At 36.0% G+C, this 57,671-nt stretch carries 52 protein-coding genes and 6 pseudogenes (2 of these 58 only partly in view); 16 read left to right on the top strand and 42 right to left on the bottom strand.

The features are described from left to right. The 5 genes from ADM90_RS06755 to ADM90_RS06735 all read left to right on the top strand — a co-directional run. Window positions 1-349, top strand: the 3' portion of a protein-coding gene (locus ADM90_RS06755; protein WP_053994253.1) for a hypothetical protein. 116 nt of this gene lie to the left of the window's left edge; 349 of the gene's 465 nt are visible here — the last part of the coding sequence; its start codon lies beyond the left edge, outside the window; its stop codon occupies window positions 347-349. Between the two features lie 70 nt (window positions 350-419). Next, window positions 420-833, top strand: a complete 414-nt coding sequence (locus ADM90_RS06750) for a hypothetical protein (RefSeq protein ID WP_152927973.1) — start codon at window positions 420-422, stop codon at window positions 831-833. Window positions 834-850: 17 nt separating this feature from the next. Then, complete coding sequence (locus ADM90_RS06745) at window positions 851-1,120, top strand: phage holin (protein ID WP_053994251.1); 270 nt, start codon at window positions 851-853, stop codon at window positions 1,118-1,120. Between the two features lie 11 nt (window positions 1,121-1,131). Continuing rightward, entirely contained in the window at window positions 1,132-1,803 is a 672-nt protein-coding gene (locus ADM90_RS06740; RefSeq protein ID WP_053994250.1) for a M23 family metallopeptidase, read from the top strand. Window positions 1,804-1,869: 66 nt separating this feature from the next. Further along, a complete protein-coding gene (locus tag ADM90_RS06735; protein WP_235473360.1) occupies window positions 1,870-2,262 on the top strand; it encodes a hypothetical protein in 393 nt (130 codons plus the stop codon). A 137-nt stretch (window positions 2,263-2,399) separates the two neighbouring features. On the opposite strand, the gene ADM90_RS06730 is transcribed toward ADM90_RS06735, so the two are convergent. From ADM90_RS06730 to ADM90_RS06695, 9 genes are all read right to left on the bottom strand, one after another. Beyond that, on the bottom strand, window positions 2,400-3,134 hold the full coding sequence (locus ADM90_RS06730) for a hypothetical protein (RefSeq protein ID WP_053994249.1): 735 nt from the start codon (window positions 3,132-3,134) through the stop codon (window positions 2,400-2,402). Window positions 3,135-3,301: 167 nt separating this feature from the next. Continuing rightward, complete coding sequence (locus ADM90_RS06725) at window positions 3,302-4,090, bottom strand: GNAT family N-acetyltransferase (protein WP_053994248.1); 789 nt, start codon at window positions 4,088-4,090, stop codon at window positions 3,302-3,304. Next, on the bottom strand, window positions 4,083-5,873 hold the full coding sequence (gene abc-f, locus ADM90_RS06720) for a ribosomal protection-like ABC-F family protein (protein ID WP_053994247.1): 1,791 nt from the start codon (window positions 5,871-5,873) through the stop codon (window positions 4,083-4,085). Before abc-f ends, ADM90_RS06725 begins: the two co-directional genes overlap by 8 nt. A gap of 103 nt (window positions 5,874-5,976) precedes the next feature. After that, window positions 5,977-6,117, bottom strand: a complete 141-nt coding sequence (locus ADM90_RS24670; RefSeq protein ID WP_162838596.1) for an RAxF-45 family protein — start codon at window positions 6,115-6,117, stop codon at window positions 5,977-5,979. A 51-nt stretch (window positions 6,118-6,168) separates the two neighbouring features. After that, on the bottom strand, window positions 6,169-7,212 hold the full coding sequence (locus ADM90_RS06715) for an AbrB family transcriptional regulator (RefSeq protein ID WP_053994246.1): 1,044 nt from the start codon (window positions 7,210-7,212) through the stop codon (window positions 6,169-6,171). Window positions 7,213-7,254: 42 nt separating this feature from the next. Continuing rightward, complete coding sequence (locus tag ADM90_RS06710) at window positions 7,255-8,091, bottom strand: CbrC family protein (protein ID WP_053994245.1); 837 nt, start codon at window positions 8,089-8,091, stop codon at window positions 7,255-7,257. A 155-nt stretch (window positions 8,092-8,246) separates the two neighbouring features. After that, window positions 8,247-9,440: a multidrug effflux MFS transporter gene (locus tag ADM90_RS06705; RefSeq protein ID WP_200908521.1), complete on the bottom strand. Its 1,194-nt coding sequence runs from the start codon at window positions 9,438-9,440 to the stop codon at window positions 8,247-8,249. Window positions 9,441-9,490: 50 nt separating this feature from the next. Then, a complete protein-coding gene (locus ADM90_RS06700) occupies window positions 9,491-10,609 on the bottom strand; it encodes a hypothetical protein (protein WP_053994243.1) in 1,119 nt (372 codons plus the stop codon). 464 nt (window positions 10,610-11,073) lie between these two features. Further along, window positions 11,074-12,192 (bottom strand): serine hydrolase, encoded by a 1,119-nt coding sequence (locus ADM90_RS06695; protein WP_053994242.1) that lies wholly within the window; start codon window positions 12,190-12,192, stop codon window positions 11,074-11,076. 450 nt (window positions 12,193-12,642) lie between these two features. Here ADM90_RS06695 and ADM90_RS06690 point away from each other — a divergent pair, with 450 nt between their 5' ends. Beyond that, window positions 12,643-13,398, top strand: coding sequence for a DUF2087 domain-containing protein (locus ADM90_RS06690; protein ID WP_053994241.1), 756 nt, complete (start codon window positions 12,643-12,645; stop codon window positions 13,396-13,398). Window positions 13,399-13,417: 19 nt separating this feature from the next. Then, window positions 13,418-13,759 (top strand): GIY-YIG nuclease family protein, encoded by a 342-nt coding sequence (locus ADM90_RS06685; RefSeq protein WP_053994240.1) that lies wholly within the window; start codon window positions 13,418-13,420, stop codon window positions 13,757-13,759. Window positions 13,760-13,814: 55 nt separating this feature from the next. Here the strand turns inward: ADM90_RS06685 and ADM90_RS06680 are convergent, their stop codons facing one another. The 4 genes from ADM90_RS06680 to ADM90_RS06665 form a co-directional block, all read right to left on the bottom strand. Next, a complete protein-coding gene (locus ADM90_RS06680) occupies window positions 13,815-14,171 on the bottom strand; it encodes an MmcQ/YjbR family DNA-binding protein (RefSeq protein ID WP_053994239.1) in 357 nt (118 codons plus the stop codon). Window positions 14,172-14,516: 345 nt separating this feature from the next. Then, window positions 14,517-15,335, bottom strand: coding sequence for a YitT family protein (locus ADM90_RS06675; RefSeq protein WP_053994238.1), 819 nt, complete (start codon window positions 15,333-15,335; stop codon window positions 14,517-14,519). Window positions 15,336-15,401: 66 nt separating this feature from the next. After that, window positions 15,402-16,697 (bottom strand): M48 family metallopeptidase, encoded by a 1,296-nt coding sequence (locus ADM90_RS06670; RefSeq protein ID WP_053994909.1) that lies wholly within the window; start codon window positions 16,695-16,697, stop codon window positions 15,402-15,404. A gap of 336 nt (window positions 16,698-17,033) precedes the next feature. Further along, on the bottom strand, window positions 17,034-17,792 hold the full coding sequence (locus ADM90_RS06665; RefSeq protein WP_053994237.1) for an SDR family NAD(P)-dependent oxidoreductase: 759 nt from the start codon (window positions 17,790-17,792) through the stop codon (window positions 17,034-17,036). 150 nt (window positions 17,793-17,942) lie between these two features. On the opposite strand from ADM90_RS06665, the gene ADM90_RS24990 reads away from it, so the two are divergent. The 4 genes from ADM90_RS24990 to ADM90_RS06650 all read left to right on the top strand — a co-directional run bounded on the left by ADM90_RS24990 (window position 17,943) and on the right by ADM90_RS06650 (window position 21,235). After that, window positions 17,943-18,365 carry a hypothetical protein gene (locus ADM90_RS24990; RefSeq protein ID WP_235473358.1) on the top strand — a complete coding sequence of 141 codons (423 nt, stop codon included), beginning with the start codon at window positions 17,943-17,945 and terminating at the stop codon, window positions 18,363-18,365. Window positions 18,366-18,379: 14 nt separating this feature from the next. Then, the gene (locus tag ADM90_RS24985) at window positions 18,380-19,141 is read left to right on the top strand and encodes an AraC family transcriptional regulator (RefSeq protein WP_235473356.1); all 762 of its coding nucleotides are present in this window, start codon (window positions 18,380-18,382) and stop codon (window positions 19,139-19,141) included. 169 nt (window positions 19,142-19,310) lie between these two features. Continuing rightward, on the top strand, window positions 19,311-20,303 hold the full coding sequence (locus ADM90_RS06655) for a permease (RefSeq protein ID WP_053994236.1): 993 nt from the start codon (window positions 19,311-19,313) through the stop codon (window positions 20,301-20,303). An 11-nt stretch (window positions 20,304-20,314) separates the two neighbouring features. Continuing rightward, window positions 20,315-21,235, top strand: coding sequence for a TIGR03943 family putative permease subunit (locus tag ADM90_RS06650; RefSeq protein WP_053994235.1), 921 nt, complete (start codon window positions 20,315-20,317; stop codon window positions 21,233-21,235). Between the two features lie 61 nt (window positions 21,236-21,296). On the opposite strand, the gene ADM90_RS06645 is transcribed toward ADM90_RS06650, so the two are convergent. From ADM90_RS06645 to ADM90_RS24980, 9 genes are all read right to left on the bottom strand, one after another. Then, on the bottom strand, window positions 21,297-22,583 hold the full coding sequence (locus ADM90_RS06645; RefSeq protein ID WP_053994234.1) for an NtaA/DmoA family FMN-dependent monooxygenase: 1,287 nt from the start codon (window positions 22,581-22,583) through the stop codon (window positions 21,297-21,299). Between the two features lie 468 nt (window positions 22,584-23,051). Beyond that, on the bottom strand, window positions 23,052-23,978 hold the full coding sequence (locus ADM90_RS06635; RefSeq protein ID WP_053994232.1) for a D-alanyl-D-alanine carboxypeptidase family protein: 927 nt from the start codon (window positions 23,976-23,978) through the stop codon (window positions 23,052-23,054). Between the two features lie 88 nt (window positions 23,979-24,066). Continuing rightward, window positions 24,067-25,161, bottom strand: coding sequence for a vancomycin resistance histidine kinase VanS (vanS, locus tag ADM90_RS06630; protein WP_200908520.1), 1,095 nt, complete (start codon window positions 25,159-25,161; stop codon window positions 24,067-24,069). Window positions 25,162-25,183: 22 nt separating this feature from the next. After that, window positions 25,184-25,870 carry a VanR-ABDEGLN family response regulator transcription factor gene (gene vanR / locus ADM90_RS06625; protein WP_053994230.1) on the bottom strand — a complete coding sequence of 229 codons (687 nt, stop codon included), beginning with the start codon at window positions 25,868-25,870 and terminating at the stop codon, window positions 25,184-25,186. A gap of 255 nt (window positions 25,871-26,125) precedes the next feature. Then, window positions 26,126-26,710, bottom strand: a complete 585-nt coding sequence (locus ADM90_RS06620; RefSeq protein ID WP_053994229.1) for a pyridoxamine 5'-phosphate oxidase family protein — start codon at window positions 26,708-26,710, stop codon at window positions 26,126-26,128. Between the two features lie 183 nt (window positions 26,711-26,893). Beyond that, a complete protein-coding gene (locus tag ADM90_RS06615) occupies window positions 26,894-27,265 on the bottom strand; it encodes a hypothetical protein (protein WP_053994228.1) in 372 nt (123 codons plus the stop codon). Between the two features lie 357 nt (window positions 27,266-27,622). After that, window positions 27,623-27,781, bottom strand: a complete 159-nt coding sequence (locus tag ADM90_RS24445) for a hypothetical protein (protein WP_161804056.1) — start codon at window positions 27,779-27,781, stop codon at window positions 27,623-27,625. A gap of 281 nt (window positions 27,782-28,062) precedes the next feature. Continuing rightward, complete coding sequence (locus ADM90_RS06610) at window positions 28,063-28,572, bottom strand: hypothetical protein (protein WP_053994227.1); 510 nt, start codon at window positions 28,570-28,572, stop codon at window positions 28,063-28,065. A gap of 14 nt (window positions 28,573-28,586) precedes the next feature. Then, window positions 28,587-29,792 carry a hypothetical protein gene (locus ADM90_RS24980; RefSeq protein ID WP_053994226.1) on the bottom strand — a complete coding sequence of 402 codons (1,206 nt, stop codon included), beginning with the start codon at window positions 29,790-29,792 and terminating at the stop codon, window positions 28,587-28,589. Window positions 29,793-30,219: 427 nt separating this feature from the next. Here ADM90_RS24980 and ADM90_RS06600 point away from each other — a divergent pair, with 427 nt between their 5' ends. Both ADM90_RS06600 and ADM90_RS24220 read left to right on the top strand, forming a co-directional pair. Then, window positions 30,220-31,797 carry a multicopper oxidase family protein gene (locus tag ADM90_RS06600; RefSeq protein ID WP_053994225.1) on the top strand — a complete coding sequence of 526 codons (1,578 nt, stop codon included), beginning with the start codon at window positions 30,220-30,222 and terminating at the stop codon, window positions 31,795-31,797. 202 nt (window positions 31,798-31,999) lie between these two features. After that, window positions 32,000-32,095 (top strand): annotated as a pseudogene (locus ADM90_RS24220) (acetoin reductase); the annotation flags it as partial. Window positions 32,096-32,236: 141 nt separating this feature from the next. Here the strand turns inward: ADM90_RS24220 and ADM90_RS06595 are convergent. The 5 genes and pseudogenes from ADM90_RS06595 to ADM90_RS06580 form a co-directional block, all read right to left on the bottom strand. Continuing rightward, window positions 32,237-34,720 (bottom strand): S-layer homology domain-containing protein, encoded by a 2,484-nt coding sequence (locus ADM90_RS06595; protein ID WP_053994224.1) that lies wholly within the window; start codon window positions 34,718-34,720, stop codon window positions 32,237-32,239. A 432-nt stretch (window positions 34,721-35,152) separates the two neighbouring features. Continuing rightward, window positions 35,153-35,761: pseudogene (locus ADM90_RS06590) on the bottom strand (transposase); the annotation flags it as partial. A 189-nt stretch (window positions 35,762-35,950) separates the two neighbouring features. Then, window positions 35,951-36,112: a hypothetical protein gene (locus ADM90_RS23725; RefSeq protein WP_235473353.1), complete on the bottom strand. Its 162-nt coding sequence runs from the start codon at window positions 36,110-36,112 to the stop codon at window positions 35,951-35,953. Between the two features lie 280 nt (window positions 36,113-36,392). Continuing rightward, window positions 36,393-37,965, bottom strand: a pseudogene (locus ADM90_RS06585) (IS1182 family transposase). 208 nt (window positions 37,966-38,173) lie between these two features. Then, complete coding sequence (locus ADM90_RS06580; protein ID WP_053994222.1) at window positions 38,174-38,446, bottom strand: YesK family protein; 273 nt, start codon at window positions 38,444-38,446, stop codon at window positions 38,174-38,176. 186 nt (window positions 38,447-38,632) lie between these two features. Here ADM90_RS06580 and ADM90_RS23720 point away from each other — a divergent pair. After that, window positions 38,633-39,756, top strand: a pseudogene (locus ADM90_RS23720) (IS3 family transposase). Between the two features lie 62 nt (window positions 39,757-39,818). Here the strand turns inward: ADM90_RS23720 and ADM90_RS24440 are convergent. The 3 genes from ADM90_RS24440 to hemB all read right to left on the bottom strand — a co-directional run bounded on the left by ADM90_RS24440 (window position 39,819) and on the right by hemB (window position 42,805). After that, window positions 39,819-39,992 carry a hypothetical protein gene (locus ADM90_RS24440; RefSeq protein WP_161804055.1) on the bottom strand — a complete coding sequence of 58 codons (174 nt, stop codon included), beginning with the start codon at window positions 39,990-39,992 and terminating at the stop codon, window positions 39,819-39,821. An 803-nt stretch (window positions 39,993-40,795) separates the two neighbouring features. Then, complete coding sequence (locus ADM90_RS06565) at window positions 40,796-41,698, bottom strand: NAD(P)/FAD-dependent oxidoreductase (RefSeq protein WP_053994220.1); 903 nt, start codon at window positions 41,696-41,698, stop codon at window positions 40,796-40,798. A 120-nt stretch (window positions 41,699-41,818) separates the two neighbouring features. Beyond that, a complete protein-coding gene (hemB, locus tag ADM90_RS06560; RefSeq protein ID WP_053994219.1) occupies window positions 41,819-42,805 on the bottom strand; it encodes a porphobilinogen synthase in 987 nt (328 codons plus the stop codon). 145 nt (window positions 42,806-42,950) lie between these two features. Here hemB and sufU point away from each other — a divergent pair, with 145 nt between their 5' ends. Further along, window positions 42,951-43,382, top strand: a complete 432-nt coding sequence (gene sufU / locus ADM90_RS06555) for a Fe-S cluster assembly sulfur transfer protein SufU (RefSeq protein WP_053994218.1) — start codon at window positions 42,951-42,953, stop codon at window positions 43,380-43,382. A 120-nt stretch (window positions 43,383-43,502) separates the two neighbouring features. Here the strand turns inward: sufU and ADM90_RS06550 are convergent, their stop codons facing one another. The 11 genes and pseudogenes from ADM90_RS06550 to ADM90_RS06500 all read right to left on the bottom strand — a co-directional run bounded on the left by ADM90_RS06550 (window position 43,503) and on the right by ADM90_RS06500 (window position 55,809). Beyond that, on the bottom strand, window positions 43,503-44,684 hold the full coding sequence (locus tag ADM90_RS06550; RefSeq protein ID WP_053994217.1) for a GTP-binding protein: 1,182 nt from the start codon (window positions 44,682-44,684) through the stop codon (window positions 43,503-43,505). Between the two features lie 26 nt (window positions 44,685-44,710). Beyond that, window positions 44,711-45,673, bottom strand: a complete 963-nt coding sequence (locus ADM90_RS06545) for a CobW family GTP-binding protein (RefSeq protein WP_235473351.1) — start codon at window positions 45,671-45,673, stop codon at window positions 44,711-44,713. Further along, window positions 45,636-46,832, bottom strand: coding sequence for a GTP-binding protein (locus ADM90_RS06540; protein ID WP_053994215.1), 1,197 nt, complete (start codon window positions 46,830-46,832; stop codon window positions 45,636-45,638). The genes ADM90_RS06545 and ADM90_RS06540 overlap by 38 nt, the downstream gene beginning before the upstream one ends. A gap of 78 nt (window positions 46,833-46,910) precedes the next feature. Then, entirely contained in the window at window positions 46,911-47,447 is a 537-nt protein-coding gene (gene dcd, locus ADM90_RS06535; RefSeq protein WP_053994214.1) for a dCTP deaminase, read from the bottom strand. Window positions 47,448-47,464: 17 nt separating this feature from the next. Continuing rightward, window positions 47,465-48,331 carry a GTP cyclohydrolase FolE2 gene (folE2, locus tag ADM90_RS06530; RefSeq protein WP_053994213.1) on the bottom strand — a complete coding sequence of 289 codons (867 nt, stop codon included), beginning with the start codon at window positions 48,329-48,331 and terminating at the stop codon, window positions 47,465-47,467. A gap of 963 nt (window positions 48,332-49,294) precedes the next feature. Continuing rightward, window positions 49,295-50,074, bottom strand: a complete 780-nt coding sequence (locus ADM90_RS06525) for an SDR family NAD(P)-dependent oxidoreductase (protein WP_053994212.1) — start codon at window positions 50,072-50,074, stop codon at window positions 49,295-49,297. Between the two features lie 526 nt (window positions 50,075-50,600). Next, window positions 50,601-51,428 (bottom strand): annotated as a pseudogene (locus ADM90_RS06520) (class I SAM-dependent methyltransferase); the annotation flags it as partial. A gap of 9 nt (window positions 51,429-51,437) precedes the next feature. Beyond that, window positions 51,438-52,476 (bottom strand): IS630 family transposase gene (locus ADM90_RS23715; RefSeq protein ID WP_152927960.1). Its coding sequence is split into 2 segments (ribosomal slippage): window positions 51,438-51,977 and window positions 51,979-52,476, totalling 1,038 coding nucleotides; the frame shifts between segments, so codons are not numbered across the junction. Window positions 52,477-52,547: 71 nt separating this feature from the next. Beyond that, window positions 52,548-52,652: pseudogene (locus ADM90_RS24215) on the bottom strand (class I SAM-dependent methyltransferase); the annotation flags it as partial. A 367-nt stretch (window positions 52,653-53,019) separates the two neighbouring features. Beyond that, window positions 53,020-54,687 carry a helix-turn-helix domain-containing protein gene (locus tag ADM90_RS06505; protein WP_053994211.1) on the bottom strand — a complete coding sequence of 556 codons (1,668 nt, stop codon included), beginning with the start codon at window positions 54,685-54,687 and terminating at the stop codon, window positions 53,020-53,022. Between the two features lie 135 nt (window positions 54,688-54,822). After that, window positions 54,823-55,809 (bottom strand): ABC transporter substrate-binding protein, encoded by a 987-nt coding sequence (locus ADM90_RS06500; RefSeq protein WP_200908519.1) that lies wholly within the window; start codon window positions 55,807-55,809, stop codon window positions 54,823-54,825. Window positions 55,810-56,837: 1,028 nt separating this feature from the next. Here ADM90_RS06500 and yiaA point away from each other — a divergent pair. After that, window positions 56,838-57,308, top strand: coding sequence for an inner membrane protein YiaA (gene yiaA, locus ADM90_RS06495; RefSeq protein WP_053994210.1), 471 nt, complete (start codon window positions 56,838-56,840; stop codon window positions 57,306-57,308). 210 nt (window positions 57,309-57,518) lie between these two features. Here yiaA and ADM90_RS06490 read toward each other — a convergent pair whose 3' ends face one another. Then, window positions 57,519-57,671, bottom strand: the end of a protein-coding gene (locus ADM90_RS06490) for a 2,3-butanediol dehydrogenase (protein ID WP_053994907.1). 897 nt of this gene lie beyond the right edge of the window; the window shows 153 of its 1,050 coding nt (coding positions 898-1,050); its start codon lies off the right edge, out of view; the stop codon is at window positions 57,519-57,521.

The following is a 57,671-nucleotide window of genomic DNA, read 5'->3' as shown; positions in this document are numbered from 1 at the left end:
AGATGTAATACAAAGAGAGAGACAACAATTAATTAATGACTATGCCTCTAAGGACAATGATGGCAATATTGTAACAGAAACTAGAGCATTTAATAATAAAGAAGAGGAAATTGTTGTCTTTCCTTCTAAAGAAGCAGAAAAAGATGCTCAAACTCAAATTTTAATTTTAATGAATGAAGATTTTATTATTGAAGAAACTGCAGATAAAATAGAAATGCTTAAAACTGTACAGCATATTATCCTAAATTGTGATTTAGAATTTACAGGTCAAAAAGCTGTTCTCTATGATAGATTTTGTGAAATTTTTGAAGATATCCAGTTGCTACAAGATGCAGAAATTGCTCAGTGATTTCTTAAAAGGATAGGTGGGAGTTATCTCCCTCCTAATCCTTTAATAATTGATAAAAGTCGGTGATTACATGCAAAATGAAAAATTTGGTGAGCGATTAGCTAGTGTAGAAGTTGAAATCAAGAATCAAAAAAGCCGAATTTCTAAATTAGAGGGTAATAATGAATTGCTCCATCGTTTAACCGTTGTATCTGAGCAGCAGCAGGAAATGAATAAGCATCAACAAATCCAATTAAATAGTTTGGATAAAACGTTTAATAATATCAATATCAATCTAACAAAGTTAAATATGTCACAGGTGGAATTACAAGAGGATGTTAAAGAGATTGGTAAGCGTGTGGATGGCATTGAAGAGGATTTAGAGCAGGAAACGGCAAAGGGTAGCCTTTCAATTGGTGACATGATAAAACAATACCTTCACTGGTGGATACTGCTCCCTACAGTCATTATTGGCGCCCTTCTTTTAAAATCATTAGGGCTATAGGAAAGGAATTGATCGCCATGAAAATTAATTGGAACGTTCGTATTCATAATCCTCAATTTTGGATTACGGTAGGTTTATCTATTATTACCCCACTATTTGCCTATTACGGGATTACGGGAGCAGATTTAACTACTTGGGGAAGTGTCAAGAGCTTACTAATCAATGCAGCCTCTAACCCATATGTATTAGTGTTAATTGCTGTCAGTATATATAATGCCGTTTTAGATCCTACAACAGCTCACTTGGGGGATTCATCACAAGCATTAACCTATAAAAAACCGAAATGAGGGAATCATTAATGACAAACTTTATCTGTCCAGTAAAAAATGCAAGATTAACAAGTCCATTTGGCTGGAGGAATCTGGGGTTTGGTAAGGAATGGCACCAAGGTATTGACTTGGCAGCGACTGGGAAAGTTCCGATTTATGCTAGTGCAGCAGGTGTCATTAGTCGAGCGCAAGCTTTAAGTAGCTATGGGAATGTTGTCATGATTAGGCATACGATTAATGGTAAAACCTATGAAACAAATTATGCCCATTTAGATTCCTCTTGTGTGCGCGTGGGACAACGGGTGCAGCAAGGCCAGCAAGTTGGTGTGATGGGCAATACGGGTCGAGCGTTTGGCATCCATCTGCATTTCGAAATTCACCAAGGATTATGGGCTACTGGGCAGCCAAATGCCATTGACCCGATGAATTATATTTCATTAACAAATCAAACAGCTAGTAAAGGAGAGCTAACAATGTCACAATATACCGAATTACTAAATAAAATCAAACAGCTTGAAGAGGCATTAAAAACAAAGCAGCCCATTATTTCTTCTCAAAAAGCCTCTAAAACCCATAACGCTGCATGGGAATGGTTAAAAAATCAAGGTATTACAGATGGCTCAAACCCGCAAAACTTTTTAACACGTGAGCAATTTGCTACAATGCTTAAAAGATACCAGGATGCATCCACGAAAAAATAAACAACTTTTACGCTATACATAAAATTATTTTTATCGCAGTCAATCATGTTACAATAGGAAGGTATTTTGGCAACGAAGGAGATTGACATGAAGCTTTCAACGATTTTAAATATTTGTATTCTTTTATTTTTCACAGCCCTATTCGTCAATGATTTCTTTCCTCACACAGCATTTGCTGCGATATTAACGAAAAAGCTAATTCTTATCATACTTATTGTTTTAGTGATTGTTCGGATCGCTATCGATAAAGGACACTATAAAAAGCTGTCTAAAAAAGCCTATGTTGGTTTAACCTTCTATACAGTTGGGCTATGGATTGTCTTAACATTACTTGGCGGCAAGTCACAAATTGGGCTATCGTTCCCAAGTCCGCTATTCTATCTGATTGTGATATTACTTGGGCTTGATTTACTACGTATTTCCAGACAAGCTAAGCGCGAGCAAGTGGAGGGCAAATAAAAGCACACGCTATCCGTCACTTTTAGCACCCTTTCCGCTGCTTTTTCGTTGCTATCCCCTACTTTCATCGTGCTGTCTCATCAGCCATCCAAAAAAGCATGTCACCGATTGGCAGTTCAATCGGCAGACATGCTTTTTTAGGATTCTAAAACATTTAAAATAGCATCAAGCTCGTTCACAGCGTGATCGAGACGTTCCTTTGCCTCGATATTTTGCTTTTTTAATTGACTAAACTCGAGTAAATTTTTCTCATGCTTTAATTTAATAGACGATAAGCGTTCAATTCGCGCCTCTACCTTTTCGATGGCTTGCTCGCATACAGTTGTCCAGAGCTTTTCTGAATGCTGCATTTCCGTTGTAGAGGGGTTGTGCTGGCGCATAATTCGCGCATAGACCGCTTCAATTTGTTCGATTAATTCTGTGTAGAAATGTCGCTCAACGCGAGTTGTTTGAAAGGTTGGATGCTCAACCTCTTTTGCATATGGCGTAATTTGGCGTAAGAGTTTCCCAGCATTTTCTCCAAAACCATGTGATAAATTAAGTACATTCATTAATTGCAATAGCAGACGAATTTCCTCTAAATTAATAAGCTGTGAATCAATATTTTCTTTTACTTTTAATGATTCCATATAACGTCGATTGAAATGTTCAATTTCCCCATTGCGTTGCTCTACTAAATGGACACTTGCATTGTCTTTTAAGCTTTTAATATAGCGAATAGCATGGCTTTTTAGCTCTTCCGTCGACAGCAAGTTAGCATTATCTTGTTGTGGTTTGTCGCGTTGAACATACGCAAATGCATTTATTTGTTTAGGCCATTGAGCTGCTTGGGTTTCTTCTGAGACATTGTAGCGTATATAAATTCCGTGCATTTCCTATCCTCCAAGTCCATTAAACAAGTATCTTTTAAAGACAATAAATCGAATACAGCATTTTTTCAAGTAAAAACTGTTAGCAATCATTTAAAATCTTAAATGGCTGGTACTAGTTAGTATAACAAAACAGTGAAGGTTTATGGGAAATTTTATCTCGCAACATCTTATATTTGTCGTATCTCTTGGAGACTTTTGCCCTCTGTAAACGCATGAATAGAGGCGATTTTTCCGACAGATTTAAAATTTGCTCGATGATAAACCTTTGCTACTTGCTCATTGATCGGTAAAATCCATAAATGCTTTAGTCCCCATTCTACGGACTGCTGCTGAATATGCCGTAACATATAGCCGATCAGCCCTCGTCCTCTATAGCCTTCAATAGTTGCTACACTTTCAACCCTTCCTTGATTTCCTGATACAAAAATATTTGCCGAGCAGCACGCTTTCCCCTCTAGTCTTAATAAATAATACGTAAAATGCGGAGAGCGGTATGTTTGGGTAAAAGCTTGTTGAATAAGTGAAGGCTCTCCAAATGTCGTAATACTCATTTCGACTGCTAGCGCCTCCTCCATATTGGCATCTGTTACGCGTTCAATCTGAATCGCACTATTTGGTGTAAGTGGTGCATACTCACTATTCCAGCATTGGATATTATCTATAAAATATTCATATTGAAAGCCGTGTTTTTCTAATGCCTTTATGCAGGACGGATTATCCTCCAGATTGTATAAATACAGCCTCGGAATAAGAGAGTTTGTCTGATAAAAATCTTTTATATTCTGTAAAAATGTTGCTGGATCAGCTATCTTACGCCAAATATGTGCATGATTTGCATCATAATAGTTTGGTAATGCTTGATTATACGCAAAAGCGCCTTCCTTACATAGTTCTATTGTACTAATTTTTTTCATATAATCAATATCAAGCTGCATAATCTGCTCTAAGTCATACATGATCTTCCTCCTCTACCCATCTTTCATATAAATTTTCTAACTGTTGCTGAAGCTTTTGACGCTGCTCTTGTCCGAGTGATGATGCCTGTAGCTTTGCCTCCAGCTTTTCAATTTGCTGGTCGATTGGTAGCTCCTTTTTAGTGGGCTGTAATTTCTTTGATGTTTCTTTTTCAACCACTTGTTGCATCAATTCCTGCCGCTTCTGTCTAGCCCATTCATAATCACCCTCAAACACAGTCATTCTTTGCTCTTCAATCCATGCTGTTTTCGTAAATATTTTTTGTAGAAAATAGCGGTCATGGGACACGCCAATAATTGTTCCTTCAAAGGATGCCAATGTATCCTCTAATACCTCTCTTGCTTCAATATCTAAATGATTGGTCGGTTCATCCAAAATTAGAACATTTATATCCTCATGCATTAATTGCGCTAAGCGTAAACGCATTTTTTCCCCACCACTCAAATCCTTTACCTTTTTAAAGACATCATAGCCGTAAAATAAAAACTGTGCCAGTATATGACGAGCCTCAGCCTCAGATACAGCCACTTTTTCGCGAAAGGCATCGATTAAGCGGATCGCTGGATTTTTATGCTCAAATTGCTGTGATAAATAGCCAAATTTGACATTGCTACCAACATTGCAAATACCACGGTCAGGAGCAATCTCTCCTAGTATTATTTTTAATAATGTAGATTTTCCGCTACCATTGCTACCCACGATTGCAACACGCTCTCCAAAATAAATAGCGAGATGACTGTTCTGGAACAACGGCTGTTCAAATTCATGACAAATGCCTTCTAGCTGTACAACCTCTTTGCCACTGCGCTCTGCCATTGTTAAAGCTAGATTCATTTTCTTTTTTGGAATGGGCTTCTTAACGCGCTCAATACGTGCCAACGCTTTTTCCATGCTTTTCGCGCGTCGGTGCATCGCTGCATTATCCGCTTCATTTGCCCATTGTCTTAAACGCTTAATCGCTTCCTGCATTTTTTTAATTTTCTTTTGCTGTTCTTCATAGCTCGCAAATTGTTGTTCAATTTTTGCCTCTTTTTGTGCGACAAAGGCATCATAATGACCGTTATACGTAAAAGCCTCGCCATCCTCAATTTCAATAATTTTATGTGCCACCTGATTCATAAAATGGCGGTCATGAGATACAACAATCACAATGCCTTCAAAATTTCGGACATATTGTTCAAGCCATTCAATTGCCTGCATATCCAGGTGATTCGTCGGTTCATCTAACAGCAAAATAGATGGCTTTTTTAATAAAATTTGACCAAGCATCACCTTTGTTTTTTCGCCACCGCTTAAGCTACTAAATGGCTGCTCAAGCATCTTTGTTAGCCCCAGCCCATTGGTAATCATTGCTAGCTGAGCCTCTACCTCATAGCCCCCCTGTAACATAAATTGCTCCTGTATTTGCCCGTATTGCAATAATATTTTATCCGTTACCGTAGATTGCATCTCTTGCTCAAGCTGTGTCATTTTTTTCTTTAATGTATAAAGTTCCGCGAATGCCTCCTCCAGCACTTCCTTAACAGAATGTCCTAGATAATGCGGAATTTGATGTAAATAGCCAATCGTTGCTTCCTTACTTTTAATAATGCGTCCCTTATCAGGGGTATCAATGCCTGCTAACAATTGTAATAGCGTTGTTTTCCCACTGCCATTTACGCCAACAATCGCCACATGCTCCCCACTATTGACCTCTAGCTGTAAATTCTCGAATAATTTATTGCCACCCATAATTTTTTGTAGTTGTTCAGCTTTGATTTGCATCGTTTTTTCCTCCAATGAAACGTGCGAAAACATCTTTAGAACACAAAAAAGACTGCTCATTAACAAGCAGTCTTCTTCTCATATCATTTGTGAAAAAGAATGGTTAATTCGCTACGTTTATTATTTGATTTTGCTTAAAAATGGACAGACCTCTCCCGTTGTTCGCAAAATCAAAAGTAATCACACGTGCAAAATACATCGCAGTATCCACTTTTACACATGTTTTCGTAGCGTTATTTTTCATTCCTTTTCACCTCCGTTCACAATAATTACTTCTATCATAGCATTATTTAAATTATTTGGAAAGGGGGGATGTTTTCGCTTTTTTCACAAACAGCTTTACAAACGGTACAAGGAAAATCGACACGACGAGTACACGAAAGAGCTGAAAAGCCGTAACAATGGTCACATTTGCATGTACGGAAGCGGCGATAATGCCCATTTGGTCCAGCCCCCCAGGCACAATGCTTAAAAAACCTGTGCCAAAATCAAGACGATATAGGCTTGTCATGCCAAATGTTAAACCGTACGCAGCTCCAATAAAGATGCCTGCTGATACAAATGCATAAAACAAATGTTTTTTCGATAAATGTAAATTTTCCCTTTTCAATAACAAGCCAATATAAATCCCGATCATTAGCTGTGCAATATGAAGCAGAGATACGGGTGATTGTGGTACATTCACTCCTACCATATTCATACCCATTAATAACAAAACAGGCCCTAGCAAATAGCTTGTCGGAATTTTGATCTTTTGTGCCAGCCAGCCTGCTACACCACACAGTACAAGCATCCCAGCTAAGCCCCATGTATAGCTACCACCAACTGTCGTGTCCTGTCCACCAGCCCCTGCCACTAGTAAAGGAACAAAGCTTACAATTAATAGAACACGCAGAATTTGAAAGAAGGTAATGACCGCTATATCCATATCCCCCTGCTCCTCAGCAAAGGTAACAATCTGTGACATGCCACCGGGTACACAGCACGTCAATGCTGTAGCAAAATCCAACTGAGCACGTTTCGCTACAATATAGCTTATACAAAAAAACAGGAGAATAAATAACACATTTAAAATAATCATGCTTCCTAAAAATAGCTTAATATCCCGCACAGCCTCTGGTGTAAAAGCAAAGCCAATCGAATAGCCTGCTACCGCTAAGCCAAAATTACGGAAAAAACGATGCCATTTCAATTGGACGTTTGTTGACAATTGCACAACCAGTACCGCTGTAATAGCACCAAGCAGCCATGGCATCGGTATATGTAAAAATTGAAAAATAATAGCACCTACTAAACCAATGCATAATGTTATAAACATATGCCTATCAAAAATAAACATTCTAACAACCCCTTAAAACATTGTTGTCTACGCTCGCTCGTCTTAATCCCAATCGGAGTATACAATATATTGCTGACATTCCAAGCATTGAAATAAATAGCCTTGATGTGAGCCATTATTACGCAAAGTAGCGGCTAGCTCTTCATGTGTATAGCCATTAAAATGTTCAAGCACCTTCGTAATGCCCATATCCATTAGCTCCTGCCAGCCAACATAACCAAGAAAGGCACAATAATCCGTGCAATGCGCTAGCCAATTATTACCCTGCCAGCTGATATAGCCAGGTGTTCGATAGAGAACTTCCTTTGTATAGTCTTCATTGCTGACAAGCTCTGGATTTAATAAATCCTGCTGAAATTCACCGTCAAATTTTTGCGCTGCCCGCCCACTATGAATACAGCTTGGACAAAGATACTCCACCTCTTCAATTGCATAAATACCCTTTGTACAATAAATATCTACTTCCTGCTCACAGCAATCACAAACAACAATTTCTCCTATTTCAAAAACACCAGTTTGTAGTGGATTCGGCATATATTTAAAGGTTGGTAATGGCGTTGTTAGCTCATTTGTTTCCTGAATGTCTCGTGGCAATAAGGGGCTTACATGTTGCGGATTATCCACCCAATATTTAATGGAGCCATATTTTTTCTGATCTTTTTTATTCGTTAAGTCCATAACTGCTGTAAAAACCTTGTAAGCTTCATTATACATACGTAGCATACAATAAATATCAACTAATATACGCAAGTTTGCCTCTGTTGGCTCTGCTTGTTTCCCTTGCTCCTTTAGCTTATGCATCGTATGAATACTTTTGGCATCGGCACTATTGAATGTCTTTCTTTGCTGATGCCACTGCTCTATCAGATTCGTTGTCATTGCAGATCATGCCTCCATTCCTTTCTATGTATAACTATATATTTTACCATAGTAAAGTATATCGTATATCGAAATATTTTTACTATAGTTGTGAATAAGGTAAACAAAAAGCGACTAGAGGCTACCTAGTCGCTTTGTAAGTGTTCAATCATTTTCTAATCTCTTGTTAATGTAAGATAGAGCAGACATGCCGCTGCGCTACAGGCAAAAATCGTGATGCTCATTGGAATAGCTGTATGCTCTCCACCAATACCAACTAATGGGGACACAAGTGCGCCACCACCAAATGGTAAAATTCCTAAAAAGGCAGAGGCACTGCCTGCTGCTTTTCCTTGTCTTTCCATCCCCAGTGAAAAGGCCGTTGTCCCAACAATACCAACACTTGATACAACGAAAAATAAAGCGATCAGCACGATCCAAAGTGGCCCCTGCAATGTGATAGCTAGTAGCAGTAGTAATGCACCGCTAAATGACAGTAGAACACCGTAAAACAATAATTTTTTCTCCGCCATCTGGCTAGCAAGCTTCCCTGTGACTTGTGCAGCAATAATAATGCCAACACCATTTGCAGCAAAAATAAAGGAAAATTGCTGTGGTGTTGCCTCATAAATATTTTGGAGTACAAATGGAGAGCCTGCGATATAGGCGAACATCCCCATCGAAACAAATGCCTGTGAGAGTGCAATGCCCATGAAAACACGGTCTTTTATTAGGAGATGGAATGTTTTCACTGTTGCAAGCACCCCACCTTCTGCTCGTTTATCCTCAGGTAGCGTCTCTGTAAGTGTAAAGGCAACAGCTAAAAACATGGCAACGCCGATTAAGCTTAAAATAATAAACACTGCTGGCCATGGTACAAAGCGCAGGACAGCACCGCCAAAAATAGGCGCTAATATTGGTGCTGCTCCATTGACTAAGGAAAGCAGCGCCACAAATTTCGTTAGCTCTTTCCCTGAATACATATCTTTGGCGGATGCCCTTGCAATGACAATGCCCGCTGCCCCTGCAAAGCCTTGGACAAAGCGCAAACCAATAAATGCCCAAATCGATGTACTAAATGCACATAATAAGGAGGCTACTGCATATATAAGCAATGTAAAAAGGAGCGGACGACGTCGACCATGAATATCGCTTAAGGGACCAAATAACAATTGACCAAAAGCTAGTCCTAATAAACAGGAGGTAATACTCATTTGTACAAAAGACGCTGTCGTTGCTAAATCTTCTGCAACAAGTGGTAATGCTGGTAAGTACATATCCATCGACAATGGCCCGAATGCCGTCAGTGATCCTAAAATAAGTACAAACCATAATTTTTTATTATGTACTTTTTGTGAAGCTATCTTCAATAATGTCAATCCTTTCCTTACGTCTATCGCTTCAAGATAAGTATCTCATTTCACTCAACAATATACTCATCTATTAATTTCTGAATTTTTTCTATCTCCATGTATATATCCTGAAATGAAAGTCTATTACATATTTTATCATCCGTACTTTCATAAGTAATTGCTCTTATTTTTTGAGAGATCATTATTAACCTTTTATCTTTACATTTTTTTGCTTTTTCATAAAAATCTTTTATTTGTGGGCTACGCTTAATTTTAATCTTACAATTTTTGTTTGATAATAAATTATGCCTAATTATCTCATTTTTTATTAACTCTAAATTCCTGGATAACACTATACTTTTCACAAGCATTGTTTTTTTCCTTTTCTTAGCCATATAGCTGTATAATCCGAAAAGAACAACATCAATGATTATAAAGGCAAGTAGCCCTTCCTTCATAGCATTCATATTTTTTGGTACTACCCATAAAAAACTCATTAGATAGGTAAAAAACGCAAAAGTATATGTCATATATCTAAAGAAATTTATACTGAGGAGTCTGAGAGGCTTCACAAGAAGGACAGCCATTGGGCCGCTAGTTTTGTTTAGCACCTTCTCACAACCAGCAACGATCACTCGAAACAGATAAGGTAATAGCGAAAAGAAAATGATGGTTTGAAAAAACATATGTTTACTTTCATGATTAAAATTAATAAATCTGACCTCTAATGAGAATATATTATTTAGTATGAATTCAATGAAGATGAAAAAAAAGGAAGCGATATAATGAAATAAAAATACATTAATAACTTGTGCTAACTCCCAAATGAAATAGATGAGGCTCAATATAAAAGCTAGTATCAAAATAATAAAGGGAATGAAATAAAACCCAACAAAAATTGTTATGATCATGACAATGAATAAAGGTACTAGTTTATTATTTTTGAAAAAAATCATGGTAATGGCAAAAACGAATATACATATTATCAGCGGCCAAATTAAATATATTTTATGTTCATCCATTAAATTCCCCATAGCAGGTAGATCCCACTTCTTTAGTTTATCTATACCAGTAGTAAATATATTTTCTCTAACACCCAGTACGATAAATATAATGAAGCCTATTATATAACCCAATAAAGAGACTATCCCCAATTTTATCATATCACTTCGAATCTTACCGTTCATACAATCTCCCCCATAGTTATTCAGTAAAAACCTATACTACTTGTATCATAGAATTTATCATTTTCCGACAGAAGACGCCCACTTTAAGGAACGTGAAAGGGATAGTCTTGTGAGTAAGTGGGAGATGAATGTCGATAGGCGTTCGTCTAAATTATCGCACAATTAGAACGTATGTGCTATAACGAACCTGTACAGATTGCTCTTTGAAAACTGAAGATAGGAGGTTATAACAGGAAAGTTCGTCTGTTATGTAAAATCTTCAACGTTCTATCACTCTGTCTAGCCGAAAAGCGAAAATCAAACAGTACGCTAGACAGCGGAGTCCAACGTACAATCATTGCAAGTTTTTCACCGTATGGACTACGGGTAGAGCATGCTACTATAACTAGACGTTGATCTGGTGTTCGCAGTAGTTCAACGGAAAGAAGATGCTTATTGGTTTTCTTCAAAATAGCACAGAGTCCTCAGTTTAATTCAGTGTTCACTCTTTCACGAAACGCCTTATCGGTTAAAAGCTTCAATTGAAAGCTATTCATATTTCGAGCAAGCTCTACTTGCTCTAAGTCAGATAAGTCATTTGCGAAAAATGCTAGCTCTGTCTTATTTTGTTCCCTATCTATTGCATACATAGCAATCGTGACAACAAATAGTGTTGAGCCACCCTTTTGTCCTATTTGAGTAAACAATTCGCGATTTTTTGGTCGTTCCATTAATTGCTCCATAACAGGATCGAGATATTGATAAACCTTGTCACTAAAATAAGTTTTATTATTTAGCTTCCCCATTATCGCCACATAATCCTTTGCTGTGGAGCGAGGGAAATGATCTGACAGATGCTTTTGCGAGCTTTTACTTAAATGTTTCAATAAGTGCTTTTTCTCTTGCTCAGATAATGGTTTAGTAAGCCAGCTTTTATGAATAGCCATCGCTCGTTGTTGATAGTCATCCATCTCCATTTCTCGCATAGCTTCTAGCACTTCCTTGCTTGATAAATTTTTCTCATCCATTAATTGCTGTGGTATGTATAATATACTTGTCAATGGATAAATCTCATCATGATGCAATAGCTCTAATTGCTTTAACGTCTCATTTATATTTTCCAAACCTAGTATATTGATTAAATAATCCGTATTCGCATTGGAGCTATAAGCAATCATAGCTTTTGCCACCTTATACAATGGCACACTCGCTATTTCCTGTTCCCTTTGCAATTGTGCTAGCCACGCTTGATGTCCACCACCATCAGTCCTTGGAATATAAAACTTATCTAATTCCTTTAAACTGACCATTTGATTCGGATCAATTTTCCCTTCTGCTGCTTGCTGTGCATATTCAATGGCTATAATAATTTTAACCGTACTTGCTAAAGGCAGTGGCACGCTTTCATTGATACTCACCAAATTTTGTGAATTATAATGAATAGATAATGCGACATTCCCTTTAGCTGCATGTTCTTTTATAAAATTAATAATATAATCAGGATTTGGTGTTTTTAATTCTCTGTAAAATCTATAAGCCACAACCCCTATTATTAAAATAAGGGCTGCTACTATGCCTACAATCACCCACAATACCAGCTTCAAGTAAAACCTCCTCCTATTCCCAGTTACTTTCTGTACGATGCATCTATGGAAAAGTTTCAAAAAGATGCTATTTGATAGATAACTCCCTCTGAATAACACAGAAGCTCAGATTTTGAGAAATCTTAACTTTACAAAAAAGGAGTATATTAGAGATTTTCATATAGCTGAACCAACAATCATTCAGGTGGACTTCTCTTCCTCTGATAAATCACATTTATAGTACAGCTCCCAACCATGGTACTTCCAAAAACTGACTCCTCTTAAAAAAAGATATAAATTTATAATTATGTACGTTCAGTGGCACCCTATTCTAAATAGATCTTAGCTAATATTTTGACACATCGTTTTCTAAACGATGTGTTTTTTATTGCTTTATACTAAACAATTTGATATTTTAAATATAAATTTATAAACAAATTAGAATATGTTTGTTTTAAAGGGGGTTTCCAATTGGATGTAAATGAACAATTTTGGCAAGCCTCGAGTGAGGACATTAAAAAGGGCTATATGGATGAACATACGCATTTTACCTGTTTACTATGTGGGGAAAAGATAGAAAAAGGCATTATTTATCCATATGAGGGCTTATTATATGAAGCCGAAAAAATGATGCAGCTGCATATTACGGCTGCACATCAATCTGTTTTTCATTATTTAAACGGGCTGAATAAAAAAATAACAGGCTTAACAGAGCATCAAAGTCATATTTTACGCTTATTTTATGAGGGAAAATCAGATCAGGAAATACAAGCAGAGCTAGCAATTGGGAGTGCTGCAACCATTCGTCATCATCGGTTTGCTTTAAAAGAAAAGGAACGTCAAGCGAAAACATTGTTAGTCATGATGGAGCTACTAAAGGAGCAAAATCAAAAGGAGGATCATTTTGTGCCTATCCATAAAACAGCTACAATGGTTGACGATCGCTATAATATTACCATTGAGGAAGAACAGCAATTATTAGAAAAATTCTTTCCAGATGGTCTCGATAAAGAGCTAGTGCGCTTCCCTAAACGTGAAAAGCAAAAAATCGTTGTGCTACGTGCGATTACCAAGCTTTTCGAGGAGGGGAAACACTATACAGAAAAGGAATTGAATGCGGTAATTGAGCCCATCTATGAGGACTATGTCCATATCCGTCGCTACTTAATTGAATACGGCTTTATGGATCGAACAGCAGATGGTAGTGCCTACTGGGTAAAAAAATAAGAAAGCAGGTTTTTTTCACATGGATCATAAAAAAGAATTAAAAGAAATGTATAAAGATATGAAAATTGAAGCAGGCGTTTTTACAATGACCAATACGCAAACAGGAAAAGTATTTGTTGGGAGCTTTAATAACTTAAAACGCTTAAATGGCTTTCAATTTATGCTAAAAACCAATACACATACAAATAAGGAGCTTCAGGCTGATTATAATGCCTTTGGTCAAGATGTCTTTGAGGTGAAAATCGTAGAATATTTAAAGAAAAAGGAAGAAGGCTATTTTGATGCTAAAAGAGAGCTCGAAAAGCTGGAGCAAAAATGGCTCGACGCGTTACAGCCTTATGGTGAACGTGGTTATAATTAATGCTACCTTTGCGCATTTACTAGCAATATGACTGGTAAATGCGCGATTTATTTTGTTATTGAATCGCCTGCTGAACTTTTTTCGTTAATTTACTGAAAACAAGCTCATAGGAATGTTTGATCAAGTTTTCGACCATTTCCATTGTGACATCCTCAGCATCCATATAAATGGAGTTCCAATGGGTTTTATTCATATAATAACCTGGTATAATGCTGTCATATGATTCACGTAAATCCGCTGCTCGCGCTGGCTCACATTTTAATGTAAGCACAGGCCTACCCGTTGCATTGCCTCCAATCATGGCATACATTTTCCCACCAATATGATAGCGATCTGCCTGCCATTCCTCTTGATAATCATAAGTCGTGCCACGAAGTTGTAGACAATACGTATGAATCATTTCCTTTTCCATCTTTTATCATTCCCCTCTCAAATCAATTACGCCTTGGCATAATTGTACCTGTCGCTAATGCTTTTGGTACATAAACTATCTGCTGCTGACGCTTCACTCTCGCGCATATAAACAATGTGTCCAGATTTTTTCGAGCTTACTCGAAAAAATCCTCTCCAAACTCTGTGACATCCACCGGGGCTTTAGGCTAACATGATGTTAGTCACTCCATCGTTGCCAAAGGACGTGGCGTTCTTAGACGGAGTTCCTTTCTATTCAGTAGGCGTCCCGTCACCTGTTAAACCAAGATAAAAACACACGTTCGATTATATGTAGTATAATCCAAAACGTGCGTTGAGAATAGCATTATTTACTTGTGCTACGATCAAACATCCCGATAACCTCCGTTGTTTGTAATATATTGACAAACGATTGAGGGTCGGTTTCTTTAATGGTGCTTTTGACATCAGCAAGCTGGTAGCGTGTAATCACTGTGATTAAAACTTGACGACCTTCACCAGAATAAGCTCCCTTTGCATCGATAATCGTGACCCCACGATGAAGCTTTTCTAAGAGCTGCTGTTTTACTTCCTCACCCTTACTTGTAATAATCATCAGCGTTAATTTAATATGACTGGTATGAATGGTATCGACTACTTTTCCTGTTGCATAAATGGAAACAAGCGTTAGTAACGCAGCATCCCAGCTAAAGACAAAGCCAGAAACTGCTACTACCACGCCATTCATAGCAGCAATTAACGTACCAAGAGGGAAATCACGTTTACGACTAAGAAGCATAGCAATAATATCAAAGCCCCCAGAGGAGCCTGCTGCACGGAAAATCATGCCCATCGCGAAGCCCACAATAACACCGCCAAATAAGGACGCAAGGATTGGCTCCTGTGTCGCTTTGTATATTGGAATAATATATAAACTCACTGACAACACAGCCACAGAAAGAATGGTATAGCTGATAAATCGCTTGCCAAGCTTCATCACACCTAAAATCAACAGGGGCAGGTTAAGCAGCAAATTTAACACGCCCGTATTGAAAGGGGTAATAATTCCAAGCATAATGGCAATGCCGCTTAATCCCCCACTTAAGATTTCATGGGGAATTAATAAAAAATTATAGGCAAAGGCTACAAGTATGGAAGAAAGTGTAATGATTATTATATTAAGCATCAGGTATCCCCTATCTAGCAACGACTCTTACTTATAGATTATCCAATTTAGCTCTACTAGAAACCTTTATTTCTTTTGTTCTTCCTTTAACGGAATTTCTTGTTTTTGCCCCTCATGATCAGCAACCTTATAAATACGCTCTAGCATCGGGGGATGTGTGTAACGGAACCATTTAACAAGAAGTGGAGGGTTGACCTCACTTAAGCCTGAAATCGTTAGCTTTTGAAATGCTGTTACAGCTGCCTCACGATCCTCCATCAATGTAATTGCATATTGATCGGCTCTTGTCTCCTGATATCGTGAAATATAATTTGATACAGGGTCGGAGGCAAATAATAAAATAGAGGTCAACAGTAAAAACAATGGATAAGAGCGGATATTACTGATTTTATTGATTTTTAAAACCTGCCCATAGCGAGCAATCATTGGTCGCATCGCCTTATTTGTTAGCCATAAGCCTAGCAAGGTTAGTAATAAGTAGCCTGCTATACCAAAATAAATATGCTTTTCTACATAATGCCCCATTTCATGTGCCATGATAAATAAAATTTCATTGTCCGTTAATCTATTCAAGGTTGTATCCCACAGTACAATTCTCGAATTACTACCAATTCCTGTGACATAGGCATTTAAAGCATTTGTTTTTTCAGCCATGTTCACTTCATAGACATGCTCTGCTGGAATATTCGCCTGTGTCGCAAGCGATAAAATTTTTGTTTCTAGCTCTTTATTTTTCAGCGGATAAAAATCATTGTATAAAGGATCAATTACAACGGGCTGAATAAACATCACAAAGATTGTAAAGGGTATGGTTAACAGCCATGTATAGAGCCACCATCTTTTCTCGCTCTTTTTCATCAGCCAATAAATAACTGTAACAATAATCAGGCTCATGCCAAAGCTCACCCAAAAATCAAGAACCCCATCCTTCATCCAAGACGTAAAGGTTTGTGTACTAATACCGTAGCTTTTACTAAGGTAATACCGATAATAATTAAGTGGAAATAACACGATATATACGAATACCGATAATAGAAATAAATAGCCTGCATTTTGTAAGAGCTTCCACTTTGTTTGGGATGTTGTTATTTTTTCAAAATAGCGTGATACACCCATTAATAAAATCAAGAAATAAATTAGCCATTCGAAAGGTGTCGCGATAAAGAAAAGAAAGTTCCGTATTTTTGAATATTCACCACTTAAGAAAAGTTCCTTGCCAGACATAAACATCACTGGATCTGCAGCCGTTCCCTGTAAAGCACTCGGTATTTTACCATCACCGCTATGGAATATATACCAGTACATACAAAGCACGTAAACACCGAATAATAGTAGCGCAACAATGCCCATTTTTTTCGCTATGTTACTTCCTCCCCGTCTCACGCAAAGTTCGTCCTATAATAAGTGTAAGCGAAATTGCCGAAGTTAGAACAAATATAGTCTTACTTTTTATCGGGAAAAAATTCGCAACATCTCCAATCTGTTAGAAATGTTGCAAAATGATCATTATCTGCTTATTTTTCCATAACAAATGCTGTTTCACTTAAATAGTCTGTGGATCTCTACTGATACCAGATAACAGCCGCTTGGTCAGCATTATCTACCTGTGTAGAAAGCCACACTCTAATGTCTCCGTGGTACTACTTCATGTCAATGTCAAAAAATCCAGTGAATGAATTTTCACTGGATTTCAATCTTTTATAAAGTTAAACCGCCATCAACAAGCACGATTGAGCCTGTCATATAGCTTGCTTTATCAGATGCTAAGAATACAACCATTTCTGCTAGCTCCTCTGGTTTTGCATAGCGTCCCATTCGCATATTTGGAATTTCCTCTGGAATATAGCCACCTGTTTCAAACATAGTTGTTACACTGTCTGTTAATGCTGTTGCCACTCCGCCTGGACAAATACCGTTGATACGAACACCTTTTTTTACATACTCTAACGAAGCAGATTTTGTTAAACCGACCACAGCATGCTTACTCGCAGAATAAACAGCCATACTATGCTCACTACGAACACCTGCTGTTGAAGCTGTGTTAATAATAGAGCCGCTACCTTGTCCCTCCATTACTTTTAAAACATATTTTAAGCCTAGAAATACACCTTTCACATTGATATCCATAATACGATCATATTCTGTATCTTCAATCTCTGTTAATGGAGAAATTTTTTGAATAACCCCCGCATTATTGAAAAATATATCAATACGTCCATACGTATCAACAGCGGCATTAACATATTTCTGAACATCTTCGCTTTTTGAAACATCTGCCTGCACAAAGATACCTTCTCCGCCTTGTTCTTTCATCAAGCTTACTGTTTCTTCCCCTGTTTCTTTGTTGAAATCCACGACTATCACTTTTGCACCATTGCTAGCAAATTTCAAACTGCTGGCTCTCCCTATACCGCTGCCAGCGCCCGTTACTACTGCAATTTTATTTAAAAGTTCCATCTTCCATTCCTCCCTAGCATTTTGAAGTCACTATCTATTTTATTGCCAATTTTACTTATTTTATTGTATTATTCTACACAAAATAGTACTTTCTCATTGTTGTAATGGCTTTCCTGTTAATAGTAGCAATAAAAACGGATGTGTAAAAAAGTGGAAATCTCTTCACTGGATTTTCAATACATAGGTCAATTAATTTATGAAACACATCAACTTTCTGTGTCATATATCGATCCGCAGGGCGAAATAATCTTTGAGTATACATCGAAGGCCTTGCAAAAGAATCTAAATTATACTTCCTTAATGGAGCAGCTAACAACATATCCTTATGATACTGCTTCCAAGGACTATCCGATTTTTATCTCAATAGAGGATTTTCACTTTTTCTTTATCAATTTAAACAAAGATAATCATTATTTAGGAGCGCTTCTAGTAGGTCCTTCTCTTACCCCTGCCAATCATCACATAGTCAAGCAAAATTTCGATTGTGACAACCAATCTGTTCCTACCCATCATTATCAACAATTTATAGCGATTAGTTTATTCGTTTACTATTTGATCTATCAGAAAAATTAACGAAAACCTTGGTGATGCAAAGCAATCAAACATTAAAACCCATTATTCGTCATGAAGAAAATACAACCCTTGAGCTTTCCTATGCTAGAAAAAATGATATTGTTCACACAAACCTCTACTATGAAAAAATATTGTTAGACTATGTCAAAAATGGACATAAGGAAAAATTAAATGAAGTATTGAACTACTCAATTGTTGGAGAAGCAGAACTGGGTGTGCTTTCCAAACGAAACAAGCTAAGAAGTCTACAAAATCTAATGATAACAGGAATAGCGCTTATTTGTCGCGCTGCGATTGAAGGAGGCTTAAACGAAGAAACTGCCTTTACATTAAGTGATTTTTACATACAAAAGCTTGAGGAACAAAGCAGCTTAAACGACATCCTATCCTTAATGGAGGAGGCTATTTACGACTATACGAACCGCGTTTCACATGCGAATAAAGTAAAATACTCAGCAACCACCACCACATGTATACATTTTATCGAAAATCATATATATAGTGACATAACATTGGAGCAACTTTCTGATATTTGTCATTTAAGTCCAAATTATCTTTCCTCCTTATTTAAAAAGGAAGTAGGTATTTCATTTAGTGAATACATCCAACAACAACGGATTGACGAAGCAAAAAAGCTATTAACATTCACAAACTACCCAATCTTAGACATCGGCTCCCTCCTTAATTTCACAGACCAGAGCTATTTCATTAAAGTTTTTAAAAAAATTACAGGTATCACGCCCAAGCAATTTAGAAATAAGCATTTGCATCAATGATGATGAAACAAAGAGAAAGTGAAAAGTAGCACTACTCCTACTCCACTTTCTCTTTATTTATTGAGCATTCATCGATAAAAATAGTAATCAGGAGTAATACCTGCATGTCCTCTTACATAACCTATATTAAAACGTAATCATTACACTTTATTACAACAAGGAGGTACATGTGGATCGTCTTCAATTGCCTAAGCTAAATTTTTGGTTAGCTTTCATATTCATCATAAGTCTTCTTCCAGTACTGTTAATGAACTTCTCAGAGCTAAAAAGCTTTAGCTCCTCTTTGCTCAGCCTTCATACGATATTTTTAAGTATTTTAATTGAGGCATTGCCTTTTGTATTAATTGGCATTCTAATTGCAGGTTTTATTCAGATTTTTATCACGGAGGAGCATATTGAAAGGTGGATTCCTAAAAATACATTGTTGGCTGTTGTGATGAGTTGCTTTGTAGGCGCTTTATTTCCGGCCTGTGAATGTGGGATTGTGCCAATTGTTAGAAGATTAATTGCCAAAGGAGTACCGATACATGCAGCTATTGGCTTTATGCTCACAGGTCCTTTGATCAATCCAATTGTTATTCTCTCAACCTATATGGCATTTGGCAATAATTTAAAAATCGCTAGTCTTCGAATGTTAATAGGTTTTGTAATAGCTATTGTAGTTGCTTTGCTCGTTAGCTTATTTTTTAAAGGTTCACAATTTAAAAATTCTGTAGCACTCCAGCCAGTAGCAAAGGATGATAAGCAAACATCGTTTATAACAAAATTAATCAATACATGTAAGCATGCCGTTGATGAATTTTTTGATGTAGGAAAATATTTAATTATTGGCGCATTTTTAGCAGCCTTTGTCCAAACATATGTATCAACCAAAGCACTTGTAGAAATAGGTGATGGCGTATCCTCCTCTATCTTAGTAATGATGGGCTTAGCTTTTATTCTTTCACTTTGTTCAGAAGCGGATGCTTTTATCGGTGCTTCCTTTAGTTCTCTGTTCTCTACCCATTCAATCCTTGCATTTTTAATTTTTGGCCCAATGATTGATTTAAAAAATACCATTATGCTGATAAGTGTATTTCGCCTAAAATTTGTTTTATGGTTAGTTGCCTTCGTCGCTATAGTAGTTTATGTTAGTTTATTTATTCTTTCACCGTATTTGTAAGGAGGAAATTCATGAAATTTCACATTCAGCAAGCAGTGAGAGCTGTTATTTTACTTGCTTTTTCTGCTATGATTGCAAACCTGCATTGGACGGGGGAACTAACAAAATATATTAATCCGAAATACGATAACCTAAGTAAAACAGCCGCTATTCTATTTTTTATGTTATTTCTTGTACAATTAACAAGAGTCGTGTCCAAGACTACTCAGCATTGCCATCATCATGGACAAGCTTGCTGTTCACAGCATGACCATGGACAATCACCTTTTACACGAAAAAAAATGCTATCGTATTTTATTGTTATAACCCCTATTATAACGGGCTTCTTTGTGCCTGCTAAAATTTTAGATGCTGCAATTGCTGATAAAAAAGGTGCTTCTTTTATTCTTGCTCAACAAAGTCAAAATTCAAAAATAGAGGATTATCTCACTTCAAACGAAACCATTGATGAAAATATCTATGATGAGCATGAGCCTGACCCTCGATTAATGGAAGAAAAGCAGGAGATGACTAAAAAACAATATGACCGATTAAAACAGCAGCTTTCACAGCAAACAATGCTAAAAATGACAGATGAGGATTATACGATTTATTATGAGGAGATTAATCACAATTTAGCAAACTATCTAGGCAAGCAAATACAGCTAAAGGGCTTTGTTTTAAAAGAGGAGGATTTTAGTCAAAATCAGCTTGTTATTTCACGATTTCTGATTACCCATTGTGTGGCAGATGCAAGCATTGTAGGCTTTTTAAGCGAATTTGTAGAAGCCCCTACGCTTAAGGAGGATACATGGATTGAGATTGTAGGCACAATTGGGCAAACAACTTATGATGGGACTATCTTACCTGTTATTCAAATTGATAATTGGGTAACAATCGAACAACCTGAATCACCCTACCTCTACCCAATTAATATTCGAATGAGCTTTTAGCAAGCATGAAAAGGGCAAAGCATGTTGATTCGCAACACCTTGGCCCCTTTTATGTGTAGCTTTAATTAGATAGTAACACATCTAAGCCTAGATGTGAGCGTAAGGTGCTCCCTTCATAGTCTGCTCGGAATAACCCACGTTCAACGAGCATAGGTATCACATCGCTAAAGAATAAATCTAAAGATTTCGCTGGACCACCTGGCACAGCAATAAAGCCATCGAATGCACCCTTGTCATAAAACGTAATGATTTGCTGGACAATATCCTGTGGCGTACCAATAGCTACAAGATGGGCTGAGCCAATTACCTCTGGTCGTCCAAGTAATTCCTCAACAGTCGGCTCATTCTCCGTAATATAACGCCGTACAAGATGGGCATGGGTTTTACTCCGAACCTTTTGATCTTCTGGAGGCAACAGGTCCACTGTTACACGATCCTGAAGTGCCAAATGGCGAACATCCAGTCCAATAACGGATACTAATGCAGCATAGCGACGCTCAAGCGTTAAATGGGCATGTGCCTGCTGATGCATTTCCAATGCCTCCTCATATGTATCACCTATAAAGAAATAGAGACCTGGCAATAAGCGAATATCATCTGCCGAACGACCAGCCTCAACAGCACGCTTTCGCAAATCATTACGCATTTCAATGCCAACATCCATAGTTGGTGTTGCAGCAAAAATCGCATTCGATACAGTTGCCGCAAATTGACGTCCTACCTCAGATGCACCTGCCTGAAATAACGGTATATCTCCCGCTGGATGCATAGGTATATTTAAAGGACCTTGAATGTGGAAAAACTCACCATTATAATCAATAGGCTTTACAAGGTCTTTAATTTTTTCTAAATCTCCGTTAGCTTCTAATATTTCACTAGGGTGACTATGCCATAGCTGCTGAACAACGTTTGTACATTCAGCCGCTTTAGCATAACGCTCCTCTGATGATGGCATAGGGGCATTGCTAAAATTATATGCCCCATCAATGGAGGTCACTACATTCCATCCTACTCGTCCGTTACTAATCCAATTTAAGGATTGTAATTGGCGGGCAATAAGATAAGGTGGCGTAAATGTTGTGGAAATAGTTGTTACTAAACCGATTTGCTGCGTTTCTCTTGCTACGAGCGCTAGCAAAAAGTTAGGGTCTAGTCCAACTGTTCCTTTTGTTTTAGCTATTAACTCTGGATGCGCTATTAAATAATCAGCCTTAAATACAAAATCTAATTTGGCTGCCTCAGCACGCTTTGCAAATGCAATTTGCTCCTCAATCATTGCACCTTTTTTGTCCTGTTCACCGTGTACAGCTAGATGTATACCAATTATAAGTTGTCTTTTATTCGGCAAATTACTCTCTCCTTATCAATTGAAAATGATTATCATTTTCATGATAAGCATTAATTTCTAAGATTGCAATCAAATACTTTGCCTCTATTTGACTCATTATCGTTGCTAACGATAATGAGAATGTGAAATATTTACATACGGCAGGAACAATTTATGTGCTGTTTCTGTTTTCCAGTAGTAAAAAGAGCTTTGTCTAAATTAAATGCTTCATTTAGAAAGACGATTTCAATAATAAATAATTTTGCCCAAGCTCTGGTTAAAATTTATCCCGTATTCATAAGCATTTTTGTGCGATGGCGACACGCTGTAAAAACAAAGGTCAAGGTCAACACGATGTTGGTCGCACAAGCATTTTCACAGGATGCGAGGTTCTTAGCCTCTGCTTCTCTATCACCCATCAGTGGAAGCTGGAGGAAAACTCCACTGATTGAAGATTCACTTTATTTACAGACGGCTACGCAACACCTTTCATATATTTCCGCTTGATAATTGACGATATACTGAAAATGCATCTGTTATATTATATTGTTCCGTTCGAGGATCTCCTTTGGCTCCTACTGTTACGAGGATATATTCTTGTCCATTGACTGTAGCTAAACTCGCTAAGCATAATCCAGCCTCCTCTGTATAACCCGTTTTACCACCTAAGATTTCCCCTGCTGACAACTCGCCTGAAGTCATATGTTGAAACATTCGATTGATAAATGTCATGCCTTCTGGATGACGATTTGTTTGCTTTATCGAGTATCTTTCCGCAGTATAAATCTGACGAAATTCACTATTTGTTAATGCATACTGTAGAAGCAAAGCAATATCCTGTACCGTTGTATAATGTTCTGGGTGATGCAGACCCGTTGTATTCATAAAATGCGTATTTATCATGCCAAGCTGTTGAGCCTTGTTATTCATAAGTTTGACAAACTCTTCCTCTGAGCCTGTAATATATTCAGCTAAGCCGATAGATGCCTCTGCACCTGATGGCAACATGGAACCATACAATAAATCCTCTACTGTAAGCTGCTCATTAGGGAGAAAACCTGCCATTGAAGCATTTTTTTCATATAAATCGTGAAATATATTTTTGGGTAACACAACTTCTTGTTGTAAATTTTGAATGTGTTCAATAGCAACTAAAACGGTCATCATTTTTGTCAAAGATGCAGGATAAATTCTCTCCTCGCTATTTTTATCCAATAAAACCTGATTGTTATCTAAATTAACTAAAATTGCATTCGAGCTGTATAAATCGACATCAAGCATATCTTCACTCGTTGCAAGTACATCTACTTTTGACGAGTCAACAAATGATATGGGCGTTTCTTTTGAAACCATAACATAAACGAATAACATAATTATGATAAACGATATACTAAAAATACCTTTTTTAGTGAACATAAAAACAACTCCTTCTCTTTATGCTTATATTCAACCATAAAAAAAGGAGCTTATTTTTAATTAACTATTAGTGAATTCTTAAGATTTCTTAAGAATTGTTTGGCAGTTTAACAGTAAATACTGTTTTTTCATCGCTAGAGGTAGCCGTAATCGTCCCTCCATGGGCTTGTACAATTTCATTCGAAATGGCTAAGCCAAGTCCCGCACCACCAGTTTGTGAGGACCTCGCAAGATCTAAACGATAAAACTTTTCAAATATCATCTTTAATTTTTCAGGAGGAATGGTCTTTCCTGTATTTATAAAAGAAATCCATGTCTGATTATTTTCGTTATTAGCACTAATTTCAATTGTACTATTTGGGTGGCTATAAGCAATTGCATTTTTTAAAATATTATTAAAGACCCTCGCTAATTTATTGCCATCCGCATAAATAGTGATGTCTTCATCTATTTTAACGATAGCTTTTTGACCTTTTGGTGCTAATAATGGGTAAAATTCATCTGCTACCTGCATTAACATATAGTTGAGTGGGATAAGATCCTTCTCTAAAATAATGGATTGTAAATTAAATCTGGTGATTTCAAAAAACTCATTGATTAATTGTTCTAGCCTATTTGATTTTTCTAACGTAACCGCTACATATTTTTCCTTTTGCTCCACAGGCATATCCTTTGCTTCATCTAACAGGCTTAGATAGCCAATAATGGACGTTAACGGTGTTTTAATATCATGCGCTAAATAGACAACAAGATCATTCTTTCGTTGCTCTGCCTCTTGAGCATCCTTTGCACGTTTTTCTAATTTATTTTTCACATCATTTAATTTCTTCTCTAAAAAATCAAGTTCAGCAGGTAGATGTATTTCCTTTTCTGACTCATCTGCAAGCATTGTAATACCTGTACTAATTTGATGAAAGTAACGAGTAAAACGGGACAATGCAATATAAAAAATAATTAGCAGTAATAGTATAAATCCTATCGCTAGCCAAAATGGTTTATTTTGTTGAAATAGCACATTATACGCGTTTCGTGCTGCATAATAATCTAATTGTAAAATATTTTCACAAAAAGCCATAAAGACGTCCGCAAAAGGAGCCTGCAAGATACCGTCAATAAATACGAAGTTAATGAAATAACCGACTATCAGGGCAATCACAAGAATAACAATAATTTGTAAAATCATTTTTCTCTTCAGTCTTCCAAACTCATTTATCAATGGTATACCCCACTCCCCAAACCGTCTTAATAAACTTTGGATTGTCCACAGAATCGTTCATTTTTTCTCGTAAATGCCTAATATGCACCATTACGGTGTTATTGCTGTTGTAATACTTTTCTCCCCAAACCTCTCGAAATAATTCCTCGGCACTAATGACCTTACCTCTGTTTGAGCTTAAATACCATAGAATAGAGAATTCTGTAGGTGTAAGCGATAATGGTCTTTCATTTAGTAAAACCTGTCGTGTATCCTTGTTGATAATCAAACCAGCAAAATCAATAATAGCCTCATTTTGCTTTGAGCCTTGGTTGTACAGGGTAAATCTTCGTAATTGTGCCTTTACGCGTGCAACCAGTTCTAATGGACGAAAAGGCTTTGTAATATAATCATCCGCTCCTAGAGAAAATCCAGTTATTTTATCAATTTCTTCTTCCTTAGCCGTAAGCATAATCACTGGAAAATTAAATGCTTCTCGGATTTTCTGTAAAATTGTAAAGCCATCAATATCTGGCATCATGATATCCAGAATAGCTAAATCCAATTTTTCCCGCTCCATACAGACCAAAGCCTCTTGAGCTGTATAATACTTAAATACATGATAATTTTCATTTTTTAAATAAAGCTCAATTAAATCTGCAATTTCCTGTTCATCATCAACAACTAAAATATTCAACTAAATGCCCCCTCTTTATAAACACGAAATTTCCAATGATTTTCAGAGGCATTATAGCACTTAGTTATGGCTATATCTATCAATATGTGTAGCCTTTTTTAACGCTATCTCTTTAAAATAAAAAGAAGAATCGGATACTAACTAGTTCCAACTCTCCTTTTGGTTCTCTAAACAAAACTCATAAATTCCATCTATCCATTTTATTCATTTCATGTCCTTTTAGAGGAAGATATATACCAACACCATCTATTGGACCTAAGTAGTTTTAATTGGCTCCTCATTCGATTTTCGGTTTATATCCTGTGTAACAACTCTGCCACGATAATATTGCATTTGTTCATTTAGCTTATGCTCTTTAACCGTCATAGTAGTAGGTTTAATTTTAAATACAAGTGTTTTACTGCCTAGCGATGATTGATATTTATCAATATGTGTTTTCGATAAAGGTGCCTGATAATAACCTGGTACATATTTATCAAGCATAGCCTGCATAGCCACAGTTGCTTCGTCTAAATCCCTCACAATTTCCACCACACCATTTGCAATGACACTCATATAAGCTGTATCTGTGTTCGCAGGAATGGGGTCTACCATTGTTCCATAATTTTCGCATATTGTTATACAAGCATTTGGATTGGCAGTCATGATGTTTATTTTTCTTCCGTCATTGGCACCATGGAAATAAAAAATTCCATCTTTCACCACATAATTTAAAGGTATTACATAGGGTACACTATGGTCCACTAGCCCCAGAAAAGCAGTTTGTGCCTCTCTTAAAAATTTATGAATTTGGGTTTCATCTGTACATGCTCTTTTAAATGTTCGAATAGCTGTTGTCATCTCTATCATATCCTCCTATCATCTTATAAAAAGGAGTCTACAGCAGGACGGCTCTCCAAAAAAGGGACAGTTCTATGAAAACAAATGGGTACAGCCAAATACACATGTAGCTATATTGGGCATAAATTATAGAGAATAGTCTGTACTTATAAATAATTACCCACAAATTATACGGAGCTATTTTTATTGTAACGGTGTTGCTGGTATCATTTGCTCTGCATTAGGAATTGGTTGAGGATAAGGAGAATCTCTCATCTCTACCTTGTCATAAGAAGGTGATGTGATATACTTTTTTGATTCGTTATACTGCTGTCTTAGCAACTTTTCAAATTCTTTCGGTGTCATCCCTTTCACCTTATTTAAAAATTTCTCTTTATTTTTTTCTGGAATATACATATCTATGCCATATTCTTTACTAAGCTTTGTTAATATTTTGTTGTAGGGTATAAACGCTACATCCCTATCAAAATCTTTTGTATCCGCACGAGAATGAGTAGTTGAACAAAATACAGTGACCATCATACATATCAATGTTATATTAAATATTTTCTTCATCCTTTAACCCTCCTATGTGATTTATTACTAATTTAACTTATTATTGTATATGTAGCCTATTATTTTTTTAAGACTAAAACACATGTTACTCAAATGGAGTGATTAAATTGTTTCGTTATCTCATTATTTTTATTTTAGGATTTTTATTAACCTTTATGCTTTCAGATCAGTTCTTTTATGAATTTCATAGTACTCCCCCTCTATTTTTTAGAGTTCTATTTGCCTTATTCTTTTTATTAATCATTTGGCTTGTACAATCAAAACAATAATAGTTAATAATCCAAAACGGCTTGAACGCTTTAGATTTTAAGATTCAAGCCGTTATTATTTACTTGATATGAGCAATTTATAACTAACCTAGATTGTACCAGCCTCTTCATATAATTGATTAGGTGTGGGTCCGTCGGGATTTCCATATTGCTCTAAGTTCCTTTGTTTCATTGTTTCTAACCCTTTATGATTACCAGTCTTTAAATAATTATTAATTCTCCCTTCATTTCGTTGATTAACTCTCATTCTAGCAATTTCCTCTAATGATTTACTACTCTCGCCATGTAAAATGTCATCTCGCTTACTTCTCACGCTTTTTATTGTTTAGTAATACTCATTGATGGCACTGCCTTCATGATATTTGATTCTGGACATGGCATGACTTTATTTTATCAACAAATTCTAATTTCTTTTTTACTCTCCTGTTATGAGCTGTAATCCTATATTCTTATTGTTTTAACCCCAACAAAAAACCTTGAAAGGTGGTTAGCCAATCAAGGTTCAATTTCCTTATATTTCATAATACTTTATTTCAATGCTTCTTCTAATATATTCTTCTCATGTTCTAACATACCACTTACTAAAATGCCACAAACCATTTTATCTTTGTCTAAAGCAAATCCCACATTATCATTTTGCACAATTGACACAGTATCATTTTCTGAAAATGAAATTAATACATTATCAATCCCTATATATACATTCAATTTACTGTTCTCATCTATATATGTCTTATCGTCATATTCTTCAACTTGAAAATTAGGTATACCATTAATTAAAGTTATATTTTTCATATCCAAGTTCAAATCTTCTATTTGGTGTACATTTTCACTCAAAGTCAATGTAATAGAACGTATATTTCCTGTATATTTCCCTATTCCTATTTCAATTAAAGATTTCTTAAAATCCCCAGTTCTCCAATATATCGTTTGCTCTTTTGATATATCCCAAGCACCAAATTCTATATTAATCGGTGTATAAAGATCATATTCAATATTTATAGGCTGACTTTCTTTATATTCTGTTACTTTTAGCATACTCCTATCTCCTTCTAAGGTCTATATACAGCGTGCTTTATTACTGGTAGTAATCCGTCTCCACGTGGTTTACTAAATATTAACTCCCAATTTCCTACATTCATAATTTCTTCATATTTGACACCTTCCTTAACAGCTTTCTTAACAGAGCTTTCGAAGCTTGTCAATAAAGTTTGGCTATTTATTGGCATTCCATGTGTAGTCGCATCTCTAGTTATATACTCTACCATATGTTTTGTTCCATTTGGATGTACCCAAAATTTTTCACCGTCTACTGCTAATTCAAATGATTTAGGTATTTTTGTGCCATCATAGACTGGTTGAGTTATTTTTATATTTCCCCACACTGTACCATTATCTAAAACATTACCCGTACCCTTATTACTCAAACTATTACTACTCGAATTGTTACTAACAGACTTACCACTTGTTATCCCAGCCGGTTTTGTCGTTGACGCTCCCTTAGCCCCCAACACAGACGTAGCTACACCAAAACTATCCATCCAATGTTCTTTAGACAGAGGATCTTTCGGATTTACTGCCCCTTTAGCCATGTCCGTAAAACCAAACGTTGCGTAATTTAAAAAATCTGATGGTGAATCCAGCATCTTATCGGCTCTACTTTTTGCCCCAGACTTAATCCCATCGACTGCACCGAGTGTCAGATAATTGGCAAAATCATACGGTGAGTCTAGTGCTTTATTTGCCCTTGTTTGGAGTCCCTTGTTGAAATCCTTTCCAATTTCTTTGAAGCTATTAAATGACTTCACCACTGGCTTTTGGATCTCTTTTGTGACTTTCGTGGCGATGGATTTTGCTTTAACAGCTACTTCTTTCGTTGTTTGTTTCACTTCTTTTGTTTTTGCAACCGTTTGCTTATAAGCTGCCTTCACATTATTGACGGTTTTCTTGATAGCTTTTTTTGTCGCTAATACTGCCTTTTTGATCGTTTTCTTTGCTTTTTCAACCCATTTACTTTTGGTTATCGTATTTTTCAGCTTCCGTGCCTTGGTAAAGAATTTCCCCCATTTTTTCTTTCGTTTTTTCTTTTTCTTTTTGGAGGGCTTTCGTTGCTTTTTCTTTGTAGAGCCCTTCTTTTTGGAGGATTTTTTCGTACTCTTTCCTTTAGAACCTCCGCTTTTCCCCTTTTTTGCACCCTTGGGGGAGCCTACCTTTGGAATCATTCCTAGTAAACTTCCTGCTAATCCTAATAGCCCCATTCACTCTTCCTCCGTGTATCCATCATCTCCAAAGCTTTTTCTCTATGAATTAATTTCCATGTTATATTAACCTAATTTTCAAAGATTTAGTTTATTAGTTGTATTGTACGGCTTTATAACTTTTTCGTAAATAGATACTAACAAATAAAAAAACCATATTATGTATAAATATATAAAATATTGTCATAGAATTTAATAATTTGTTGAATAAAAGGATTATTTTTCTTAACAAGAAAAAAGATCAACATTGTGTAACGCTCCATCACTTATACACTAGTTAACACTTGTTTGGATTTTTTCGAGCTCACAAAGGAAGCTCTTTAAAATTTATGATATCCATCAAAGCTTCAGGTGGCTATAATACTCTATTCCCCTTAGTGCATATCATTTCTTAAATTGCATATTTTAAGAAAAACGGAGGGTAATGATGAGTCAGCATAAAAGTCTAAATTTGACTAAATTCGTTGAGCCACTTCCTATTCCACCAGTATTGCAGCCACTTCGCAAGGATGACAACTTCACCTATTATGAAATTAGCATGACCCAATTCCAGATGTCCTTACATCAGGAGTTAAATCCTACTACGGTTTGGGGCTATGAGGGAAGTTATCCTGGGCCAACGATTGAGGTGGAATCTGGCGAGCAAGTATATATTAAGTGGCTAAATAAGCTACCATCTACACATCTGCTTCCCATTGATCATACAGTGCATGGCGCACAGAAAGAATTACCAGATGTGCGAACTGTAACACATGTCCATGGGGCGATCGTTAAACCTGAAAGCGATGGCTATCCAGAAGCATGGTTTACAAAGGACTTTGCACAAACAGGCCCCTATTTTGTACATGAAATTTATCACTATGCCAACCCCATGCAAGCATGTGGCCTATGGTATCATGATCATACAATGGGTATTACCAGACTAAATGTCTATGCAGGGCTTGCTGGTATGTACATTATTCGAGATCAGCGGGAACGCTCCTTCCATTTTCCTGCTGGTCCCTATGAAATTCCTCTTGTTATTCAAGACAAATCATTAAATCATGACGGCTCTTTATATTATCCACGACAAACTGACCCACCTGTTGCAGGCTTAGAAACATCCATTGTGCCAGAATTTTTTGGCGACCTTAATCTTGTAAATGGCAAGGTCTGGCCGTATTTAAAGGTGGAGCCGCGCAAATATCGATTTCGACTATTAAATGCAGCGAGCTGTCGTTTTTATCAACTATCATTAAGCTCAGGTCAATTCTTTTATCAAATTGGGACAGATGGGGGACTAATGGAACATCCTATAGGCATTCAGCAGCTACTACTATCGCCTGCTGAAAGAGCTGATGTTATTATTGATTTTTCAAATATGGAAGGACAACGCATTATCCTTCATAATACAGCACCCGCTGTATTTCCTGGAGGAGATGCGCCTGATCCAAGGACCACAGGGATCGTTATGGAATTTAGAGTTGAGCAATCTTTAACGCATATCGATATTAGCGCTATTCCAGCTTCTATGGGAGCACTTCCCCTCCTTGATCTTACACAAATATCGAAGTATCGTAACCTTGTCTTAGATTCAACAATGGACCACTTTGGTCGACATGTTATGTTGCTTGACAGTAAAATGTGGGATGATCCGATATCAGAAAAACCACTATTGGGTTCAACAGAGTTATGGGCATTTCTTAATATCACAGGGCAGACCCACCCTATGCACGTTCATCTAGGGTTCTTCCAACTTATAGACCGTATTCCATTTGATGCTGAGCGGTATCAAAAGGATGGCACAATTTTGCTTACGGGACCTCCCATTCCCCCTGATCCAGAAGAGCGTGGCTGGAAGGATACAATCCGTGCAAATCATGGTGAAATTACGCGTATCGTTAAACATTTTACGACTTACACAGGGCGATATGTCTGGCATTGCCATATGGTTGAACACGAAGATTATGAAATGATGCGACCATTTCTTGTAGTACGCGACTCCACTGAACAACCTTTCGAATAAATATAGCTTGGCAAACAAGTTAAAGACCTTATTTTGGAAAATTAAATAAAATAAGGTCTTCGCGGATGTATTCACTACTAAAGCGATTTATTAGACATATTAGCCGATCATTGTTTATAAGTACATCATCTCTTGTTCCAATTTACTTTTCTGTTCAGTCCCTATTAATGCTGCTCTTTAAGATAAATTTGCTAATTTTACTGCAGGTATTGCTTTACAACGTTATCAAACACTTGAAGATGTTGCGAATTTAGTGTCGTTCTTAGCTTCAGATGATGCAGATTATATCACTGGTTAAGCCATTATCACAGATGGTGGACTTGTTTACCGTTAAAATTTTTAATAGCATCAAGTGCTTTCTTTTTAATGAAGGCACTTGATTTTTTTTTATTTAAAAAGCCCTGTAGAGAAATATCTCCACAAGGCTTTGGTTGCTAGATTATTTTGCAACAGAACTATCTTTCACTTTATTATTATTCATATCAACTAGGTTAGTTGCTTGAAACTCAACAACAATACTATCTGCTAAAGTAAAGTCCTTTTGAGTTGTAACGGTAAGTTTACCATCTGTTACAGCTACAGAAGCAGGCTCTACTGTTAAACCAGCAATCTTCACTGTTACACCTGTTACAGTATCTTGCTTAGCAATAGCTTCTGTAAAGTTTACGTTAAATGTTTTACTATCCACTGCTGTTATTGTAGATGCTACAGGGGCAATATTTTCTTTCAGTGCTATTTGAGTTGTAGCTTTTCCATCTTTAAGTGTATTGCCCTTTGTATCTACTATATTTTGAGCTTCAAGTACATAGTTACCATTTACAGTAATAGAGCCTTCAGGTAAAGTGAAGCGTACTTTTTTCGTTCCGTCTATAAATTGTAGTTGTGTACCTGTAGGAAGCTCCTTACCTCCAAGTGTATAATTTGCTGCTGTTAGAGCTGTTGCCGTAACATCTGCAGCATACTCAACAGTAAATACTTGATTATCTGTTACAAGCACTGGTGTTGTTCCAAATACTAATGAATCTGTAATCGTTTCAGGTACAGTTTCAAACGTTCCCGTAGCAACATTAAATGTAATCGTATTTGCCGTTACATTATCAGCTAAATCTGTTACCGCTTTAGCAGCTAATTCAAATGAATAGATTGAATTGCTATCTAAATCAATATCTACTTTCACTGTGTTTTTCTCTGCGCCCTCAATTTTTCCATTACCATCTACGTCCACACCAGCATTAGCTTTTACTGCTGTTACATTGCCAGCCGTATAAACAATACCATTCTTCGTTTTAAGTGTTAGGTTACCGTCTACTTTTACAGGTTCATTAAACGTAAGGTATAGAGCATCTACATCTGTTGTTGCATTCGTATTATCCGCTACTAATATTTTGGATGAAGCAGCTACAAGCGTAGCAGGCGTTTTATCTTTTGATAAAATAGCATTCGTTTCAAATGAGTCGCCCACATTACCAGCTAAATCTTTATGATCTTCTACTCGAATTTTTGTATTAATAAATTGCGCAGTGCCTAATGCAGATGCTGCATCAAGCGTGAATACTGTTTTATCCGTAGCATCCTTGATATGAGCGTCTGTTAAGTAGAATACTTTTGTTCCTACAGTTACTTTTGCATAATCTTCAGTAGTTGTCTTCGCACTAAGGTTTTGCTTCACTAATTCTTCTGAGAAGTCAAAAATAATATCTGTTCCGTTCACTGTTGTAGAAACAGTTGGTTTTGTGTTATCCGCTACTGGTTTTGAAACCGTGAAATTCGCAGTAAGAAGATGAGCAATATTATTAGCGAAATCAGTAGCCCCAACAATATCAACTTTATAAGTTTGTTCAGCCGTTAATCCTGTAATTGTTAATGTTTTACCAGATAAAGTATAACGATCAGCAGTAAGTTGAACACCATTTACGTTCACTGTCCCTGCATTTTGTACATGCTCATTAAAAGTGATCACAGCTGTTGTGCCTTTTGCTTCAACTGATTGAACATTAACCGGTGTTGTATCCACAAATGTTGTTAATGTATTTAGTTCTTCTGTTAAAACAGTAGCGTCTGCTTTTGTTTTAATCGGTTTGACAGTTACTTTTCCATTTGTTAATTGTAAGCCTTTATCAGTTGTTAACGTAACAGTTAGGCCGTCTTCAGATACTGCTGCGTTGGTGATTCCTACACCTTCAAGAGCATATTTCGTTGTAATAGCAGCATCCTGTGCGTCAATAGCTGTATTAAACTTAATTTCAAATTCTCTCGCATTCAGTCCTTTTACAGCTTCTACAGCTGGTACTACTTCTTCCTCTACATCTTCCACTGCATCAATTGTACGTTTAATCATTGTTGCAAATTCTTCACGGCTGATTTTATCTTGTGGCGCTAATAATGAGCCTTTCCCATTGATTACGCCATTAGCAACAGCTGTTTCTAAGTACGATACAGCCCATTTAGAAGCTTTAGAAGCATCCCCAAATTGATCAAGATTAGCCTTACCTGTTAATTGGTAGCCCTCTACAATTACTTTCGCTGCTTGTTCTCTTGTTAATTGTGCTTTTGGTTCAAATTTACCGTTGCCCATACCATCAAATAATTCTGGCGATGTTGCAAGCACAGCATTATAGAACCAGTCTTTTTCATCTACATCTGAAAAATCCTCTGTTCCTGTAGCCTTTAGATCTAACGCTTTGGATAATACTTCCGCAGCTTCTGCACGTGTAAGTGTACCCGCTGGATTGAAGTTTCCTTTTTCATCACCTTGGATAAATCCTTTGTCTGTTAAAAATTGAACAGCTTCTTTTGCCCAAGATGAAATGCTATCTGCATCTTTTAATTCAGCTGCTGATGCCACTGGTACGATTGCAGATGCCACTAATGCTGCTGTAGCTGTTGTTACAAAAAATTTACGGCCTTTGTGTTGTTTTGTCATGTGTTTATTCCTCCAGAATTTCAAAAAATCATATTATTTCTTGAAAACTATATTATCACTCTATTTTTTTTAATATGTATAATACGTTCTCGCAAATAATAAATGCTCATCATTATAGGTAAAACCTTTTTCTAAGTTTTTCATGATTAAATCTACCAATCAAACTTAAATTTGCTTTACAAGACAATACTATTACTATGCTGCCAATAAATAAACGCTAAAAATACGGTAATCCTTATAGGGGGTTGGTTTTGGAGGGAAATTCTTCATAAAAATAACACACGTGTTGATTAACCACAGTTATGCAGTTTCAGGATGGTTAAGATCCCAATGAAACATTAAATCCTAATTCGCCATTCCAGTGGCAGCACAAAGAAACAGGCGTTTGAAACCTGCGAACGAGAGGGATTTCGTGTTAGTATTCTTCATTCCTTATGTGTAAATAAATTCCAAACAAACATAGACAATAAAGGCTGCGAATAACTGATTAAATACGGCATTTCTGGTTGTCCCGAATAGAACAGGTACGTTCAAGTTTTGTTTCATCCAACGAGAAAAACTTTCAATTGCCCAACGAGATTTATACATATCGGCAATTTCTTCAGCGATACTATCCATTAAACTTGTCACGACCCGTATTTCTTTCCCTTCATGATCCATGAATTGAACAACTCGATGGCGATTGTTCGTTTGTTTTTGGGGTGTCCCAAGTAGGTAAGTAAAGTCAGCTGACTCATTGAAATTATTGATAGGACTACTGTAGAGCGATTTTTTGCGATTTACTTGTACATAATGTTGATGGTCTTTCAGATAACGATCGACTTTATCAATAGAAAAGTAGGCACGGTAACAAACGGGGATAAACCTTTTATCTTCAAGAAATTCACCAATGGAATCATCATGTTTTAAAACGATTGTTTCTACAACTTTTAAGGGCATCGTGGTTTCATTCGTAAAACTAACATGTAATTTGATTCCTGAACGTTCACCATGATAGACAGCCCAAGGTAAACGGGTTTTGCCTACTGTGATGGTAGATGAATCAACAGCTAATCATGTTTGGGGCATGTTCAATTGATGATGAGCTGCACGATTGAGTTTCTCGACAATCACTTCAACCAAACGTTTAATGATGCCATCATCAAGTACTTTTTAATGTTTAGAAAATGAAAAGTGATTCACCGAAACGAGACCATTACTTGGTCCCACATCCGCTGCGTGGCGTAAACTTCACCACTCATTCATTGCAGCACCAATTAAATACGAAATGAGCATGGGAACCGTACATTTTTGTGCTATTTCTACATAATCGAATTCATTCAGGATGGATTGCCATTCTACCTCTGAAAGAAAGTTTTGAATGAGTATAAAAATCGTGTTATTCTGGTTCAAGAGAGATTCCTCATTTCGTAATTGTTTGTGTGGTAACCAACAACTTTACATGAAAATCTCTCTTTTTATATAATTTTTTATTGGGGGAAATTAGATAATCAACACGTCTGATTTTGTATATTAATTTTGACAAATGAGCCAACTCAGGGTTAAAAAATTTCGTTTTATTTATATTATTGTAGATTTTCCTTTTCAAGTAGAGAACAAAAATGGGGTTGGGACATAACTAGCTTTAATCCATAAAAAATACGAATTGGTATGAATGCCAATTCGTATTTCTCTATTTTTTCTTTTTCTCCAGATAACCTTTCACTATTGGCTGTGAATTTTTTAAATTCACGGCCATTAATGCGAGGCCCTTTTCGTTTTCCCCTTCGATTTTCCTCGTACAGAAAATCGAGTGAAACCCAAATTAGCCTTCAAGAAGCCAAAAACTGGTTCCACGTCTATTTTGCGTTAACGATAAATGGTCCCTGTTTTTTCTTCTGAAAACTTTCTTCTCACATATTCTTTTTGGTGTTTCCACTTTTCATTCACCTTGAGATTACGATGATTCCTTCTTTTGCTTTTGTACACAATGAACGGAGGGAGCATTCGGAACAGTCTTCACATTCGTATACCTTCCACTCACGCGTGAAATCATACTTATCCGTTTTCATGGTACGATATTTAAAGACAAGCTGTTGTTGGTTTGGGCATGTGTAGCGATCATTTTCTTCATCATAAGCCTAGTTCGCTGGATGGAATTCGTTTTGTTTGTACTTTTTCTTCTGTTCTTTTACATACATGTTGTACGTAATCAAGGCTTCTCGCTTACGATTCAAAAGGATATCATTATAATTTTGTTCACGGCCATATCCCGCATCTGCGACGATGTGTTTTGGTAACTGAAAATAATGTTGTTCGATTTCATCCAAAAACGGGATGAGTGTACATGTTCGGAAAAATGCTGTAGGCCAGTGTATACTGACCTTCTGTCGCTACTTGTATGTTATAATTTGCCTTCAAGTGACCATTTTTTATATAATCATCTTTCATACACATAAATGTCGCATCCGAGTCTGTTTTCGAATAACTATTTCGTTCACCAAAGATTTCGAAGTTTCTTTGATAGTTTCGTTTGTGTTCCATATAATCGGTTAATTGTTTGCGCGCCTGCTTTGGTATTTTCGTTCCGTTCTTAAAGCCTTTCGCTCTGCTGTATCTGGTGAGTCTTCAATTTTTCGATCATATTCCGAAATCACTTCCTCTACTTGTTCGACCATTTGAACGAGGTCCTCCATTGCTAATTCCTTTTCGTTTTCCCGTTCCATTTCTGGCATGATTTCTTTTTCAAGGAGCTCATCGTATAGCTGATTTGATTTCTCAATGAGCCCGTTATGATCGTTCTCACACGACTTTTTTCACAAAGGTAAATTTGTTCGCATTTGCCTCAATCGTTGAATAAAAATAGCTTCCTGATCAATTAACTCTTCCTGTACCAGTTGGCAGCGGAATTGAATGAAGCATTGACGAATCAATCCTTTCACCTCTGGTTGGACACAGAATCGATTGATTGTGCGGTGGGTTGGTGCATACCCTTGAGCGAGCCACATCATCCGAAGACTATCTTTTAAAAGCGCTTCTATTTTGCGCCCTGTGAAGACAGATTGCGTGTAGACACATAAGATAATTTTAAGCATCATGCGTGGATGGTAGGCAGGACAGCCCTCATTTCGAAGGAATGGTTCAAACGCTTCAGACGGGATACTTTCGATTAAACGGTGGACATGGAAGGCAATATCATTCTTTGGTAACTTCACTTCTAAATCTAACGGCAAAATTAATTGATTGATGGTATAATCTTTAAACATAAGGATCCCTCTTTCTATATAATTTTGTTGTGGTGACTTAATTTTATTAGAAGTGATCCTTATTTTTCATGAAAAAATTTAAAGCCAGTGAAATTTTACTAACCATAAAATTTCACTGGCTTTTTAGTTTAGGGATGAGTTTTGTCCCAGCCTCTTCCTACGATTAGTCAAGTATAGTTTTGTTCTCTACTTTATTCTATTTATGTTTTCACAATGAAAATCTTCTCCCTAATAATGTCCCTAATAATGTCCCTAATAATGAAGCTATGGCAACAAAAATGAACAATATCCCATATCCCATATTGCTCCAAGGATTATCTCCTATGAAATAAGTTGTTATCGCTACAATTAGAGAAGCAACTGTTAAAATTAAACCAGGTAAAATATAATGTTTTTTAGACGGATTTTTTTTTGATAATTTCGAGGCGAAAAAATAAACCATTATTATTACTGCTATGCCTGTAATTATAAAATATCCCAATTAAATACACCTCCTTTCAATATATTCAATTATAGAGGTAGTTACAGAAAAATGTAAATAATAAAAAAGGCAGGTATCAAAAATGGACTAACTGGACTGACCCCAACAGTATAGACAAATAAAAAAAGCATTTTCGATTGAATTCGGGTTTAGAAACCTAAACTTCAATTAGGAGGTGCTTTTTCTATGAGTACAAGAATGAGTTATTCATATGAAATAAAAATGAAAGCTATTGAGATGCGACTAGCAGGTATACCAATGAAACAGATTTTAAATGAATGAAATATACGGCATCGAACACAGGTGGAAACATGGATGCGTTGGTATAAAAATGGAGAAACCCATCGATTTGAACAACCTGTCGGTAAACAATATACGTTTCATAAAGGTCCTGAGTATGCGAGTGAACAAGCAAAATTAGAAGCTGAAAACCATTATTTAAAGCAACAGATTTAGGTCTTAAAAAGTACGCAGATTTGGAGAAGTAGCTGTACAGTTAGTCGAGACGCTCCGAGAAAGGATGTGCGTAAAGGATATATGTACTTGCACGATCTACCTACTATCATTGGAAACAGGCATCTACTGATGGAGGGGCTCGTCAGGCCATGGAGCGACAGATTGGTCATCTCTGCCATGCACATAAATTTCGATATAGTTATCGAAAAATTACGGCACTCTTACGCCAAAAAATAGGCGTGAATCATAAGAGTGTACAACGCATCATGCAAAAATATGGTTGGCCATGTCACGTGAAAGTGAAAAAACGTAAACCAACTGGACAACCCTGCTATATCGCCCTTAATTTATTCAATCGCGATTTTATGGCAACCGCACCTTTACAAAAGCTCGTTACCGATATTACTTACTTGCCTTTTGGTCAGAAACAGTTGTATCTTTCAAGTATTCAAGATTTATATAATGGCGAAATTATCGCTTATTCAATTAGTGAGCGTCAAGATACGGATTTTGTGTTGCATATATTAGCCCAACTAAACCATGTGCCTGAAGGTTGTACGTTGCATAGTGACCAAGGCTCGGTATACACATCTTATCGTTATCAACAAGCTGTAAAAGGAAAAGGCATTACCATGAGCATGTCCCGTAAAGATACACCTGCTGATAATGCCCCTATTAAATCGTTTCATTCAGTATTAACGTCTGAAACGTTCTACTTAGACAATTTGAAGCGTACTACGACGGCCATCGTAGAACAAACTGTCAAAGACTATATAAATTATTATAACTATATCCGAATACAAACGAAATTAAACAACCAGTCGCCGGTCCAGTACCGCCAACTGGTTGGATAATGCTTTTTTGATCCCTGTCTTATATATAGGGGTCAGTCCCAGATACCCTTCTTTTTTTACTTTTATAATGGTTGACAGCATCCATAAGCAACTTTTCTTCCATCAATAAACACTTTATATTGATTCAAACAGTCTGCGTTTGTATAACAACAATTACGGTTTTTATTTTCACAAGTTATATAATATGGACCTTCATTAATTGCTTTTGGTTCTAGGTTATTTGAATTATTTTCCATTATTTCACACTCCCTTTTTTATTTTATTAGCAATTACAGATAGTTTTTTCACAATATTGTGAGTATAAGAGATATCTTGTTTCCGAATGAAACATTACCTCATATAGACAACAAGATTCATCAGCCTTTTTTACCGCCATCAATTTCGTATTTTAGCCAAACCTTAATCACCACCTGTCATAATAGATTAAGTGAATTTAGTGATTAAAATCTAAAATACTTAATAAGAAAACTATTATCTTATTATTATTTTCCCAAAAACATGTTTGTAACCTATGGAGTATTTTTAATATATTATCTGGATTAAAAGGTAATATATAGGATTTATGTTCTTTAGTTAGAGTACCGTCAAGAAAGTAGGCTTAGCATTGTAAATCTGCATTCTCACTACGGTATCCCATAATTAATAAGACAATAATTCATTTACAAATAAAGAGCAGCTCAAAGTTTCTTAATTACTTTTCTTATTAAATTCTTTCTTTGTATAAAGTGAACTAGAATTTTAATCAAACCAATGAGTACGATAATCATTAAGGTTACGTGAGGATCCATTTAACTTTTTCACAAATTCCGAATGTAGTCCAGTTTTTTCAATGCCTTCAGCCATTTTCGGCGTGTTATATGAACTATGCCAATAAGCATTGGCATGGGGGTATTCATATTCCGTTAATTGGGTATCATTTTTAAACCCGACTAGCCCATTAAAAGGTTCCTTTGATAGAAGTAAATACCATCAAAAGAATCTTTTCAAACTATTCTGCTATAGTTTAAGTTCAATTTATCAATAAGTCAGTCTAAACTCATTAAAACCTTTCTACTATCAAATCCATATTGATGCTTACGGCAGCCTTAAACCCTTCAGCAGCAGCAATCATTAACGAAGACGGAGCTACCTTTTTAGTTTCACCTGCAATATATATACCATTCACTGTCGTTTGTCCAGCGCCATCTGCCATAATACACTGGTTTTCATCAAGTTGACAGTGCAATTGTTCTGCAAATTTATTTGGACGCGTAAAGCTTGGGACGACAAAGCCACCACTTCTTGCAATATTTTCACCTGTTGTTAATTCAATGCTCTGCAAGTTACCATGCTCACCATGTAATTTTTTAATAGGAGCTGTATAAATTTTAATCTTCCTCCGTTCAAATTCATGGTGAATTTCATTGGATAATGGATTGCCATTTGTAAACACCATTAAATCCTGTGACCAATTATAAACCAATTTAGTCATATGCTGAATATGTTCTTCATTCTCTGCTAGTATAGCCAACGGTTTTTCCTTCAGCTCCCAGCCATCACAATAAGGGCAGCTAAATAAGCTTTTACCATAATATTGTCGAATCTGTGCTAGAAAAAATTCCTCCTGTATACCAGTAGCTAATAGTATTTTTTCGGATAAATAAGACTCATTATTGGCTGTTTGCACTAAAAATAAATTAGTTTCTTCTTTCTTTATAACAATAACTGTCTGATGCAAAACCGAAATAGTAGGATAAGCCTCCAATTCCTTCATCGCAATGCTTTTAAATTGTAACGGTGTAATACCATCTCTCGTTAAAAAGCCATGTGATGCCTGTGTCACACGATTGCGATTTGTTTCATTATCAAATAGGGCAACCTTTCTGCGCGCTCTTCCCAAAGTTAAAGCTGCACTTAATCCAGCAGGTCCGCCTCCAATGACAATACAATCATATTTATTCATCACTGTGTTCCTCCATTTTCAAAATATATATTACAGACCTTTATTATCTATAATTCAAGTAAAAAAATATCACTACAAATAAGAATACGTCTAAATATAAATTTTTATACAACGTTATTTCTACGTTGCTCCGTTATTATGTAGCCATTTAGCATAATCTTTAGCAGAATATGTGATGATGGCATCAGCTCCTGCTCTAAACATACTTAGAAAGGTTTCTTCTACTACTTGCTGTTCATCTATCCAGCCATTGATAGCGGCTGCTTTAAGCATGGAATATTCTCCGCTAACCTGATAAGCAATAATAGGTAAACTACTATTATTTCTAATATCTCTAATAATATCTAAATACGCTAATGCTGGTTTAATAATAATAAAGTCCGCTCCTTCCTTTATATCAGACGCTAGTTCCCTTAATGCTTCCAATCTATTGGCAGGATTCATTTGGTATGTATCTCTATTGCTTCCACCAGATGGTGCATTTTCAGCAGCATCTCTAAATGGTCCATAAAAAGCAGAGCTATATTTTATCCCATAGGACATAATTGGCGTATGTTCAAAACCATGATTGTCCAATGTAGCTCTAATCGAGGATACAAATCCATCCATCATACTTGATGGCGCTACTATATCAACTCCCGCAATAGCCTGTGATAAAGCCACTTGATTATGAATTTCTAAGCTTTCATCGTTTACAATGACACCATCTTGCAATAAACCACAATGACCATCTGTTGTATATTGACAAATACATGTATCAGCAATCACTAAAAAATTAGGATAATTTTCTTTAATGAATCGCGTAGCCCGCTGGATGATGCCATCTTTCTGAAATGCCCCACTGCCAAATGCATCTTTAACCTCTGGAATGCCAAATAATATTATTTTATTTAATCCTAAAAAACGAAGCTCCTGTAATTCAAGTAATAATTGATCTAATGATAAATGATATACACCAGGCATACTTGGAATTTCTTCTTTTATATTCTCCCCCTCTACAACAAACAAAGGATAGATTAATTTATTTATATCAATCGTCGTTTCTTGTACAAGCGCACGTATTTCCTTTGAGGCTCTTAAACGACGATGTCTTTTAAATTGATTCATAAAAATAACTCCTTTTTTCAAATAGTAATGATTACGTTTATCAAAAATGTTACTATCATAGAGTAGCAATATTATTTTATATTTGCAAGAAATTTAATTTAAAGGGCTACAGCTAACCATTATTTCATTAGGAGGAAATTCTATTATGAATTTAGACCAAATATATAAATCAGAAATTATCTCATTGGCTCAAAATTACAAATACCGCTATAAGCCTCAGGTGTATACACACCAGATAAACTTTAAAAATCCCACTTGTGGGGACATTATGTCATTATACTTACATGTTCTTGATGACAAAATTATTCATCTTTCATTTGTAGGAGAAGGGTGTTCTCTTAGTATGGCATCGACAAATTTATTTATTGAATATGCTACGGGTAAAACTTTTGAGGAGGTAAAGTGCGCCTCGGTGCTATTCTATCGCTTAATTATCAGCAATGAGATAATAGACGAAAAAGCTATGGATGAATTAAATACTTTTGCCAACTTAAATCAATTGCCTGCTAGACATAATTGTGTGCTCTTTCCTTGGCAAGCATTCAATAAATTAGTCGCTTCTCTTTCATCATCATAAAAATGATGTTAATAGCAAAGGGGTGATTTCCATTACGACAATCACCCCTTCTATACTTTTATGAACAACTTTATTTTTCAACATGATGAAAAGGGCTCTGCTAATGCAAAGCCCATTCCCTCAATTGCTGACAATAAATTTAGGTAATGGATCACTAAATTGTTGCCAATCCTCCCTCATTTCAGCATCTGTTAATAAACATTTATCAAGTTCATTTTCAATTTCTTCACGATCAAGCTCTATGCCTATAAAAACCAATTCCGTTTGCTTATCACCGTATGTTTCATCCCAACGCGCTCTTAATGCTGGGTCCTCCTTCAATTCAGCCTCCTGAAGCTCTTGAGGTAAATCGGTAATCCATTCACCAGCTCCTTGGAATTGAATAGAAGCTCCTGCTTGCGATAATATGCCAGGTATATCCCTTGTAGCTAGCCAAAAGAAGCCTTTTGCTCTAACAATTTCAACTGGTAACTGATCTAGCCACTCATACCAGCGCTGTGGATGAAATGGTCGTCTTCTTCGGTACACAAATGAAGAGATGCCGTATTCTTCAGTTTCAGGAACATGCTCTTCATTCAGTTCTTTAATCCAACCAGCACCTTGGCTTGCTTTATCAAAATCAAATAAGTGACGATCTAATAATAATTCAGGTTTAATAGTGCCATTTTTCACGATATGTTGTTCAGCATCTGGGTTTAGCTTTAACAAAAATGCTTGCAGAACCTCAAGATATTCAGGCGTCACTAAATCTGCTTTTGTCACACAAATAATATCCGCAAATTCAATTTGATCAATTAATAAATCGGATACATCACGTTGATCGTAAATATCATCTGTTTGCTTTCGCTCTAGTAATGTTTCGCCACTCTCATAGTCATGCCAAAAACGATTGGCATCTACTACAGTAATCATAGCATCTAATCGACAATGGGGTGTTAAATCAATGCCTGTTTCCTCATCAATATAGGAAAATGTTTGAGCGACAGGTATTGGCTCACTAATCCCTGTTGATTCAATAACAATTGAATCAATGTCGCCTGCTGCCACTAACTTCTCCACTTCAATCATTAAATCCTCACGTAATGTACAGCAAATGCAGCCATTCGATAACTCCACTAATTTCTCTGTTGTTCTAGCAAAGCCCTGCTCCTTAATTAACTGTGAATCAATATTAATTTCACTCATATCATTGACGATAACGGCTATTTTTCTACCATCTCTATTTGCTAATAATTGATTGAGTATCGTCGTTTTTCCTGCACCTAAGTAGCCACTTAGCACAGTAACAGGTATTTTAGTCATACTGCACGATTACTTCCCTTCAAATGTTAATATTGCTCTAACTGATTTAATTGTTCCTTTAGTAAATCCTTAGCTAAATTTTCACCAATAATGACAAGGTTTAATGGTAAATTCACTTCTTCTCTGTAGAAAAAAGGTACACCAAATGCATATTGAAATAAGGCGATACTATTTACATCATCTAAAAACTTTAGAAAACCTTTTATTCGATAAACACTTACAGGCAATTGTTCTAACCATTTTATAAAGAGGTCCCGATTAATCGGTTTGTCAAATGTATAAGTGAGGCTTGAAACATGTAAATGCTCTGTTACATGCAGCTTTTCATGGCTCAACAGGCTCTTTTGATCCCTATTAATGATGTCCACTACATTTAATCTTGAAAATGTTGTCATATGTTGCATAGCATGTGGATTTAATTGCTTCGTATCTTCTACAATTTGGTTGTACTGCCCACTTGTTAATAAATCTACTTTATTAATAACAATTTGATCAGCATATCGAATTTGCTCTTCCAGCAATTTTTGGATACGCAAGCTTAATGTATGTTTTCCAGACCATATATTTCCGTCTACTACAGTGATGATGCTTTTAACTATAATATTTTGAGCAATTACTGGTGATAGACATGCATCATAAATTTCCATTGGATGTGCTATGCCAGAGCCCTCAATATAGATTACGTCTGGTTTTTCTTGCATATAAAGGGTTAATAAAGCATTTTCAAGCTGTGTTTTGCTTGTACAGCAAATACAGCCATTGATAATTTCTTCAAGAGGTGTATGGTCATTTAATAAGTTACGATCAATGGATACCTGCCCTATTTCATTCATCAGGACAGCAACTTTACGATTCCTTTGCTGCTCTTGCGCTAATAAATTTTGTAGTAATGTCGTTTTACCGCTGCCCAAAAAACCACTTAAGATCACAATTTCTATCTTATCAAGCATACTATCTACCACTAATCTTCCAGCCAAATGGGTCTGCAAGCTTGTCCCATGCCCCCATCATTTCATCCGTTGTTAATAAGCACTTATCTAAGCTGCTGACAATAGCAGCCTTCGGTAAATCCATTCCAATAATAACGATTTTCGTCATACGATCTCCGTACTCCATATCCCAATCCTCTTGAATGGCGGGATTTTGCTGTAGTATTTGCTCTTTCTGATGCTTTGGTAAAGCAGCTACCCAATAGGATACTGGGTTAATATTGACAGAAGGGCCTGCCTGCGATAAAAGAATAGCGATATCATTATGCGCTGCACTCCAAACAATCCCCTTTGCTCTCACGATTGATTTTGGCATATGCTCTGCCCATTCTTTAAAGCGCTCTGGATGAAATGGTAGTCTTCTTGTATATGTGAACGAGCTAATACCATATTCCTCTGTTTCAGGTGTATGATTTTCATGTCCTAGCTGCAATTCCTTTAACCAGCCTGCGGAATTTGATACCTTTTCAAAATCAAAGCGTTTGGTATTCAATATTTCTGAAGGGTCAATTTCGCCGTTAATCGTGCGAATAATTTTAGCTTCAGGCTGCAATGTTCGAATGACATTCTCAAGCTTCTCTAATTCTTCCTCATCTACTAAATCACATTTATTTAGGAGTAGAATATCGCAAAACTCTATTTGATCAATTAATAAATCGGCAACATCTCGCTCATCTAACTCTCCAACAGCTTCCTTTCTATCCAATAGACTTTCGCCAGATTGGAAATCATGCCAAAAACGATTAGCATCTACAACTGTCACCATCGTATCTAGCTTGCATGTAGCTGTTAAATCAATGCCTAATTCTTCATCAATATACGAGAATGTTTGTGCCACTGGAATTGGCTCACTAATCCCTGTTGATTCAATAACGATATAATCGATATTGCCTCTTTCCGCTAATTTCTGTACTTCAATTAATAAATCCTCACGCAATGTACAGCAAATACAGCCATTTGACAGCTCCACAAACTTCTCCTCTGTACGAGAGATGCCGCTGCCCATTTCCACTAGCTCTGCATCAATATTAATTTCACTCATATCATTGACAATGACAGCCACTCGAAGATTTTTTTCATTTTGTAAAATATGATTGAGAATAGTTGTTTTTCCCGCACCTAAATAGCCGCTAAGCACTGTTACTGGTATTTTTTTCATAAGGAACCTCCTTAAATAGTAATGATTACGATTTAATACTTACAAAGTAAATCATAAAACAAATCATATTGCAAGTTTTTATTCTCTATCTTGATCTAAATAAATTTTGCTGCCTACTGCATTCTTTTGATATTTGTATTTTCCATTGTATGCATTTGCAACAGGTAGATCTGTTTTAACAAAGACGAGCTGGCAAATTCGAATCCCTTCTTCTATAACGACTGCTGTATCATTGGCATTAAATAATTCCAGCGTGATTTGCCCCGCAAAGCCAGGATCAACCCAGCCAGCATTTTGAATAAATAAGCCCATTCTTCCTATAGAACTCCTTCCCTCCACAAAGGCTGTTAAAAAATTCGGCAACTCTATATATTCTTTCGTTGTCGCTAACAGGAAGGATTTTGGAGGGATAGTCATCCTCTCTGCTATTATTTCTTCATACGCCATTGCTTGAGCAATATTAAAGCAATTATCTTCATTAGGCATAGCCTTTAAAAAATGATTACCCAATCTTAAATCGACAGAAGCAGGTTGTATTTGCTTTGTTCCTAATGGTTGAATTTTCATAGATGCATTATTAAGTAAGCTTTGTATTGTTTGATCTGAAAGTACCATCTATCCCCCACCTTACGTTATTTATTGCTTTCAATGACAGCAATTGCATTGTGTAAATGAATGGATTCTTCATTTTCACAAGTCACTTTATAATGTTTAATCCAGTGTACTTCTTCCAAATCCGCTGCCACCAATCGCGCTAAATCTTCAACAAACCTTGGATTTTGATAGGCTTCCTCCGTCACAAATTTCTCATCCTCACGTTTTAAGACATTATAAATAGGGGCGCTGGCATTCGATAAAGCAATGTTTTTTAAGTCATGTTTCCAGTTGTCACTAATTGCTGTTTCATCTACCTTCGCTTGCATTGTAATAAAGCCACGCTGATTATGTGCACCATACATACTTATTTCTTTAGAGCATGGACATAGCGTTGTGACGCCTATTTTCATCACAACCCATAGCTCCATTGTCTGGGGACTATCGTAGCTAATGTTTAGCTGTAGATTAGCATGCTGCGTGCTTGTTAATTGCATAACAGGGCTAGTTGTGTCAAAGACCCATGGAAAATCAATTGCTAAATCAACACGCTCTTGTGCTAACGAACGTGCTATTTGTTGGACTAATTCTTTTACTAATGGCAGTGTCAATGGCTTTGCTAAATATAGTTCGAGATTTTGAATAAGCCGGCTCATATGTGTACCCCGCTCATTGCTTTTTAAAGATGTTGTCAGTTTGATTGTTGCTAAAGGAGTCTGTAATCTCTCTTGTTCTTTTAAAATAATCGGTAATTTGACATTCGATATCCCTACTTCTTGAATGTCAAACTCAAAATTCCCCTTTTGCTGCTGCACATCCTTTAAGCCTTCTTGCTGATTTAGAAAAGCTTCATCACTATGAAATAGAGTTTTCAGCTTGTGATTAATCGTATCTACTTTCAACATTCACGAACTCCTTTTCAACACTTATCAAATTTAAGTTAATTTTTAATACTTTTATATGGTAACATAAAAGAAAATAGTAATCATTACTATTTTCATTAATGTAGCAATATAAATAGAATAAAATTATTTTTAGTAGAGGGAAAAATAAGGATTACCTCAAGTGTTAAAACTGAGAATTCGCTGTTTCTACGATTTACCCAACTTTTTTATTATTAATGATAGTGATCAACATGTTTGCAAATAGTTTTAGAACATGTAAGTTATAAGCTTCATGGTTGTACAACAGCTTCTCATGTCAATTTATTCGCATCTATGGCAAATAAATTTGTATATTACTTTATATCCACAATTGATCATGCCCTTGGAATAGCGTTAAAAACTTTCTATCATAAAGAATTTTACCGATTCACTTAATACAACACTCTAACAACAGTCGCGAGAAGTAAAAACTTATAAATCATAGCGTTTAAATGTTATTGTAAATATTGAATAAAAGAATGCTCCACTATATCTAATTTGCGCATACATATACATAAACTTTGCTGAATTTCTGCCTGTATTCGCCGTACACTCAAGCTAGTTTTCCATTTACTATACTTTCTATCACACTATAGGACGGTGCTAAAGTCATGCCATACCCTGCTTACACCACTTTAAGTGATTGATGCAAGCCCTATATTTGAAGCTCTAATTTAGGCATTACACTATTTAATGTATAAAAAACGCCTCCACTATGTATTTAATTATGGCTAAAAGTAATTTGCCTTTTTTGGATTTGGTGATAAATAGGTTATTATATTAAATCTCCAGTTGCTATAATCAATTTCAATATCTACTTTCCCTTTCTATAAGATTTGTCACAAAATTCCCTCTGATTTACTTCTAATTAATGAATAAATGTTAAGTTAGTTATTCATACAACTAACTCTATTTTAAAAATTTAAATTATCTATTAACCTTTACTTATTTACTAAGCATTAATTTACCAATAAAAAATTGAACGATACTTCTTGGTAGGAATTTCATACTCATTATAGCAACTTTGTAACGTATACCCGGAATATTGGTATTTTTTTTCTTCTCTAAAGAACGGTAAGCTATTTCAGCAACTTTTTTTGATTTAGTACCAACAATATTTGTTACTTGATTTAATTGTTTCATACTATTATTTTTAGAAAAATTTGTTTTAGTAGGTCCTGGACATACAACCGTTACAACAAAATCTCCTTTGTTCTGAAGTTCTATATGTAATGCCTCTGAAAAAGACAAAACATAAGCTTTAGTTGCTCCATAAACAGCCATACTTGGAGTAGCAATAAAAGATGAAATAGAAGCTATATTCATTATTCGACCAAAGCCATTTTTCAGCATATCCTGTGTACATAAATGCGTAAGCTCAGTTAAAGCCATTATATTCAACTGAATCATACATAGCTGTTCTCGTTCTGAAAGTTGATGAAAATACCCTTGCAATCCCATCCCAGCATTATTAACAAGAATATCAATTTGTTCGCCCTTTCGTGTTATTTCATCATAAATTTCCTTTGCTGCTCCTATTTTTGATAAATCTTTGTTGATTATAATTACTTCTGTTAGTGAACTTAGCATTTTGGAAACCTCAACTAGTTTTTTATGGTTTCGAGCAATCAGAATAAGTTTATTCCCATTTTCGGCAAATATTTTTGCTAATTCCAATCCTATCCCCTCGCTAGCCCCAGTCAATAAAACAGTTTTGTTTTTCACCTTATACTCCTCTCGTTTCTAAAAACTTTTCACACATTAAAGTTAATGAAATAATTTTATCTAATTATAGTAATTTATTACAAATAAGTATACAGTATATAAAAAAGAAGTAAATACCTTTTTCTTCTTTTTATGTATTTAATTATTCTAAGCACTTTTAAAATTCAAATCTATTTCATCACTTTTATAAAGGACAGTGGGAGTTTTCACCTGTCTCCCACTGATTGGTAATAGAGGCACACAAGCTAAGAACTTCACATCCTATGAAAACGCTTGTCGTGTTAGCCTTAACCTTTGTTTTTACAGAGTGTTTGTCCCTATTGGTTTGAAATGGGAATCTTATAGCCTATAAATGCTACTTCACTTTCGCCTGCAAATCTTTTGTTACTACTGGATAAAGTTGTTTCTATAGTCACTATATTAAAAAAATTGTATTTATCTGCTTTGCAATAAAATAGATAAAAATATATTTTCAAAAAATTATTTGGTCACTTAACAGATACATTCTTTTAAAGCATAAGTATCTTTAATTATGTTTTTTTACAGCATGAATATAGTGAATGGTTTCAAAGGCTGATAGGTAGTCTTGTCGATTGTCAAAATACAGTTCATTAATTTTACTAGGTGATAGATGTTCATAAATGAGTAAACCAGCTTTTTCTAACATTCTCTCCATTTCATAATAAGAAAAGCATGACTTCATTGGTTCGCCACTTGCCGAAGCCATTTTTATCATATTTTCAACTCTATTAAAGATTCCCTTTTCATCAAAGAGTTTTTCGTCTGCATAGTCAAAAACGATGGAACTTCCTGATGGGACTTTGGCGAATAAATTATCTATTAAACTTGTCATTTCTTCTTTCGTTAAATAATAAGAAACACCTAAAAGGCTAAAGAAAGTTTTTTGATGACCAAATCCTTCATCTTTTAGATTTTGATAGGAAAACTTTTTAGTGAAGTCCATAGAAACAAAATGAAGATTACACGGAATTTTAACATTAGCTTCATCTAATCTTTTCTTCTTAAATTCCTGTGTGGAAGGATAATCAATTTCGAATATCTCTAAGGTGTTTTCCAATTCTGGATGTCGAAAACTAAAAGTATCTAACCCGGCACCAAGTATGACATATTGTTTTAACCCTAACATCATTTCATTAAGTAATACTTTTTCACAATAGGCAGCACGTGCCAGAGGTGTTGGAGAAAGTTGAATCTGTGTAATCCATTTTAATATTTCTTCTGTATCCCCGTTAAATTTTTGCGCGATATCTTTGTTGAAGAAATGTATGCCTTGAACCATATTCTCTTTAATGTTATTAAATTCTTTTTGTGAAATTAAATTTTTATCTATATAGATTGAACTTTAGAACCTAACACAAAGTCGGTCGATTATACCTTGTGTATCTTCACTTTGACAACGGATAAATTCACGAACAGCGAGTTTGATTTGCGATGTACTTGAAAAAAAGACATTATGAATGACGCTGTCTTTCAACCATTTCCATAGCCCCTCAATTAAATTCAATTGCGGGCTGTAAGGTGGTAAAAACACCAGTTGTAATCGATTTTGATGCAGCTTTAAAAAAGGCTGAATGAGCTTCGCATGATGAATGCGAGCGTTATCGAGGATCATGACAATTTTTCCATTTGGGTAATGAGCAATGACTTTTTCTAAGAAACGCAGGAAGACTTCTGCATCGTATTTCTCTTCTTCGACGCAGAAGATTTCACCTGTTTCATAATTTAACGTACCGATTAATTTCACGCCTTGATGCTTACCGTATGTGGGGATTTGACGCTGTTTCCCTTTTGGAAACCATGACTTTTGAATGGCTTGGTAGTCACGAATCATGGACTCATCTTGAAAGAGAAGGTGATCGATTTCCTCATACAATAGCTTTTTTTAAAGCAGGAAATGTTTCTTCTTTAAATGTTTTTTGCTTTTCTGGGTCCGCATTCGCCAACGTATAGGTAGGGCGCGTATGACTAAATTGCATGCGTTCTAATAATTTAGACATGCCACGTAAAGAATAGGACACAGCCCATTCACGTTTCACGAGTGAAACGAGTAACGCGAGCGTCCAATTCGTATACGGTGCAAATCCCACATCAGCAGGCGTTTTCGTTGTGACAATCTCAGCCAACTCAGCACGTTGTTCGATGGTCAAACGATGTGGTTTACCTGTAGAAATCCCCATGCGTAAACCTGTTATGCCTTCTTTTTTATAGGCTTTAATATATTCACCAACAGTTGCTCGATTGCGTTGAATGATCATCGCAATTTCAACGTTATTTTTTCCTTCAAGGTGTAGAAATACAGTCTGATACCGCTCAAATAGTCGCTTATCCTTTGTTTGTCGCATCGCCGTTTGAAGTTCTTCTCGTTGTTCATTGCGTAACATGTGGGATCATCCTTTCGACAATAAGTTTGTATTCTTTACCCATTTTGAAGGAGATAGAAGCTTTAGTTCAATTTATATAGATAATCATTAAAAATTTTAGGGGTATCAAATTGACTATGATAGGATCTGCCAAAAGCTGATATTAATGAAGTTAAACTTGACTCACCTTTCTTCATATAAACACGCTCCTTCATTTTAAAACAAAAAATAGGATTCCCCTGGCCAGGAGAATCCTATTATATATTTTATTTTAATAAATGTAAATTATAGCATAAATAAATTTTTTTGTCAAGTTTTTAACTAATCTCAAGAAGCCAAATGCCTTTTTATTTCACAACTCCCGATCCGATAGATGTAAACGTAATAAGAGTGATTGTCCCCATATTTTTAAAAATATTTACGTTTACACTGCTACGTTAGTTTAAGTACAATTTTTCATAAGTTTAACTTTAAGTAGATGATTTTTATCAAACCTTAATGAAGAGTAGACAAGATAACGCTTCACATACTAGGGATGTATCTTTTATAAGGCTAAACCTCTAATTACATCATTTTCTTCTTAAAAATATATGGCAATATCTCTAACAACCGCTCACGTGTGATCGGATCACAATGATTCCATATAAAATCTACGAAATGTGTTTTACTGGGAGTTAAATCGGCTAAAGTGGCGATCTGTGGACAGTGAGCAATCGTTTGTAATTCTTGAGGAGAAGCTAAGATAAAATTACGCTCTCCAGCATAGTGATTTATTTGATGCTGCTGAATTTCTATCCATGCTTGCCCTTGCTCGATTAGCTGCATTACCTTAGGAGTAGGACGAAAGCCAAGAGATTCATACAAGCTTGCAGCCAATCCAGTCTGACACATAACATAATATTTAGTATCTAACTTGAGATAAACAGTAGCCGTCTCCCCAGCAACATAAACATCTGCTAATTGCCTACGTACCAATCTTACTTTGTTCTCATATGTAGAAATCCACTTCTCTGCCGCTTTACTCCGTTCAAATAGTTTAGCGATATATCGTAACCGCTCAAATAGACTAAACTTGCTATTCAGTATAATAGTAGGAGCAATCGCATCTAGTTTCTGCAAATCATGTTCAGGATGAAAATAGCTAAGCAATAATAACTCTGGCTGCAGCTGTGCGATTTTATCCGGATCTACCCAATGCCCAATACTATGAATGTTCCTTAATTTATTGTGATAAACCACGTTATCTTTCATGATTGAGATGGCCGCCCCTATAGGAGGTATGCCTAGAACAAGTAATTCCCCAAGTGTAAATTTGCCATCAGTCACAATACGTGTTGCATCTTTAGGAACATGAATCTTTCTACCAAATGAATCGATAACTGTTCTTTCTGGAGTATGAAGTTGAATGTTTGCATATTCACGTGGGGTGTTTCCGGTTAATTTATGAAAGCATCGACTAAAATAATATTCATCCTTAAACCCAATTTGTCGAGCTATTTTTCTCAATGGCTCAGTTGAATTACTTAGAATTTTTTTTGCCTGGTTTATACGTACATGAGTCAAATAATCCGTCGGCTTTTTACCGGTCAATATTTTAAACTTTTGACTATATTGCCATCTTACCATTCCAGCCATGTTAGCTAATTGTTCAACTGTCAAGTCCTCATCATAGTGCTGTTCTATGTACTGTACAGTTTGTTGAACCAATTTTGTCTTTTCTTCGTGCTGTAACTGGTTAGCTTGTTCATCTAACTGAACCATCATAGCTAGTATTTGCTGAAGTCTACCTTGCAACATGGCCATTTCTAATGCGGATAGAGAGGAACAAAATTGATTATTGTTCGATGCTTCATTTCCTAATACCTGCTTGACTTGAGAAAACAGCAGATGATAGGGATAACCATGAAGCAGGGGTGGATGAGCAATTCGGTTCAAAGTCATTCCTTCTACTTCAAAGATTTCAAAGGTAAAGCGAGCAAGCTGTGCCTCTTTGTTACTTGACTCTACCGTGTAGCTTTGTATAGGTAAAATGAGCGTGCAGCTTCCTTGTCGTAGATCGATTGCCATTTTGTCTACATACAGTCGTATGGCAGGACTGAGTGCTATCAATAATGTGCATAAATTTGTTTCATGATTATTTATTCCCTCATTATGGCTAGTAGCTGACATTATTCGATCAACTTGAAATCGATCATAGTGTTGTAGTCTAATATATAAGGATGTCAGATTCATAAGCAACTCTCCAAACATTGAAAATGATTCTCATTATCATAATTGTAACATATAATGACCCACTATCAACGATTGTTCGAGTATGTGCTATTTAGAATACTAGCGGTTTAAAAATTGATTGGACGGATACAATTTTTACTGTTTGCGCATCCACTCTGGTAGCTTTTGGAACAATTGCTTCAAAGCTAATAAATTATCTGTATTCCATTCATTAGGAACAACATAAACTTTTCCCTTTTTGACAGCAGGCAAAGTTCCCCATATCGGGCTTTGTAGCAGCCGATCAGCTTCTGCTTCACTTTCACTATCCTCTTGTACAATTACAAACAAATGATCACCAGCAAACTCAGGAAGCACCTCTTCGGAAACCTCTAGGAAAGATACCCCTTCTACATCAATAATATTCTTTTGTACTGCTGGTGGGACAGCAAAGCCATTTTTCCCATAAATAATAGCACCTAGGCTACGATCACCCATAACATAAAGCGTCTTTCCTAGCTGATAGAAAACTGTTGCGGTTTCCCCTTCTGTTAATTGAAACTTGTCAAACATTTCTTTAGACTCTGTTTCAAACTTAGCAAGCAATTGAGCTACCTCTTCCTGTTTACCTAGGATATTCCCCATCTCCTTTACACGTTCTGTATAAGGAAGAGCTGGGTTGAAGGGAATAATAGTGGAAATTTTTGATAATTCTTCATTAAGATTTGGATCTGCCTTATAATAACCATTAATAATCAGATCAGGTTTTAAAGTCAGAATCGTCTCTAAGTTAGCAGGATTTCCAATATCAACGATCCCTTCAAGTTTGCCTTCATAGTAACTAGGAGAATCTTGGGGGAGGTTATTACCAACAACCGGAATATCCATCGCCAAGAAATCACCAATCGTCTGACCAATATAAACCACTCTTTTTGGATCTGCAGGTATTTCAACCTGTTCACCTGTAATCGTTGTATATGGAACAGTTGTCTCACTTTCCTCTGCTTGTACATCAGATTGAGCTGCTTTCTCGTTTTCCTTTTCCTGTGAGTCAGATGCGTTGTTACTACATGCCACTAATACCAATAGCATTAAGAGGAAACTCCCCCATAGCATAATTCGCTTTTCTATATACTGCTTCATATTTGTTACCCCTTTCTGATTTCCTTCAATTGAAAATGATTATCATTTACAGAGTTATTATAGATTTTATGAAAGGGCGAAACAATGAAAAAAACGCAATGATTTATTTGGATAAATGTCAATCATTGTCCTAAAACAAAAATCTGTTCACTTATTTCACGTATAAGTAAACAGATGGACATTATTATGTAGTTCCCAACATCGAATTCCTTATTTATAAATTTTTAGTCATACTAATTACCATCGCTCGTTTTTTCCTTCATTATAAACAAAAATACCCTGTAAGATGACCTTTTTTCAAGTGTCTATCTTATAGGGTACAGTTTAAATCATCACCAACCTTTTTTCTCTTCATATTCTATAGAATCAGGTCGAATAGTGAAGGGACATGTATGGGGATTAAATTCACTGCTCCCATTGGATTTACGCTGTTTTTTATGATCAAATGCCGTAATATCACTTTCATTTGTGTAGCAGGCATCTTTACGCTAGCGATTATGGCAACTAAAGATTTTACATCATCCATTAATGGGGTTTTTAACAGCTTTATTTATACCATAACAGAGCCATCATCAACCATTTTGAATTGTTGCTATAAATCAAAAATGGCAATGGACATACTAACAATATGCAACCACATCCACCTAACATATTTAGCTATCTATTTGAATAATTTGAAATAAAGTTATACACCTAGCTCTTATCTGTAATGGGGTACATACAACATTCGTACAGTTGAGGGCTATTTTTGAGGCACTCCGTACAAATGATTCCTATGTTAGTACCAACTAAAAAAGGAATTGCAACAAAGGACAGCAAAAAATTATTCTCGGCGTGGCCCACAGTTGAAATGTACCAAGGAACAAAATGATATCTTTACATTTGATGAAGGCACATTGACTAGTTATATTCCAACACAATAACAGTCAAGTTTACCAAAAGCGAGATTTAGAGAAATTTCTGTTCTCATAACATTCCCATAGAATGATAGAATGTTTTTATATAGTGATAGAAGGGAGAGAAAGATATTGTCTAATCAAAATGAGACTTCATCAGATAAGAGTAAACAACCTGATCCGAAAATCAAAGTAGAAAGAAAAGAGGGAGAACCGACTGCTGCTTTCAAGGGTGCTTCCTGGGCAGCATTGTTAATAGGTGTTACTGCTTATTTTATAGGCTTGTTTAATGCAACGATGCAACTAAACGAAAAAGGATATTACCTAGCTGTTTTAGTATTTGGACTCTATTCAGCAATATCTTTACAAAAAGCAGTAAGAGATAAAGAAGAGGGCATACCAGTTACTAATATTTATTATGGTATTAGTTGGGTTGCACTGATTGTATCTATTTCATTAATGGGCATTGGGTTATATAATGCTGGAAGTATTGTTTTAAGTGAAAAAGGGTTTTATGGTATGTCATTTGTTCTTAGTTTATTTGCATCTATAACGGTTCAAAAGAATATTAGAGACACACAGAGGGCAAGAGAAAGAAATTAAGTTATATTACTGAAGGGATCGAGAAGTTCATTGTCGATTCCTTTTGTCATTTTTTCTTAAGCTGCTATACCCCTCCCCCTCAATTAAGTTCATCAAATCCTTTGAAAAACAATTTTGAATCAAAATCAAGCAGACTATAAGAAAAGAGCATGACTGTAATAAGCCATACTCTCTTTGTAAGAATAGATTTATATTCATCTATCAATTTCATTAGTTTTCTCCACTTATCGCAACTAAAATTTTAGATTGTGATTTGTCGTTTGTTAACGTTTGGAATCCTTTATCAACGATCTCATCAAGTTCAATTTGACTTGTGATAATACCTTGTGGATTTAGTTGACCAGCGCTCATTGCATCAATTGT

The organism is Lysinibacillus macroides (assembly GCF_001281525.1).
Lineage (GTDB): Bacteria > Bacillota > Bacilli > Bacillales_A > Planococcaceae > Lysinibacillus > Lysinibacillus macroides.
Note: the sequence above shows the minus strand (reverse complement) of the source record. Positions and strands in the feature narration are given on the sequence as shown.

Excerpts from the sequence above, each read along its gene's own strand:
- ADM90_RS06700 (WP_053994243.1), bottom strand. The coding sequence starts at position 10,609 with ATGAACGGTAAGATTCGAAGTGATATGATAAAATTGGGGATAGTCTCT.
- ADM90_RS06540 (WP_053994215.1), bottom strand. The coding sequence starts at position 46,832 with ATGAAAAAAATACCAGTAACAGTGCTTAGCGGCTATTTAGGTGCGGGA.
- ADM90_RS24980 (WP_053994226.1), bottom strand. The coding sequence starts at position 29,792 with ATGGGGCTATTAGGATTAGCAGGAAGTTTACTAGGAATGATTCCAAAG.
- ADM90_RS06750 (WP_152927973.1), top strand. The coding sequence starts at position 420 with ATGCAAAATGAAAAATTTGGTGAGCGATTAGCTAGTGTAGAAGTTGAA.
- ADM90_RS06675 (WP_053994238.1), bottom strand. The coding sequence starts at position 15,335 with ATGCTTAATATAATAATCATTACACTTTCTTCCATACTTGTAGCCTTT.
- ADM90_RS06680 (WP_053994239.1), bottom strand. The coding sequence starts at position 14,171 with ATGGAAAAGGAAATGATTCATACGTATTGTCTACAACTTCGTGGCACG.
- ADM90_RS06730 (WP_053994249.1), bottom strand. The coding sequence starts at position 3,134 with ATGCACGGAATTTATATACGCTACAATGTCTCAGAAGAAACCCAAGCA.
- ADM90_RS06565 (WP_053994220.1), bottom strand. The coding sequence starts at position 41,698 with ATGAATAAATATGATTGTATTGTCATTGGAGGCGGACCTGCTGGATTA.
- ADM90_RS06650 (WP_053994235.1), top strand. The coding sequence starts at position 20,315 with ATGAAATTTCACATTCAGCAAGCAGTGAGAGCTGTTATTTTACTTGCT.
- ADM90_RS06685 (WP_053994240.1), top strand. The coding sequence starts at position 13,418 with ATGGATCATAAAAAAGAATTAAAAGAAATGTATAAAGATATGAAAATT.
- ADM90_RS24445 (WP_161804056.1), bottom strand. The coding sequence starts at position 27,781 with ATGAGAGTTAATCAACGAAATGAAGGGAGAATTAATAATTATTTAAAG.
- vanS (WP_200908520.1), bottom strand. The coding sequence starts at position 25,161 with ATGATTTTACAAATTATTGTTATTCTTGTGATTGCCCTGATAGTCGGT.
- ADM90_RS06665 (WP_053994237.1), bottom strand. The coding sequence starts at position 17,792 with ATGGAACTTTTAAATAAAATTGCAGTAGTAACGGGCGCTGGCAGCGGT.
- dcd (WP_053994214.1), bottom strand. The coding sequence starts at position 47,447 with ATGGTACTTTCAGATCAAACAATACAAAGCTTACTTAATAATGCATCT.
- ADM90_RS06500 (WP_200908519.1), bottom strand. The coding sequence starts at position 55,809 with ATGAAGCAGTATATAGAAAAGCGAATTATGCTATGGGGGAGTTTCCTC.
- ADM90_RS24440 (WP_161804055.1), bottom strand. The coding sequence starts at position 39,992 with ATGGAAAATAATTCAAATAACCTAGAACCAAAAGCAATTAATGAAGGT.
- ADM90_RS06595 (WP_053994224.1), bottom strand. The coding sequence starts at position 34,720 with ATGACAAAACAACACAAAGGCCGTAAATTTTTTGTAACAACAGCTACA.
- ADM90_RS06715 (WP_053994246.1), bottom strand. The coding sequence starts at position 7,212 with ATGTTTATTTTTGATAGGCATATGTTTATAACATTATGCATTGGTTTA.
- ADM90_RS24670 (WP_162838596.1), bottom strand. The coding sequence starts at position 6,117 with ATGAAAAATAACGCTACGAAAACATGTGTAAAAGTGGATACTGCGATG.
- ADM90_RS06550 (WP_053994217.1), bottom strand. The coding sequence starts at position 44,684 with ATGACTAAAATACCTGTTACTGTGCTAAGTGGCTACTTAGGTGCAGGA.
- ADM90_RS06620 (WP_053994229.1), bottom strand. The coding sequence starts at position 26,710 with ATGACAACAGCTATTCGAACATTTAAAAGAGCATGTACAGATGAAACC.
- ADM90_RS06740 (WP_053994250.1), top strand. The coding sequence starts at position 1,132 with ATGACAAACTTTATCTGTCCAGTAAAAAATGCAAGATTAACAAGTCCA.
- ADM90_RS06635 (WP_053994232.1), bottom strand. The coding sequence starts at position 23,978 with ATGTTCACTAAAAAAGGTATTTTTAGTATATCGTTTATCATAATTATG.
- ADM90_RS06615 (WP_053994228.1), bottom strand. The coding sequence starts at position 27,265 with ATGAAGAAAATATTTAATATAACATTGATATGTATGATGGTCACTGTA.
- ADM90_RS24985 (WP_235473356.1), top strand. The coding sequence starts at position 18,380 with ATGCAAAGCAATCAAACATTAAAACCCATTATTCGTCATGAAGAAAAT.
- sufU (WP_053994218.1), top strand. The coding sequence starts at position 42,951 with ATGAATTTAGACCAAATATATAAATCAGAAATTATCTCATTGGCTCAA.
- ADM90_RS06505 (WP_053994211.1), bottom strand. The coding sequence starts at position 54,687 with ATGAATCTGACATCCTTATATATTAGACTACAACACTATGATCGATTT.
- ADM90_RS06725 (WP_053994248.1), bottom strand. The coding sequence starts at position 4,090 with ATGTATGACTTAGAGCAGATTATGCAGCTTGATATTGATTATATGAAA.
- ADM90_RS06600 (WP_053994225.1), top strand. The coding sequence starts at position 30,220 with ATGAGTCAGCATAAAAGTCTAAATTTGACTAAATTCGTTGAGCCACTT.
- hemB (WP_053994219.1), bottom strand. The coding sequence starts at position 42,805 with ATGAATCAATTTAAAAGACATCGTCGTTTAAGAGCCTCAAAGGAAATA.
- ADM90_RS06745 (WP_053994251.1), top strand. The coding sequence starts at position 851 with ATGAAAATTAATTGGAACGTTCGTATTCATAATCCTCAATTTTGGATT.
- ADM90_RS06610 (WP_053994227.1), bottom strand. The coding sequence starts at position 28,572 with ATGCTAAAAGTAACAGAATATAAAGAAAGTCAGCCTATAAATATTGAA.
- ADM90_RS06710 (WP_053994245.1), bottom strand. The coding sequence starts at position 8,091 with ATGACAACGAATCTGATAGAGCAGTGGCATCAGCAAAGAAAGACATTC.
- folE2 (WP_053994213.1), bottom strand. The coding sequence starts at position 48,331 with ATGTTGAAAGTAGATACGATTAATCACAAGCTGAAAACTCTATTTCAT.
- abc-f (WP_053994247.1), bottom strand. The coding sequence starts at position 5,873 with ATGCAAATCAAAGCTGAACAACTACAAAAAATTATGGGTGGCAATAAA.